Source organism: uncultured Alteromonas sp. (assembly GCF_963976965.1).
In the GTDB taxonomy this organism is placed as follows: Bacteria; Pseudomonadota; Gammaproteobacteria; order Enterobacterales; family Alteromonadaceae; genus Alteromonas; species Alteromonas naphthalenivorans.
Map to the genome: position 1 here is coordinate 1 of NZ_CAXBMP010000032.1, position 45,162 is coordinate 45,162.

The 45,162-nt window shown below is 43.0% G+C and carries 42 protein-coding genes and 1 tRNA gene; 20 read left to right on the forward strand and 23 right to left on the reverse strand.

Annotation, left to right across the window (positions count from 1 at the left end; translation table 11 throughout):
• Positions 1-236 precede the first annotated feature (236 nt).
• The gene (locus tag AAC006_RS17995) at positions 237-1,418 is read left to right on the forward strand and encodes an AAA family ATPase (RefSeq protein ID WP_339892076.1); all 1,182 of its coding nucleotides are present in this window, start codon (positions 237-239) and stop codon (positions 1,416-1,418) included.
• Positions 1,419-1,506: 88 nt separating this feature from the next.
• Here the strand turns inward: AAC006_RS17995 and AAC006_RS18000 are convergent.
• Positions 1,507-1,583, reverse strand: a tRNA-Arg gene (locus AAC006_RS18000).
• A gap of 417 nt (positions 1,584-2,000) precedes the next feature.
• Between AAC006_RS18000 and AAC006_RS18005 the strand changes: the two genes are divergently transcribed.
• Positions 2,001-2,408: a c-type cytochrome gene (locus AAC006_RS18005; protein WP_013786129.1), complete on the forward strand. Its 408-nt coding sequence runs from the start codon at positions 2,001-2,003 to the stop codon at positions 2,406-2,408.
• 107 nt (positions 2,409-2,515) lie between these two features.
• Positions 2,516-5,116, forward strand: coding sequence for an EAL domain-containing protein (locus AAC006_RS18010; RefSeq protein ID WP_126872708.1), 2,601 nt, complete (start codon positions 2,516-2,518; stop codon positions 5,114-5,116).
• A 153-nt stretch (positions 5,117-5,269) separates the two neighbouring features.
• Here AAC006_RS18010 and rep read toward each other — a convergent pair whose 3' ends face one another.
• Positions 5,270-7,285, reverse strand: coding sequence for a DNA helicase Rep (rep, locus tag AAC006_RS18015; RefSeq protein WP_126872709.1), 2,016 nt, complete (start codon positions 7,283-7,285; stop codon positions 5,270-5,272).
• Between the two features lie 141 nt (positions 7,286-7,426).
• Here rep and AAC006_RS18020 point away from each other — a divergent pair, with 141 nt between their 5' ends.
• Complete coding sequence (locus AAC006_RS18020) at positions 7,427-7,690, forward strand: accessory factor UbiK family protein (protein ID WP_013786132.1); 264 nt, start codon at positions 7,427-7,429, stop codon at positions 7,688-7,690.
• A 54-nt stretch (positions 7,691-7,744) separates the two neighbouring features.
• Here the strand turns inward: AAC006_RS18020 and ubiA are convergent, their stop codons facing one another.
• Entirely contained in the window at positions 7,745-8,602 is an 858-nt protein-coding gene (ubiA, locus tag AAC006_RS18025; protein WP_339892082.1) for a 4-hydroxybenzoate octaprenyltransferase, read from the reverse strand.
• Positions 8,603-8,624: 22 nt separating this feature from the next.
• Positions 8,625-9,194, reverse strand: a complete 570-nt coding sequence (locus AAC006_RS18030) for a chorismate lyase (RefSeq protein WP_126872710.1) — start codon at positions 9,192-9,194, stop codon at positions 8,625-8,627.
• Between the two features lie 198 nt (positions 9,195-9,392).
• On the opposite strand from AAC006_RS18030, the gene AAC006_RS18035 reads away from it, so the two are divergent.
• On the forward strand, positions 9,393-9,806 hold the full coding sequence (locus tag AAC006_RS18035) for a flagellar basal body-associated protein FliL (RefSeq protein WP_013786135.1): 414 nt from the start codon (positions 9,393-9,395) through the stop codon (positions 9,804-9,806).
• A gap of 41 nt (positions 9,807-9,847) precedes the next feature.
• Here AAC006_RS18035 and glpG read toward each other — a convergent pair whose 3' ends face one another.
• The 8 genes from glpG to AAC006_RS18075 all read right to left on the reverse strand — a co-directional run bounded on the left by glpG (position 9,848) and on the right by AAC006_RS18075 (position 18,648).
• Positions 9,848-10,726 (reverse strand): rhomboid family intramembrane serine protease GlpG, encoded by an 879-nt coding sequence (gene glpG, locus AAC006_RS18040; RefSeq protein WP_013786136.1) that lies wholly within the window; start codon positions 10,724-10,726, stop codon positions 9,848-9,850.
• Positions 10,723-11,040, reverse strand: coding sequence for a thiosulfate sulfurtransferase GlpE (gene glpE / locus AAC006_RS18045; RefSeq protein WP_013786137.1), 318 nt, complete (start codon positions 11,038-11,040; stop codon positions 10,723-10,725). Before glpE ends, glpG begins: the two co-directional genes overlap by 4 nt.
• A complete protein-coding gene (gene tdh / locus AAC006_RS18050) occupies positions 11,040-12,065 on the reverse strand; it encodes an L-threonine 3-dehydrogenase (protein WP_208805155.1) in 1,026 nt (341 codons plus the stop codon). Before tdh ends, glpE begins: the two co-directional genes overlap by 1 nt.
• On the reverse strand, positions 12,062-13,258 hold the full coding sequence (gene kbl, locus AAC006_RS18055; RefSeq protein WP_013786139.1) for a glycine C-acetyltransferase: 1,197 nt from the start codon (positions 13,256-13,258) through the stop codon (positions 12,062-12,064). Before kbl ends, tdh begins: the two co-directional genes overlap by 4 nt.
• Before the next feature lie 154 nt (positions 13,259-13,412).
• Positions 13,413-15,866: an EAL domain-containing protein gene (locus AAC006_RS18060; protein WP_339892079.1), complete on the reverse strand. Its 2,454-nt coding sequence runs from the start codon at positions 15,864-15,866 to the stop codon at positions 13,413-13,415.
• An 8-nt stretch (positions 15,867-15,874) separates the two neighbouring features.
• The gene (locus AAC006_RS18065) at positions 15,875-17,071 is read right to left on the reverse strand and encodes a hypothetical protein (protein WP_185864164.1); all 1,197 of its coding nucleotides are present in this window, start codon (positions 17,069-17,071) and stop codon (positions 15,875-15,877) included.
• On the reverse strand, positions 17,068-17,535 hold the full coding sequence (locus tag AAC006_RS18070; protein ID WP_260563502.1) for a substrate-binding domain-containing protein: 468 nt from the start codon (positions 17,533-17,535) through the stop codon (positions 17,068-17,070). The genes AAC006_RS18065 and AAC006_RS18070 overlap by 4 nt, the downstream gene beginning before the upstream one ends.
• 111 nt (positions 17,536-17,646) lie before the next feature.
• Entirely contained in the window at positions 17,647-18,648 is a 1,002-nt protein-coding gene (locus tag AAC006_RS18075) for a glycosyltransferase family 9 protein (protein ID WP_126872733.1), read from the reverse strand.
• Positions 18,649-18,742: 94 nt separating this feature from the next.
• Between AAC006_RS18075 and AAC006_RS18080 the strand changes: the two genes are divergently transcribed.
• Together AAC006_RS18080 and coaD are read left to right on the forward strand one after the other, a co-directional pair.
• Positions 18,743-19,459, forward strand: coding sequence for a 3-deoxy-D-manno-octulosonic acid kinase (locus AAC006_RS18080; protein ID WP_126872713.1), 717 nt, complete (start codon positions 18,743-18,745; stop codon positions 19,457-19,459).
• 65 nt (positions 19,460-19,524) lie between these two features.
• On the forward strand, positions 19,525-20,013 hold the full coding sequence (coaD, locus tag AAC006_RS18085) for a pantetheine-phosphate adenylyltransferase (protein WP_057794951.1): 489 nt from the start codon (positions 19,525-19,527) through the stop codon (positions 20,011-20,013).
• 96 nt (positions 20,014-20,109) lie between these two features.
• Here coaD and mutM read toward each other — a convergent pair whose 3' ends face one another.
• The 4 genes from mutM to rpmB form a co-directional block, all read right to left on the reverse strand.
• Positions 20,110-20,919: a bifunctional DNA-formamidopyrimidine glycosylase/DNA-(apurinic or apyrimidinic site) lyase gene (gene mutM / locus AAC006_RS18090; protein ID WP_063457980.1), complete on the reverse strand. Its 810-nt coding sequence runs from the start codon at positions 20,917-20,919 to the stop codon at positions 20,110-20,112.
• A 95-nt stretch (positions 20,920-21,014) separates the two neighbouring features.
• Positions 21,015-21,491: a hypothetical protein gene (locus AAC006_RS18095; RefSeq protein WP_041452617.1), complete on the reverse strand. Its 477-nt coding sequence runs from the start codon at positions 21,489-21,491 to the stop codon at positions 21,015-21,017.
• Positions 21,492-21,626: 135 nt separating this feature from the next.
• Positions 21,627-21,782 carry a 50S ribosomal protein L33 gene (gene rpmG, locus AAC006_RS18100; RefSeq protein ID WP_013786148.1) on the reverse strand — a complete coding sequence of 52 codons (156 nt, stop codon included), beginning with the start codon at positions 21,780-21,782 and terminating at the stop codon, positions 21,627-21,629.
• Between the two features lie 11 nt (positions 21,783-21,793).
• Entirely contained in the window at positions 21,794-22,030 is a 237-nt protein-coding gene (gene rpmB / locus AAC006_RS18105; RefSeq protein ID WP_013786149.1) for a 50S ribosomal protein L28, read from the reverse strand.
• A 364-nt stretch (positions 22,031-22,394) separates the two neighbouring features.
• Between rpmB and AAC006_RS18110 the strand changes: the two genes are divergently transcribed.
• Both AAC006_RS18110 and AAC006_RS18115 read left to right on the forward strand, forming a co-directional pair.
• Positions 22,395-23,471, forward strand: a complete 1,077-nt coding sequence (locus AAC006_RS18110; protein ID WP_062085453.1) for a CDP-glycerol glycerophosphotransferase family protein — start codon at positions 22,395-22,397, stop codon at positions 23,469-23,471.
• Between the two features lie 27 nt (positions 23,472-23,498).
• The gene (locus AAC006_RS18115; RefSeq protein ID WP_288389544.1) at positions 23,499-23,897 is read left to right on the forward strand and encodes an adenylyltransferase/cytidyltransferase family protein; all 399 of its coding nucleotides are present in this window, start codon (positions 23,499-23,501) and stop codon (positions 23,895-23,897) included.
• Between the two features lie 96 nt (positions 23,898-23,993).
• On the opposite strand, the gene AAC006_RS18120 is transcribed toward AAC006_RS18115, so the two are convergent.
• The 5 genes from AAC006_RS18120 to radC form a co-directional block, all read right to left on the reverse strand.
• The gene (locus AAC006_RS18120) at positions 23,994-26,105 is read right to left on the reverse strand and encodes a YjbH domain-containing protein (RefSeq protein WP_013786152.1); all 2,112 of its coding nucleotides are present in this window, start codon (positions 26,103-26,105) and stop codon (positions 23,994-23,996) included.
• Complete coding sequence (locus tag AAC006_RS18125; protein ID WP_013786153.1) at positions 26,102-26,845, reverse strand: capsule biosynthesis GfcC family protein; 744 nt, start codon at positions 26,843-26,845, stop codon at positions 26,102-26,104. Before AAC006_RS18125 ends, AAC006_RS18120 begins: the two co-directional genes overlap by 4 nt.
• A gap of 5 nt (positions 26,846-26,850) precedes the next feature.
• On the reverse strand, positions 26,851-27,534 hold the full coding sequence (locus tag AAC006_RS18130) for a YjbF family lipoprotein (protein ID WP_288389542.1): 684 nt from the start codon (positions 27,532-27,534) through the stop codon (positions 26,851-26,853).
• Positions 27,535-27,631: 97 nt separating this feature from the next.
• Positions 27,632-27,970 (reverse strand): hypothetical protein, encoded by a 339-nt coding sequence (locus AAC006_RS18135; RefSeq protein ID WP_288389541.1) that lies wholly within the window; start codon positions 27,968-27,970, stop codon positions 27,632-27,634.
• A 94-nt stretch (positions 27,971-28,064) separates the two neighbouring features.
• Positions 28,065-28,742 carry a DNA repair protein RadC gene (gene radC / locus AAC006_RS18140; RefSeq protein WP_288389540.1) on the reverse strand — a complete coding sequence of 226 codons (678 nt, stop codon included), beginning with the start codon at positions 28,740-28,742 and terminating at the stop codon, positions 28,065-28,067.
• A 197-nt stretch (positions 28,743-28,939) separates the two neighbouring features.
• On the opposite strand from radC, the gene coaBC reads away from it, so the two are divergent.
• Together coaBC and slmA are read left to right on the forward strand one after the other, a co-directional pair.
• Positions 28,940-30,157, forward strand: coding sequence for a bifunctional phosphopantothenoylcysteine decarboxylase/phosphopantothenate--cysteine ligase CoaBC (coaBC, locus tag AAC006_RS18145; RefSeq protein ID WP_288389539.1), 1,218 nt, complete (start codon positions 28,940-28,942; stop codon positions 30,155-30,157).
• A gap of 161 nt (positions 30,158-30,318) precedes the next feature.
• The gene (slmA, locus tag AAC006_RS18150) at positions 30,319-30,906 is read left to right on the forward strand and encodes a nucleoid occlusion factor SlmA (RefSeq protein ID WP_013786158.1); all 588 of its coding nucleotides are present in this window, start codon (positions 30,319-30,321) and stop codon (positions 30,904-30,906) included.
• Positions 30,907-31,050: 144 nt separating this feature from the next.
• On the opposite strand, the gene AAC006_RS18155 is transcribed toward slmA, so the two are convergent.
• Both AAC006_RS18155 and AAC006_RS18160 read right to left on the reverse strand, forming a co-directional pair.
• On the reverse strand, positions 31,051-31,887 hold the full coding sequence (locus AAC006_RS18155) for a glycosyltransferase (RefSeq protein WP_208805145.1): 837 nt from the start codon (positions 31,885-31,887) through the stop codon (positions 31,051-31,053).
• Between the two features lie 364 nt (positions 31,888-32,251).
• Positions 32,252-33,889 carry a M28 family metallopeptidase gene (locus AAC006_RS18160; RefSeq protein WP_208805143.1) on the reverse strand — a complete coding sequence of 546 codons (1,638 nt, stop codon included), beginning with the start codon at positions 33,887-33,889 and terminating at the stop codon, positions 32,252-32,254.
• A gap of 148 nt (positions 33,890-34,037) precedes the next feature.
• On the opposite strand from AAC006_RS18160, the gene AAC006_RS18165 reads away from it, so the two are divergent.
• The 9 genes from AAC006_RS18165 (at position 34,038) to AAC006_RS18205 (ending at position 44,390) form a co-directional block, all read left to right on the forward strand.
• A complete protein-coding gene (locus tag AAC006_RS18165) occupies positions 34,038-34,373 on the forward strand; it encodes a DUF1820 family protein (RefSeq protein ID WP_208805141.1) in 336 nt (111 codons plus the stop codon).
• A gap of 41 nt (positions 34,374-34,414) precedes the next feature.
• Positions 34,415-36,169: a DUF885 domain-containing protein gene (locus tag AAC006_RS18170; protein ID WP_338456756.1), complete on the forward strand. Its 1,755-nt coding sequence runs from the start codon at positions 34,415-34,417 to the stop codon at positions 36,167-36,169.
• A complete protein-coding gene (locus AAC006_RS18175; protein ID WP_126872723.1) occupies positions 36,169-36,684 on the forward strand; it encodes a hypothetical protein in 516 nt (171 codons plus the stop codon). The genes AAC006_RS18170 and AAC006_RS18175 overlap by 1 nt, the downstream gene beginning before the upstream one ends.
• A 118-nt stretch (positions 36,685-36,802) precedes the next feature.
• Entirely contained in the window at positions 36,803-37,516 is a 714-nt protein-coding gene (imuA, locus tag AAC006_RS18180; protein ID WP_208805137.1) for a translesion DNA synthesis-associated protein ImuA, read from the forward strand.
• Positions 37,516-38,919 (forward strand): DNA polymerase Y family protein, encoded by a 1,404-nt coding sequence (locus AAC006_RS18185; RefSeq protein ID WP_244360358.1) that lies wholly within the window; start codon positions 37,516-37,518, stop codon positions 38,917-38,919. Before imuA ends, AAC006_RS18185 begins: the two co-directional genes overlap by 1 nt.
• Positions 38,919-41,990, forward strand: a complete 3,072-nt coding sequence (locus AAC006_RS18190; RefSeq protein WP_208805134.1) for an error-prone DNA polymerase — start codon at positions 38,919-38,921, stop codon at positions 41,988-41,990. The genes AAC006_RS18185 and AAC006_RS18190 overlap by 1 nt, the downstream gene beginning before the upstream one ends.
• A gap of 68 nt (positions 41,991-42,058) precedes the next feature.
• Positions 42,059-42,856 carry a hypothetical protein gene (locus AAC006_RS18195; protein ID WP_129735612.1) on the forward strand — a complete coding sequence of 266 codons (798 nt, stop codon included), beginning with the start codon at positions 42,059-42,061 and terminating at the stop codon, positions 42,854-42,856.
• A 64-nt stretch (positions 42,857-42,920) separates the two neighbouring features.
• Positions 42,921-43,727, forward strand: a complete 807-nt coding sequence (locus AAC006_RS18200; protein ID WP_208805213.1) for a hypothetical protein — start codon at positions 42,921-42,923, stop codon at positions 43,725-43,727.
• 135 nt (positions 43,728-43,862) lie between these two features.
• Positions 43,863-44,390: an acyloxyacyl hydrolase gene (locus AAC006_RS18205; protein WP_208805132.1), complete on the forward strand. Its 528-nt coding sequence runs from the start codon at positions 43,863-43,865 to the stop codon at positions 44,388-44,390.
• Positions 44,391-45,162 lie beyond the last annotated feature (772 nt).

Here is a 45,162-nt window from a genome sequence, read left to right on the forward strand (position 1 = left end):
CCTCTGCTCGACGACTTCAAAGCTGCCTGTCAATAGGGCCTTGGTGAACGGTTACAGCCAAAGAGGCAAAGTACGAAATCGCTCGCCATCTGAGTTATAGACTAGGAAAAAAGAAACTTCTTTTAGCACACGCAGCTCTATTCCCAGACGTATACGAAGTAAGTCAGCTAACAAGTGCGGACATCTCTGCTGAAATTATTGGAGGTAGTCGATTCCTAGAGTCACTAGAAAGCTGGGTGGAATCAATATTCAGTTTTTGGGCCGGCAATGAACCCAACCACGAGGTTCTTGGGAGTGTTGGAATAAACGCTGCCAAATCAATATTTGGTAAATCCGCTTCCGTCAATGCGTCACTTAAATCAGCGATCGAAAAAGAAACAAAACGGCAGATAGAGCTCACAAAGCAGCAAAAAGTGATACTTCGTCAATTGAAGAGAAGGAAAACGGCGTTAATAGAAGGCGGAGCTGGAACAGGTAAGACAGTTTTAGCATTGGATCATGCTATATCTTTGGCTTCCTCAGGCAGAAAAGTATTATTCCTTTGTTACAACCAAAATCTAGCAAACTCAATTAAAAAGAAAGTGTTAGGCATACAATCATTGCACGCGATGAGCTTCCACGAATTCTGTTCATGGAGGACAAGGCAAGTCAAAAAAGATACCGGTAGAGATCTCATAGGAGAATCAAAAGTGGGCAACCCTGTTGCGAACCTTTATGACGTATTGATGCCTGACGCGCTTATAAATAGCTACAGCATCAGTCCTGTCTCATATGATTCAATAGTCATTGATGAAGGGCAAGACTTCAAAGACGAATATTGGTTGGCTATAGAATTACTGCTGGATAGCAACCCTGATACGAACTTTTACGTGTTTCAGGATTGCAATCAGGCGATATATGCAAAATGTGACTTCCTACCAATTACCTCTGACCCACTTTATCTATTTGACAATTGTCGCAACACTAAGGAAATACACAAATTTGCATATCGATACTATAAGGGGCTAGAAACAGAGGCATCAGATATTGACGGTTCTCCAGTTGAGTTAGTCTCTCATAAAACTATAGAAGAACAAGCTAGGGAGATAGGTTCCCTAGTCAACAAATTAGTTCAACAAGAAAAAATTGCGCCAGAGGAAATCGTAATAACTATCGAAGGCGCTTTTGATAAAGCCAAAGAGTTACTAGCTAAATCAAGTAAAAACATAAAATGGTCCTTCAAGGAGGCAGATATACCTGGCAGCGTTTTGGTTGAGACAGCAAAAAGGTTCAAAGGTATGGAGTCAAAACTGCTGATATTTTGGGTTCTTGACGATTCATATTTGACTGAAACTTTAGTTTATGTCGCAACTTCTAGAGCTCGATTGAGGTTATGGATTATAGGCAATGATGATACCAATAAGAAAATTTGTAAATAATTGAAAATCATTCTGGTCACGGTGTGGTCACGGACTGATTTTTTATGGCTTTTTGGTCACGGGGGGCAACGGTCAAAATCGATGTAAATGGCGCACCCGGCGAGATTCGAACTCACGACCTATGCCTCCGGAGGGCATCGCTCTATCCAGCTGAGCTACGGGTGCGTAGCGATTTTTACTATTTTCACGTTTTCTTATTTTTTTAAGGTCTGACATTGCGCCTATGACCTTTGCCCTCAAACCCCATTTTACCCTATGTCCTCTGCCTCCGGAGGGCGACGCTCTATCCAGCTGAGCTACGGGTGCATTGAAAATAGCTTAATGTGATAAAAATTTAACCTGTTCTAAAGGAATAAGAACGTGGTGTGGTTAAACTTCCTGCTTAAGCGCGGCGTAATGATACTTAGGCCATGGGCTCGCATCAACTGGTTTGTGTAATTCTCTTACTTTAATGGGTTTTTAAGGTACTTTATCCTTACTTTTTATAGGTAATTGGTAGCAAATAGTTGTTCGGGCTTGAATTACCGTTATAATCTGGCCAGTTATACTTTAATTAAAGTTCATGATTGCCTGGAGACAGATGTGAAATTGAAAACCTGGTTTATTGTTGCAGCTACAGCACTTACGGTGTTTGCGGCGCAAGCACAAGAAATGAGTAACGACGATATTGCTAACCGTATTAAGCCGGTTGGTCAGATACACGTAGCTGGCGCTGAAGCTGCTGGCCCTGCTGCTGCAGGTGGTGGTGCTAAGTCGGGTGAAGATGTTTATAACTCTGCCTGTGTAGCGTGTCATAGTTCTGGCGTACTTGGTGCACCTAAAGTTCACGTAGCCGCTGATTGGCAGCCGCGCTTAGACGAAAAAGGCCTAGACGGCGTATGGCAAAATGCCCTTAACGGTATTAACGCTATGCCTCCTCGTGGTACGTGTGCTTCGTGCTCTGATGATGAAATTAAAGCCGCAATTGAGTACATGATAGAAGGTATCTAACCTTCTATCTTTACGTACAATGTGTTGGAAAAAGTAGCGTTTTTGATGTAGATCGGGTAATTTAACCGCATCTAAGAATAAGCTATTTTTACTTGCCGGCGAACGGAATGTCATCAGATTCAACGCAGTATGAGTTGACAGAAGAAGAACTGCGGGAAATTATCCCGCAGCTTCAACAACTCACTAATAAATATAAGCGTGCTGAACGAGTTCAGAAAGCGCTATTCGACATTTCCGAGCTAGCAAGTTCTGTTAGTCACCTAAACCGCCTTTACACCGCTATTCATGAAATCATTGCCGACTTCATGAACGCAGATAACTTCTTTGTTGCCTTCTACGAACAAGACAGCCAAATTGTCGACTTCGCCTATTTCGTTGATGAATTTGACGAACAAACCGTTAAACAGTTACCCGCCGATTCGTTAATGGACGGCATGACGGGCTTTATATTGCGCACCGGTCAGCACTTATTTTATAAACGTGCTCAAGAAGAAATATTTGCAGAAGATCACGGCATCAAATTAGTTGGTTCGCAGCCTTTTGAGTTACTTGGGGTTCCACTTAAACGTGGCAGCCAAGTAATTGGTGCTATGGTGGTTCAAACCTACGATGAGGGTGTGCATTACACCCAAGAAGACTTAGAAGTACTGCTGTTTGTTTCTCAGCACATTGTTACCACGGTTGACCGGGTTAAAAACCGCGAACTAACCGAACGTACCATTCGTGAACGTACTCGCCAGCTAAGAAAAATTAATGATGACCTTCAAGAAGAAATTCTTGAGCGCCAAAAAGTAGAGTCGTTACAACAAGCCTTATTTGAAATTTCAGAATTAGCAGCCAACCTAGAAGGCGATATGTCGGTCTTCTATTCTAGTCTGCACGAAATTCTAGCCCGCCTTATTAGTGCACCAAACTGCTTTATCTCTATCATTGATGAATCGAAGCAAATGCTGGAGTTCCCGTATTTTAGTGATATGGAAAGCGAAGACGTTGAAGCTCGCCCAATGGGGTTGGGTTTGACAGAGTTTGTATTACGTACAGGTCAAGCTGAGCTAATTAACCCGCCTAGAGTGTTGGAACTGGCAGAAGCGGGTGAAATTGACGTTACTATTGCCCAAACTATGCTAAACAGTGCCAACTCTTGGCTAGGATCGCCTCTGGTGGTAGATGGTGAGGTGTTTGGGGTAATTGCGGTACAAACCTATGGTAAGCATGCCAAATACAACGCCAGAGACCTAGAGTTACTGCGCTTTGTTTCACACCATATTGCGGTAACCATGGAGCGTAAGCGCAGTACTGAAGAAATTCAGCGCCACAACAGTGAGCTCGAGCTTAGAGTTGCTGCACGCACTGCCGAGCTTGATAGAGCCAACAAATACTTAAAACAGCAAATTGAAGAGCGTAAAGAGATTGAGCTTAAGCTTATTCACGATGCCCATCACGATTCACTGACCGACCTTCCGAACCGCTCGATGTTTACCAGCAGGCTTGAACTCGCCGTTGCCAGTAAGCAGCGCTACACCGAAAACTACTTTGCGGTGTTGTTCATCGACTTAGACCGATTCAAAGTTATCAACGATACCTTGGGCCACCACGCAGGTGATGAGTTCTTGGTTGAAGTGGCTAGACGTATTGCATTATGCATTCGAGGGCACGACTTATTGGCACGTTTAGGTGGCGATGAGTTTGTTGTTTTACTCGATAACTTTGAAGATTTAACCGATGTGCAAGAAGTGGCGTCTCGTATTATCAACTCTATTTCAGAACCGTTTTTGTTAGATGGCCGCGAAATGTATTCGGGTGCCAGTATCGGTATAGCTAATTTAGAGTCGTATTATCGTAGTGCCGATGAAGTGCTGCGTGATGCCGATGCTGCCATGTACCAAGCGAAAACTTTAGGCCGTGGCCGATTTGTTATGTTCGATAAGAGCATGCGCGACCGCCTAATTGAAGAGCTAGAACTAGAAAACGAATTTCGCCGTGCCTTGCGTGATGAAGAGTTTGAATACTTCTTGCAGCCCGTGATTGATTTAAGAGACAACACAACGCTTTACAACGAGATGTATGTGCGTTGGTGCCACCCTACTTTCGGCAAAATAGCCCGAGAGCAGTTTCGCCAAGTGGCCGAACAAAGTGGCTTAACCTTAGATTTAGATTTGTTTCAGCTACGCAAAGCTTGCGAGTTGCTGGCTCACGCGAAAGCAACAGGCGAAGACAAAGGCCGTATTGCGGTGAACGTTTCTATTATTCATTTGCTGCAAGCCTCTATGGTGAATAAGATGATTTCACTGATAGACGAATACAAAATATCGCCCCACGACTTGGTATTTGAGTTTGATGAAAACGATTTAAATCGACGTTCGCAGTTTATTTTGCCTGCCATTAAGAAGTTGAAACGTGCTGGAGTTACCTTAGTACTAGATAACTTTGGTAGCGGGTTAGCGTCGCTTAGTTACTTATTTGCCTACCCGTTCGAGTTCATCAAAATAGACCACAGATTCGTGCGTTCGCTGCCGCGTTCACAGCGAAACCTTAAGCTTATTCAATCGGTAATGCTTATTTCTGAGCACCTTAAATTTAAAGTTATTGCCGAAGGGGTAGATGCCCCCGCACAGCTAAACGCGCTTACCGACATTGAGTGTAATTACGCCCAAGGTAAAGTACTTACTCGCGCTACTGTGCTTGATATGAAACAGCTCGCTGGCTAGCTGTTTCATTAAGCCTAGCGGTTAGTTGCTATCTTCACCTGCTATGTATCACTAACACCTTTTCATTCCGACTATTAGCACTGTTTGTTTCTGTGACTTGTGTCACGGTTTTTTTGAGTGACTTGCGTCACCTTTTATTCGTAACCGCGTGCGCTATTTCTTACCCAGCATGTCTCTTAAATTAGCAATACTGCTTTGGCCTTTTTGCTGGCGCACTTCGGCACTTTCTTTCGGCTTTTGATTTTCCCATTGAAGATCGTCTATGGGTAGCTCGTATAAGAAACGGCTTGGCTCGGGGTTAATGACTTCCCCAAATTGACGGCGTTCTTTCGCGAGGCTAAAAATAAGCTCTCGCTGCGCACGGGTAATGCCTACATACGCTAAGCGGCGCTCTTCTTCTACGTTGTCTTCATCAACACTGCTTTGATGGGGTAACAAGCCTTCTTCCATGCCCACTAAGAACACAATAGGAAATTCTAGCCCTTTAGAAGCGTGCAGGGTCATTAACTGTACTTGATCGCCATCACCGTCGTCTTCGCCCCGCTCCATCATGTCACGTAAAATAAGGCGGTTGACTACTTCGGTAAGATTCATGGGGCTATCAAGCTCGTTGCCTTCTAGCATGTCGGTTACCCAACCAAATAGCGTACTCACGTTCGCCATGCCCATTTCAGCCGCTTTAGGGCTAGCGCTTTGCTCGTATAACCATTCTTCGTAGCTCATCGACTTGATCATGCCACGAAGGGCATCTTTGGTATCGCCTCGGGTAGCATTGTCGGCCACTTCTACTATCCAGCGAGCAAACCCCGATACGGCATCGAAGGCTCTATCCGACAACACGCTGTTTAAATTAGGGTGACAAGCTGCTTCGAACATGGGCACGCCTAAGCTGTTCGCAAAGTTACCCAGCTTTTCCAGCGTTACCCGCCCTATGCCGCGGCTTGGCGTATTAATTACCCGTAGCAAAGCGTTGTCATCGTCCTGATTTACCAACAAACGCAAGTAAGCCATGATGTCTTTCACTTCGGTGCGCCCGAAAAACGACATACCACCACTAATTTTATACGGAATACGGTTACTCATAAGCAGCTTTTCAAACAAGCGACTTTGATGATTTCCTCGGTACAAAATAGCGTAGTCTTTAAACTTAGTACGGTTCATAAACTTGTGCGCTAGCAGCTCTGCTACCACTCGTTCAGCTTCGTGCTCTTCGTTTTTCGCTTCTATGACTCTAAGCGGTTCGCCGTATTGCAGTTCAGAGAACAGAGTTTTGTCGAACAAGTGGGGGTTGTTCTGAATAAGAATGTTCGCGCAATGCAGTATTCGCCCAGAAGAGCGATAGTTCTGTTGTAGCTTAATAACGTTCAAGCGTGGAAAATCTTGCTGCAGCAAGTTTAAGTTTTGTGGCTTAGCACCGCGCCATGAATAAATAGATTGGTCGTCGTCGCCTACTACGGTAAAGCGCGAGCGCTCACCCACCAATAGTTTTACCAGTTCATACTGACTGGTGTTGGTATCTTGATACTCATCCACCAGCAGATAACGAATTTTGTTTTGCCACTTGGCCCGTACGGTTTCACTGGTTTTTAACAGCAGTGTGGGCAACAAAATAAGATCATCAAAATCAAGGGCGTTATAGGCGCGTAAGTTATCTTGGTAGCGCTTATAAGCTTCAGCAAATTCCCGCTCACCGGTACTGGTAGCTTGCTTTAGTAACGCCTCGGGCAGCAGTAAGTCGTTCTTCCAATTTGAAATACAGCTTTGTAATAGCGAAAGCTGATCTTTGTCGCCGTCTAGCGTGTCTTCGGTTAAATCGGTTAGCAGTGCCAACGAGTCTTTGTCGTCGAACAACGAAAAACCAGGCTTTAAGCCTAGCTCTTTAATATGGGCTTTTATAATGGTTAGCCCCATGGTGTGAAAGGTACATACTTTCAAACCACGGGCTTCTGGCTTACCTAAGGTTTCGGCTACCCGCTCTTTCATTTCGCGAGCGGCTTTGTTGGTAAAGGTTACCGCTGCAATATACCGAGCTGGCATATCGCAATTTCTAACTAGGTGCGCAATTTTGTTGGTAATAACCCGAGTTTTACCACTGCCGGCGCCAGCTAATACTAAGCAGGGGCCCGACACAAAGGTGACAGCTGATTGTTGCGCATCGTTTAATTTCATCGCGTTCCTAAATTACGTTCCTAAAAGCTAACAGGTGTAATGTGTGCCATGCTTTTCTTTAATGTGCTTTTTCATTGCAAGAAGTGGCGATACCGATAGAATAGAAGCCTATTCTAACGAAGCGCATTATAAGGGAAATCCATGTTGGATCCGAAAAAACTCGAAGATTTAGCGAAACAGATTGCTGACGCCGTACCACCGGGTGTGCGTAACATGGCTGAAGGCGCAGAAGGTAAAATTAAACAGATTTTACAGTCGCAGCTTTCAAAGCTTGATTTAGTCACTCGTGAAGAGTTCGATATTCAAAGCCAGGTGCTTATTCGCACTCGCGAAAAATTAGATGCGATGGAAGCTCGCATTGTTCAATTAGAAGCGAAAGCAGCTGAAACAACTAAGCCTGAATAGCTTTTTACTCATTAATGCTAAGCGGTTCATTGTGTTAACTAATAACTGAACCGCTTAACCTATCCAAAAATTTGCCACTAAGCCTAACGTAAAAACCAAGCCAACATAGTGATTTTCGATAAAGGCGGTAAAACACCCTTCTCGCTGTCGGTTCTTAATATATTGATACTGGCGGTAAAACAGCCCTGCCCCAATAATTAGCGATAGATAATACGGCCAATGTGCTTCGATAGCCCCGCCAATAAAATACAAAGTAACTAGCATGGTGGCTTGAAGCCCAATAATAATGGGCACGTCGTACTTACCGAACAAAATGGCTGTAGATTTCACCCCTATTTCCAGGTCGTCATCCCTGTCTACCATGGCATACATGGTGTCGTAGGCTACCGTCCATAATAGATTGGCCACAAACAGCCACCAGCCATACGCAGGCACAGTTTCAGACACCGCCATAAACGCCATGGGAATTGCCCACCCAAAGGCCGCGCCCAATACCACTTGCGGTAAGTGAGTGTAGCGTTTCATAAAGGGATAGCTAGCGGCAAGCAACAGCGCAATGACAGATAGTGCAACGGTTTGCCAATTCAGCATCAGCACTAACAAGAAGGCCAGTATAATTAGCCCCGCAAATAGGGTTAGCGCTTGTTTCGAAGTAACTTCTCCCGTGGCCAATGGCCGCGTGGCGGTGCGCTTTACACTGCCATCTACTTTTCTATCGGCGTAGTCGTTGATAACACAGCCCGCTGAGCGCATTACTACCACACCAGCGGTAAAAATAAGCGCAATGCCTATACTGGGTAGGCCTTCAGATGCCATAAGCAATGCCCAAAAGGTAGGCCAAAGCAGCAAGTAAATCCCCACGGGCTTGTCTAGCCGCATCAGGCGACTATACGCAGATGGATGCTGTTTTATATGATTGATGTTTTGGGCTAAATTAAGATTCAGTGCCATTGTCGTACCTTGAATAATAAACGGGGGCATCGGGTAAAAAAACTTCGGCCACTATCATGCTGTCTTCACCTAACGTAAATAATGAACGTCGGCCCCATAATTGTTGAGTGCGTTCAAAGCCTAATGCTGTTGCTGGCAACTGACACAATTGAAACTCAGAGCGTATAAACCTAGCATCGTTAAACAGTCGCTTACCTAAGGGTTCACTGCCTAAATTGGCTAATTCAGCTTCAACCAAACGCTTAGGAATAACGGAACGGGCAAATACCCACGGCAATGCATTACCACACAACAGTACTTCTCGTACCTGAAATGCCTGTGAAGGCAGATGTGATTTTTGGTTCGATAGTAGGCTTTGCTCATTAGCATGAAGTGCGGTTTCAGCTTGCCCTAGCACGTTTAACGAAAATTGATGGCAAAGCGACTGCACCCGCTTGGTTAAGGAGCCTGTATCTAACAACCAATTCTTTAAATACGGGTTGTTACTAGGGGCGCTGTCGGCTTGCATCCACTCTACATTTAAGCCAACGGGAAAGCTGCTAGGAAAACTCACTACCAAATCTCTGTCATAATTTTACATGATAAAAAAAGTATCATATCACTTGTTGGTGACATGGTGGTTTATCTGATTGCTAATAGCTAGCATATTGATTTTACGTGTACCTTAGTACTTTTGCAGTAGTGTCATTAACCTATGATTTGCTACACTACAGCCTGTCATCTAAATTAATTGGTATTTTTGGCTCTCATCATGACAAAGTCACTTGCTTCACGTTTTATAGCTACCGCTCTATTAGTTAGTAGTGCTTTCGCCCCTGCATTTGCCCAAGATAAGGCAAATTTTGCTTATCTTGGGCTAGAGCCAGACATCGTTACCAATTACATTGGCGAGTCTTCAAAAAAACTTGGGTATGTTCGCGTTACCGTTGAATTAATGATTTATGACGTAGATCAGCTAGAAATAGCAGAACACCATATGCCGTTATTACGTGCAACTGCCATCGATATCTTCGGCAGACAGCCTGAAGAAAAAGTAAAATCGCTAACGGGCAGAGAAGATATTCGCCGCGCCATTCTAAAAGCACTTCAAGATCATATGAAAAAAGAAACCGGTGGCGAGGTTATCAAAAACGTTATCTTTACCAAATATTTATACCAGGGCTAGGCGCTACTACAGCAGCACCTAGTCAAGAACGAAGGCTCGCGCTATTGCCCTTGCTTTCGTTTATCGGCCCCAAGGCTTAATAGCCCTGCTAGCAAACAGCCGGTAATTAACCCTGCGGTGTGCGCCGCATTGGCCATGTTCACCCACAGCACATCGGCAAAGCCTAATACTAGCCACACCAACATAAAACCTATTACCGATTTAGGCAGCGACAAGCCCCACTGTGGCTTCAGCCAACCTAACCACCATACAAAGCCCATTACAGCGTATACCACTCCTGACAAGCCGCCAAAGAGCATTAAGTTACCTTGTACTGGCGTAGTAAACATCGCTTGAGCCACGTTCGATATAATGGCCGACAGTGCAAACACCACAAACAGCATGCTTTTACCAAAGGTACTTTCTATTTTGGCGCCTAGCATGCACCACCAAAGTAGATTGAAAATAATATGCAGTGCGCTGAAGTGAATAAATGCGGGGCCTAATAGCCTCCACCACTCATGGTTTTCGGCAAGCACACTAAGTGGCTGCATGAGCAGGTGTTGCGCAATGGGGCTGAACAAGCCTAGCAACGACAAACCATACACCAGTACACAAAGTACAAACACAATACTGGTTAACGGTACCGACAATGCATTGTTGATGAACCCTTTCATATCAAACTGACGTGAGGGCACTAAATCGACGTTTTCACCATGCTGCCAAGCAGCTTGCTGATATTTAGGATTGTTCGGTTGCTGAATAAATTCTTCAGTTATGGCGCGGGCTTTAAGTGCATCGTTGTCGTCTGCCAATAATACAACAAACTCATCACCCGTTTCAGTAGGCTTTACCGTGGCGGTGATATTCTGGCTACCTAAGTAGTTAGCCAGTAAATGCGCCACGCCTTGCTGACGAAAAGCAATTAAAGGATGGCTCACGAATTTTCAGACACCACAGACTGACCTAATCGCCATGCTTCGAAACCACCGTCCATACTATAGACGGTGTTAAAACCTTGCTCGGCAATAACCTGTGCGGCTTGCTGACTGCTTACGCCGTGATAGCACACTACTACCACAGGGGTTTCTTTTGGCGTTTGTTCTACAAAGGCCGCGAAGTTATCGTTATTCAACGGCTTCGCTTCTGGCATGTGACCATTAGCAAAAGATTGCGGGTCACGAATATCTACGATGGCTACATCGCCATTGAAGTTTGCTACGTCTTGTACACTAATGTGTGAAAATGCTGTCATTATTGCCAGTCCAGTATAACTTTGCCTGATTGTCCTGAACCCATGGTATCAAAACCTTTCTGAAAGTCATCAACCGAGAAGGTATGTGTGATGATTGGCGACAAATCTAAGCCACTTTGCAGCAAACTTGCCATTTTGTACCAGGTTTCGAACATTTCACGACCGTAGATACCTTTGATCACTAACCCTTTAAAAATAACTTGGTTCCAATCAACCGATACATCTTGTGGTGGAATACCTAGCATTGCCACCTTTCCGCCGTGATTCATTTTCTTTAGCATGTCGCGAAAGGCGACCGGTACGCCCGACATTTCAAGGCCAACATCAAAGCCTTCACTCATCCCAAGCTCGTTCATCACGTCTTGCAAGTCTTCCTTGCTAACATCAACGGCGCGAGTTGCGCCCATCTTTCTAGCAAGCTCTAAGCGATACGGGTTGATGTCGGTGATAACCACATGGCGCGCACCAACGTGACGCGCCACTGCAGCTGCCATAATACCAATAGGACCAGCACCGGTAATTAATACATCTTCACCCACTAAGTCGAAGCTAAGGGCGGTGTGCACAGCATTACCAAATGGGTCGAAAATAGATGCCAGTTCATCACTAATATTATCGGGAATTTTAAATGCGTTAAACGCAGGAATAACCAAATACTCTGCGAAGGCCCCAGAGCGATTTACGCCAACGCCTTCGGTGTTGCGGCATAAATGGCGACGGCCAGCACGACAGTTTCTGCAGTGACCACAGGTAATGTGGCCTTCGCCAGACACTCGGTCGCCAACGGCAAAGCCGCGTACTTCTTGACCCATACCAACTACTTCGCCTACGTATTCGTGGCCTACAACCATAGGTACGGGTATAGTATTTTGCGACCAGTCGTCCCAGTTGTAAATGTGCATGTCGGTACCGCAAATGGCGGTTTTACGAATTTTGATTAATAAATCGTTGTGGCCAACTTCAGGCTCTTGGGTATCTTGAAGCCAAATGCCTTTTTCAGCTTTTGCTTTAACTAACGACTTCATGCAATAACTCCCATTTCACGGCCTACTTCAATAAACGCATCAATGGCTTTGTCTACGTGCTCAATAGAATGCCCAGCTGACATTTGGGTGCGTATTCTAGCTTGCCCTTTAGGTACTACAGGGTATGAGAAACCAATCACGTAAATACCTTTTTCAAGTAGCTTGTCTGCCATCTCGCTAGCAACACGCGCATCGCCTAGCATCACAGGAATAATAGCGTGATCTTTACCTGCAAGGGTAAAGCCAGCATCTTCCATACGAGAACGAAAGTGGGCTGAATTGCGCCATAGTTGTTCACGCAATGCTGCGCCATCTTTCATCATTTCAAATACTTTAAGTGAGGCCGAAACTATAGGTGGAGCAACAGAGTTTGAGAATAAGTACGGGCGAGAGCGTTGACGTAACCACTCAACCACTTCTTTTTTGCCTGACGTATAACCGCCTGATGCGCCGCCCATAGCTTTGCCTAAAGTACCAGTTAAAATATCCACTCGGCCCATTACGTCGCAGTATTCATGACTACCTTTGCCGTTTTCGCCTAAAAAGCCTGTAGCGTGACAATCATCTACCATGACCAGTGCATCGTACTTTTCAGCAAGGTCGCAAATACCTGCAAGGTTGGCAATTACACCGTCCATCGAGAACACGCCATCGGTAGCAATCACTTTAAATCGTGCGCCGTCGGCAACGGCTTGCTTAAGTTGATCTTCCAGTGAGTCCATGTCGTTATTGGCATAACGGTAGCGCTTAGCCTTACACAAACGCACGCCGTCAATAATGCTCGCATGGTTTAACGCATCAGAAATAATGGCGTCTTCTGGGCCAAGCAAGGTTTCAAATAACCCGCCGTTCGCATCGAAGCATGAAGGGTATAAAATAGTGTCTTCGGTACCTAGGAAGCCACTAATTTCGGTTTCTAGCTGTTTGTGTATGTCTTGCGTACCACAAATGAAACGCACAGACGCCATGCCAAACCCGTGGGTTTCAAGGCCACTTTTAGCCGCAGCGATAAGATCAGGATGGTTAGCCAAACCTAAATAGTTGTTCGCACAGAAGTTGATGACATGCTCGCCATTGGCCACGTCTATATCTGCTTGTTGCTGTGAAGTAATAACGCGCTCTTTTTTATACAGACCATCTTCTTTAGTGGCCTCAATTTGCGCTTGCAGGTGAGAGATAAATGCCGCTGACATGTCAGACTCCGAAATTAATAAAAAATGTATTTTAAAGAAAGCGATATAAAGGTTACACAAGGAAGGGGGCGTTTTAACAGTATTAAAACTTGTAGCTGTAAACTTTTTAGCACACTTGTTAGCTGTGGCTAAAAATCTAACTGGCTAGGCTGCCCTATTCGTTAGACCGCGTACTGTCCCATATGCCCATGTGTACGTTCTTGCTTAGGGTGGTCCAAATGTCTGGCTCTGGAATGGGTCGACTAATTAAATACCCCTGCCCCATCTGACAATCAAAGTGACATAGCATTTCAAACTGCTCTGCTGTTTCAATGCCTTCAGCTACCACAATTAACCCCATTTTTCGCACCATGGCAATGGTTGAATGCACGATGTTTCTATCATCGGCATTCTCGACGATATTGGCTACAAAAGAACGGTCGATTTTTATAAAGTCAGCGGGCAGTGATTTTAAGTAACTGAGTGACGAGTAGCCCGTTCCAAAGTCATCAATGGCCAAAGTACACCTCATGTCTCTAATAGTACGCATAATTGAGGTTGCACGTTCAATGTCGGTGACCAATACGGTTTCCGTTAATTCCAAACACACTTGGGATGGTGAAATATCATTGCGAATAATTTGCTGCTGCAAAAAATCAGGAAGACTGGGGTCAAGAAACTGCCCAGCAGACAGGTTAATCGCTAACTTCACATTAGGGTAACCATTCGCGTTCAGTTCTCTAATAAGGTAGGTGGCCTTGGCTATTACCCAATAATCTAGCTCTAGCATGAAAGAGGTGTTTTCAAGTGAAGGAATAAACTCTGCCGGTGATATGGTCCCCTTAACAGGGTGATACCAGCGAAGTAGTGCTTCGAAGCCTATTAATTCATTGGTTCGCAAGTCGATTTGAGGCTGCAAGGCCAAACTGAACTGACTTTCTCTTAGCGCCACCCGCGCTTCGGCTTCAAGCTCAACCTTTTTCATTACCTTCAAGTTCATGGTGGCATCGTAAACTCTATAGCCCGCCCCTTTTTTCGATTTTGCCTCATACATAGCAATATCAGCATGCCGTAACAATTCCACTGGCGTAGCTCTGGCATGGCGGCTCACGGCCACACCTATACTAATAGAGACGTAAAATTGCATGCCACCCGCTTCAATCGGCTGGTCAAACTCTTCAATGATTTTCTTCGCAACGTGTTCCACTTGTTCTTTGTTTTCGATGCTAGATAACAATACAACGAACTCATCACCACCAAATCGTGAAGCAATATCAGTTTCTCTAATAGGCCGCGATATCCGCATAGCCGCGGCTTTTAAAAGCTTATCTCCCACGTCATGACCATAGCTGTCGTTAACTTTTTTAAAGTCGTCTAAGTCCATGAACATCAGTGCAACCAACCTATCGTCTCGCGCTGAGTGGGCAAGTTGGTTTTCAATTTGAAAGGTCAGCATATTCCGGTTTGGCAGACCGGTAAGCACATCGAACATGGCCATTTTTTCAAGTTTGGCAGTATTCACCGCCATTTGGCCATCGAAGTCTTCCAGTTGTTTTGCCAGGGCATTCGCAGCATCTTCTACCACATCAAGTTCGTCGTTTAATCGCCAAAGCGAAGCGTGCTGCTTCTTTTCAACTAGTTTGCGGTATTCGATAAATTTGTGGTCGGCAAGCATAGGCAAACCTTCACTTATACCTAATAGCCTCAAGCGGTATTGATTAAGAAAGAGCCTTAGAAGCAATGAGAACACGATAAACAGCACAATCGCACTGATTATAACCAGTAATTCGTACTGCTCTTTTTGATGTACTAATGCAGTAATATCTTGCACAACCATGAGGTAAGGTTGCTCTGTGAGGCTGTGGGGGAAGGGCAGCAAACTTACCGACAGCTCTTTTCCCTGAAACGAAACTCGAAGCCCTTTAACCACCAGTTTTTCTACACTCCAACCTTTGGGAAAGGCGGCAATGAGCTCGGTTAAATAATCTTGGTTAGACTGTGAAAGCTGGCTGGATAGCGTTAAGGTAGGGTCGTTTTCATCGCCTTGCTTATTCTGAACCATCACGACCTTATGGGCGTCGGTAGAGCGGTTAAACAAAGACAAAAGTTCACGCAATGAAGCAGACAAGATAACGACAGGAACCACCTCGTCATCGGTCATAATGGGCACTGATAAATAATGTGTGCACGCATCCTCACAGCGAATTAACGCTCTGCTGCTAAGAGACTGCTGCGTACTGCGCACTAATTTTAGAACAAAATCGCTAATGGGGGTGGATTGCTCTCCCACTACGCCGTTTCGGTCAAACAGATACAGCCGTTCCACATGAAAGTTCAGCATCAGGTATTCCTGATTTCGCTGAAGATTTTCATAAAAGTAGCCTAAATCCTGATGCTCCGACATTTCTATGTGGCTAAACATGTCTACCCACAACACCATACGGTTATGCAGAATATCCTCGAAAAGCTGCAATCGACGTTGGTTTTTAAGTTGCTCTTCTTGCTGCTGAAAAACCAAGCTTGAATCAGACTCACGAATGAGCATCATAGATATCACTACCGTGACGGTTAGCACCATCGCCATCAACATAATGATGGTTTTAGTGGTAAAGGACATCTCCACTTTCATAAGTGAACCTAGAACCAGTACATCAGTTGTACAGACCACATACGCCAGTATTTGTCGCTACGATCTTTAATATTAGGGTCCAAAAGACTCACCGCTCTTGTTGCGCCCTCTACCCAATGGTGTTCTGCTTGAATGCGCCACCCTGGAGCAAAGTCCCATCGCGCGCCCACGGCTATAGTGTCGACGTAGCCAAAGTAGGCGGGAATTTGTCCAAAACTACTTTGCTCAAGTTGTTTCCCATCAGGGTCAGACACGTTATTTACGTACGTATCGTAACTAACTAGCCCGCTTACCTTGCTGTTAAATAAATAGCGAAATTGAACAAAGCCCCCCTCAGCAGTTCTTCTTTCTCTAAAATTTGGAGCAAAGAGCCCTTGAGAATCTTGTAACTCTCTCAGGATCTCAGAACTCAACTGCCAGTTTTCGCTAAAGTACTGTGCAGAAAACATAAAACGGCGAATATTAGCCTCACCATCAAACCTATTGTCCATAACAGATGCTTGATAAGTAAAGTCTGATTCAAGCCAACTAAGCCCCAATTTCCACGCCATCGTAGAAGGCTGCCAAAAAACGCTAAATTGATGCACAAAATCTTGTTCAATTTCACCTGATGCAATATTTCCTAAAAGGAAATTTTTCTGAGCTTCGTTAATATCTGAACTGCCATAACTCCAGTTAACCTCCCAAATATTGTCATTCGAATATCTCTTAAAACTGGTTTGAATACCGTCGCTACCAAGGGCTACATCGCGAAAGCTATCAAAATAGACTGACTGAGGCAGTACCGCAGTATCTCTAGTCTGCGGAACATCACGCGTTACCGAGTAAAGCCAATGTCTATTTTTAAAGCGCCCCAAATGAACTTGACCCTGCCAGCCCCAAATATCATTAATGGACCAGTCCAAGAAAAGGTAATCTACTCTGGCTCCTTGCTCAAATCGATTACCGCCATCTAGGTAAACTACTTGCCCAGCTACCGACAAATTATTGGTTAAGCGATAATGACCGTTTATGCCTAACTCGGTTAACTCACCGGTAATATCGTTATCAGAGGTGATAAAATTACTATCAACAGATTGCGTAATTCCTTGTGAAATATAACCATGCCAAGTGAACTTTGCTGGTTCATCTGCTGCATATACTACTTGGGTACCAAAGATGAATATTGCTGCACAAAATATCCATATCAACAATTGCTTTTTCATCGTTCACGCACCTCAATTTGTCGCGCCTCAATTACTTTTCCATTTCCTATGTATCCAATTGCACCAGGCGTACTTTCAATTAATTCAATCAGTTTCGCCTGTGATGCGGCACGAGCAGGTGTTACTCCTTGCCCCGAATAAGTAAGTTGGTCCCATAACCTAGATAGTTGATACGGAAACATATGCAGCGTTTCACGACAAAAGGCTTTGTGTAATCCATGCTCATCCTCAAGAACAACAACGTGGATTTTTTCTCCGTTGCTCCAGTATTGTTTGTGGCCTGTAAATATTTGGCGTAATTCTGATTGAGTCAGGGATGTGGTATCCACCGACGCATTAGCGACCACGACGGCCTGTTGTGCGAGAGCAACTGGACTACAAGCTAAAAATAGCATACTGAGCACCAGTGCTGAGTACTCTGAATTGCTAGTTAAAGCTCGTATTCGTTTCATCAATGCGAGCATAATCACCAAAGGGCGCTCTCCGTGTCTTAAAAAAATTGGCGCGTATAACCTAAGTGTAGATAACGGTTAGAAGAAATTCCCAGAAATAGTGCGTATTCGTTAATGTATTAGTTAAACCAAGGCATTAATTTTTGAAAATACCGCATCTGTGGTAACACCTTCCATCAAGTTATCGCCCTTTGCGCGAATTCCCCAAGGTAATTGTTCCCACTTTTTTCCTTTTTGCTTTTCAATACACGAATCGTACACGGAGACCGTGTTATCTATGTTGTTATATGGCCCAGTGCGGATAGGGTTTGAATGAGCATATAATCCAATAACGGGCGTGCCTACTGTGGTAGCCATGTGAGCAGGACCGGTATCAGGCGCAAGCACTAAACTCGCATGCTTTAACAATACCAATAACTGGTGAAGACTGGTTTTGCCAGTAAAGTCCGCTTTAATAGTGGGTTTACACGCTAAAATAGCATTGGCAGTGGCTTTATCGAGGTCACCAGGACCACCCACTAATATGACTGATTTACCTTGTTGTGATAAATAGTCAGCAGTTGCAGCGTACCTTTCGGGAAGCCAGTTACGTTCTGCTTTGCTAGCGGCAGGCGCAATAACCACATAGTCGCCTAGCGCTGCGGCCTGTTCTTCACCCCAGCGTTCATCTTCTTCGCTAACAGGGATATTCCATGATGGCGTAGCGACTTTTGGCACGCCTAGCGCGTCGGCAAAATCCATAAAACCGTCGAGCACATGAGAATGTTGGCGTGGCGCTACGCGCTCGTTCGCGAATAACCAATGCAGTTCTTTGCTTCTGGCCCAGTCGAAGCCAATTCTGCGCTTCGCCTTTATCACTCTAGAGGCTAGGTTCGCGCGCAAGGCAACTTGCATCATAAGCAGTGCGTCGAAGGTTTCACCTTTCACTGCATTTTTTAAGCTCTCAACGGCGGCTTTGCCTTGTTTTTTATCAAAAATGATAAAGCGCACATTCGGCATTAGCTTAACCAGCTGATACTCTACCTTGCCAATGACCCAAGTTAACTCAGCGTCCGGCCAATGGGTTTGAATACGTGTTACCATAGCGGCTGCATGGCAGATATCACCAATAGCAGATAGACGCATTAAGCAAATCTTTTTTCCCACAAATGCTCTCTCGTTGCTGAAATGCCGAAATAATTCATTAGAATGGTAAATTTTACCATAAGTAACGGACGTCATGGCGATAATACGACGAGACTTAGGTGCTGGGCATCACTTCTTATACAACGATGAACTCATGACTGAACCTAGCGTAGATATGTTCAGTCATGAATTTTGGCTATTCCAAAATAAAATTACCGGTGAGGCCAAAGGCCGTGGTACCACTGTTTTTATCGACTATGATGCTCAGCATTGGGTGCTACGACATTTTAAACGTGGTGGATTGGTTGGGAAATTACTTAGTGATCAGTATTTTTTTCTTGGTGTAGAGCGTTCTCGTCCGTTTGAAGAGTTTCGCCTTTTGACTAAAATGCGAGAACATGGCCTTCGCGTGCCTGTACCGGTTGGCGCCCGTATTCATCGCCGTGGTTTTATTTATCGTGGGGATCTTATTACCCAGAATATTCCGGCAAGCCAAGACTTGCATCACATGCTTACCCGAGACCCCTTATCAAAAGATGATTGGTATGCGGTGGGCGAAGCTTTGGCTAAAATGCATGCCTGCCAGATTTATCATCACGATGCGAACATCAGAAATATTATGATGGATAATGAGCGTAATATTTGGTTGATAGATTTTGATCGCTGTCATGAACGTCGCGGACACCATTGGAAAAAAGATAACCTGTCCCGTTTGTTACGTTCGTTGAATAAAGAAAAAGGCTTAAATACCCAGTTTTACTGGACTCAAGATGACTGGCAGTATTGTTTAGCGGGCTATAGAAGCAGCTGAATTGCAATTGCATCTACCCATATTTATCGATACTGTTGCCCTACAACAATAAAGATTAGATTAACATGCATACACGAGCACTTTATCCAGGCACTTTTGATCCCATCACCAATGGGCACGCAGACCTGATAGAAAGGGCATCACAGCTTTTCTCTCATGTAATAGTTGGTATTGCCGCGAACCCCAACAAGCAACCCTTATTCACCCTTGATGAGAGAGTGGAAATGATTCGCAAGGTTACCGCCGATTTACCTAACGTAGAAGTGATGGGTTTCACGGGCTTACTTGCAGATTTTGCCGATGAGCAAAAAGCCACCATTCTTATTCGCGGATTACGTGCGGTATCTGATTTCGAATACGAATTTCAGCTAGCAAATATGAATCGCCGTTTGAATCCAAAATTAGAAAGTGTGTTTTTGACACCAGCAGAAGAAAACTCTTTTATATCATCTACATTAGTAAAAGAAGTTGCACTGCATCGAGGTAAGGTAGGTGGTTTTTGCCATCCGGTGGTCGATCAAGCATTGCAAGATAGACTGCGCCGAGAAGACTAAAACGCTTTAATAGAAAATGTTAAACACACTGCGCTCAACATGCCTATTGAGCTCAGTCTGTTTTATCTAACGTGTTCTATCTAGTGTGCACTAAAACTAGCGCTGGCACTGTTTACAAAAGAACGTATTTCGCTGGCCAATCACCTTACTTTGTATTTCTGTTTTGCATACCTCACACGGCTCTCCTTTTCTTCCATACACATTCAAATGCTGTGCAAAGTAGCCAGGGTTCCCATCAGTTTGCGCAAAATCTTTTAGTGTAGTGCCGCCTTGCTCTATCGCTTTTGCTAATACCTGCTTAATAATTTGCGTAAGGTTTTTGTAGCGAGCGCTACTGACTTTCCCTGCTTCTCTTCTTGGGTCGATACCCGCTAAAAATAAAGCTTCATTGGCATAAATATTCCCCACGCCCACCACAACTGCATTGTCCATGATGAAGTTTTTCACGGTACTTTTTTTGCCTCTAGATAAAGCGAACAAACGCGCATCATCGAAATCGTCAGTCAACGGCTCTGGTCCTAGGTTAGCAAGTAATTTCAAGGCCTCGCCCGGGGGTTGCCATAAGAAGGCCCCAAAGCGCCTAGGATCGTTAAAACGTAAGCATTTCCCTGTCGCCATCACAATATCAACATGATCATGTTTCGCAACAGGTGTAGACGCATCAATAACCCGCAATTTACCCGACATGCCTAAATGCAAAATAAGCGTACCCGCTTCGGTTTCGATCATGAGGTATTTTGCTCTACGCTTAACGGCTATCACCTTTTTTCCGATAGCTAACGCCACGTCTTCGGGAATAGGCCAGCGCATTCTGCGTTCGCGCACAATAATATTGTCTATAGTTTCGTTTAGCAGATAAGGGGATACGCCCAAACGGCTTACTTCGACTTCTGGTAACTCAGGCATTTTCCCCTCCAGCTTTGGGTTGTCTAGTTCGTTGCAATGAAGATTGGTTAAGCGTCACCGGTCACTGACAGTAGTGACTAGGCTAATACGCTTAATTAATTAGCGGGTTCACTAAGCCATGGAAGAAGCGCGTTCAGTTCAGTATTTTCAAGGGTGTACCAAAGGCCGTTGTATTTTACAGTAACCGGCTGCGTATTGTTATAAAACGCAAAGACATGGCCATTCGCTTGCCCTGCTAGCCAGATAACCACCACTATGGGCTCAATTGACTGAAATGCGTTGTCTACCAAAGACGCCGTTTTAAGCTGAGCGGCTTGCCACGCTGCAATTTGCTCCTGTGCTGATACAGGCAAGGCCCCTTTAGAGGACACTTGACGCCACTGCTGACCATTTCTCTCTAACTTGCTACTGGCATGCTCTATTTTAAGTACATAGGCGTCAGGTGGCAGTAGCGGCCTTAATTCGGGAACGGCACGTTTAGGCAGGAAGCTGTCTAAGTTAAATAGCGCAATCATGACTAACATGGCAACAATAACCACATTGTTCATCGCGCGTTGTGAGAGTCTTGCCACCAGCAATCCTATTTAACGAATATAGCGTTTATGGTAATGCCTGAAACTGACATATTCCAGCGGCAATATTTTCATATGCTCAAAAGCAAAAAACCCAGCAAAGGCTGGGTTTTCGTGGAGACAAAAGCAAGTTTATTACTTGATTTTGGCCTCTTTGAACATAACGTGCTTACGTACAACAGGATCAAATTTTTTGATCTCCATTTTACCAGGCATGTTACGTTTGTTCTTATCAGTGGTGTAGAAGAAACCTGTACCTGCTGAAGAAACTAATTTAATTTTATCACGCATTGTAGGCTTCCTTAGATTTTCTCACCACGGGCACGGATGTCAGTTAGTACTGAATCGATACCATTTTTATCGATGATACGCATACCTTTAGCAGATAAACGTAACTTAACGAAACGGTTTTCGCTCTCAACCCAAAAACGGTGAGAGTGAAGGTTTGGTAAAAAACGACGACGAGTCGCGTTTCTTGCGTGCGAACGGTTATTACCAACCGTAGGGCGCTTACCTGTTACTTGACATACTCTTGACATTGATTTGTCTCCAGAACAACGATAACTGTCGCGTCAATCGATTCCACCTATCAAAAGGTCACTGGATCAAATGACGTATTACTATAAATTAGAGGGCGCATTTTATACAGCAAACAGATCCCAATTTCAATAAGAAAAGGAAAAAAGCTCAATTTTTGTCACATTTTTAGTCAAAAATAACGATTATTTTTAAAAAGAGCTAAAAAATTACACTTAAGTGTAAAGTCATCGCGCTTAATCTCTGTTACTGTTTTACGAACGCGCGCTATACTGCGTTAAACGCAGATTATACGCAATAAAAATAATAATAATTGACGGTGCGTCTGTTTAATAACTTTGCCGCCGCGATGTCGGAGCGTTTCAAATGCTAGGTAAAGTCCTCTTTGATGTACAACACCTTTACTACCTTCCCCAATATATACCTGTGGCCCGTACACTGTTAAAAGCGGGTGTTTTATGCGAGTTCGTTTTACACCAAGAACTTGGTTTAGATGCTTTGAAACAGGAAGTCATAGAGAAAGAAGGCTTTCAATTCCAATTTATCTCAAATAAAGATGAAACACTGTCCCTTTACAGCAAAAGTAACGCTGACTGGATTGTATTCGGAAATCGACCTTATTTTAATGCCGAACAAAAAAAGCATATTACTTCACGCCTTGCGCTGATGTTGCACGGCATCGGCCCTAAAGCATGTTATTACGATGTCTCTGAATTTCCCTTCGATGTCAGGTTTGTTGAAGGGGAAAGTCGCCTTGAACGACTAAAAGAAATGTACCCTGATAGACACTTTATAAATTCAGGCTACGCGAAACTCGACCCAATATTTAATGAAACCGAACAACTTATTGACTTGTCAGCATTGGGGCTAGACTCAAACAAGCCTACTGTACTGTATGCGCCCACCTTTTTCCCATCAAGTATCGAATGCTTTCCCCCACATTGGCCTGAAACCTTAAGCAACGTAAATATTATTGTTAAACCTCATTTCTTTAGCCTGACAAAACCTAAATACAAATCTCAAAAGCAAAGGGTTGAAGCATGGGGTCGTTATGAAAATGTGTACTTGGCAAATGCAAAAGACTTTGACCTACTGCCATTCATGCAAATCGCCGATATTATGCTTTCTGATGCATCATCCGCTATTTTTGAATTTGCTTCGATAGATCGCCCAATCGTATGGTGCGACTTTTTTCATACACGCTGGAATTACTCAGGCCTCTTCAATTTCAGATTAAAGAAACGACTAGATCCCGATATCGCCCTGTTTAACCAGATATCACATAGAGCTAGCAATGCTTTTCAAGCGAATATGTTGATAGTAGAGTGCTTAAAACAGCCGATGGAATTAAGCGTAAATCGCAAAAAAATCACGCAAGAAATGGTAGGCATTACTGATGGTCAATGCAGCAACCGCATTGCCGAATATCTTACAACCCAATAACTTAAAACCTAATAATCAGGTGGCATTTTGAGACGCGTTATAACCTTCGGTACATTCGATGTACTGCACATTGGTCACATAAGAATTCTTAAACGTGCTCGCGCAGAAGGCGATGCACTTATAGTGGGTCTTTCTTCAGACGAACTCAATTTAAGTAAAAAAGGGCGGACTCCTATTTATCCCTACCACAGTAGGGAGGAATTACTCGCATCCTTGCGCTTTGTCGACAAAATTTTTACCGAAGAATCTTTAGAAAAGAAACGTGATTACATTATTCAACACAAAGCGGATGTGCTGGTTATGGGTGATGACTGGTACGGTAAATTTGATGAGTTTAAGGATATATGCGACGTGGTTTACCTGCCTCGAACGCCTTCTATTTCAACCACTGAAATTATTGAAATAATAAAAGAAAGCAGCGAGTAACGTGTTGTTAATATTATTAAAAAACACGTAAAAATAAGCTTTAGTTATGGTGGAAGTAAGCACGAAGCAATCGTTACCTCGTGCTTACCTTAGTAGTTAGTCGTAAAACGGTGAGCGTACTGCAGTGGAATCGATAAGACGCACTGGCCGCCCTAACATTTGTCCGCCATCTCGAGAAATCGGCACCCAGGGGAATGTTCCTCTCCCCTTCGAAGGTTGCAGTAAGAACAAGTCTGAAGGAATTGAGATATAGAAGCCTTTGGTAAAGCTACCTTCTCCATATTCTTCAGATGAGACATCGGTGAAAGCCGCATACGCACCTACAACAATTCCACTATCGAAACGTTTTGCGAAATCGATATTAACGCCTTTGTCTTTTGCCAAAAATTGTCCAGCACTGACCGTTAATTGCGTACCTTTAAGCATTTCAGGTTGCCAATAAACACTGGCATGGCCGGTGATAGCATCGTAATCTAAAGTCGACAATTGATTATAAGGATCACGCTGTTTTACATAGTTAATGTCTATTCCATATGCCAATCTGCTATCGACAGGACGGTATAAAACCTCACCACCGACACCAGCAAACATAGTTTCTAGATAACCCGCGTACACCTGCCCAAATACGTTCTCACTGATATTATCTTTATAGTGAATAAAGGCCGTGTCTAGCCCTATGGGATTTTCTGATACGTACTCCCTTACTCGTGTTCTTACACGTGGTAATACGGTTTCTTCGTTATCAACCAGAAAGTTAAATTTATCAAAGTTGTCTAATAGGGTAACCCGCGCACTGCCCATAACAGATAGTTTGTTATTAAGGGCATAACCTGCATTCAAAATTAAACCTGTTTGATATAAATAGAAGTCTTCAGGGTTACCGAATGATTGTGTCCAGAAGAAGTTAGCACCATAAAACAGCCCGTGGGTATTCGTGGGCTCATAAGCATCCATTACCTCTTTAGAAGGTGTGGTTCTTACATAAGACTGGGTGATGTCCGAATCTATCGACTCATAGCGTGCTGCCGTAATAAACTGTTCAGCATCTATTGTGGTATCAACCATTGGCTGACCACCGCTATTTTCAACAATGTGATAGTCAGTCACTGAATCAGGAAGTTCTGATGCAATAATGCGTCCTACCCGTTCAATTGCTTCATCCTGATCACGGTAAACAAACTGTGTTCCATAAAATACAGCTTTGTCTTCATCAATATTAACGTCGGACAATGCAAAGCCACCTGACTGCACAAGTGTATTATACAATCTTGATTTATCCACTTTATCAATAGTATCAGGCGCTTGCCTAGCCATTAAGGTTTTGGGTGGTTTATCGTACTTAACTTGGCTTATGGTGTTCATATTAAAGCGATAGGTTACACCGAAACCAAACGTGTTTCCGCGCTGATAATTCATACTGAAATCAAAGTCTTTCCAGCGATATACCGCCCCCACATTCCAACGAGAATCTTGCTCTAATTCTCCAGCCCTATCTAACGAATAATCGTTACCTTCAAACTCAAGTTTAAGGGTTAATGGCTCCCAAGGTGTTTGATACTCGATGCCACCAAAAAAGGCCGTTGTTCCCTTGAAGAACTGGTCGTAATCAACCTTTCCGCCGCGACCAGAAAACCCTGTGGGTCGATCACAGTAACTGTCTCTAAACTCACAAAGTGGGTTAGTGATATCGTCTGCCGTACCTAAGTAGCCCCAACCTAACCCTAAATGAACATCAAAAGGCCCAAATGATTTACTGGCGTTAATATATTCACTTTCAAAGAAACCTGTACCGCCAAAGTCGCGAAAACCAACCGAAATATCTGGCGTGTAGTAGCCTTCTTTCCACAACCTAAATTTTACATCTAAGCCTTTATCTTTAAGGGTTTGGTCGCCACTGAACGATTCAACATTGCTATAAAATTGTGTACGTACGTCGGTATAGCGAGCAGTCGCTTCCATCCAATCGAATAATTGCAAATTGACTGACCAAAAACGGTATTCACCGTTATCGGTATAATTTACAGCTAATCCCCCTTCTTCACGCATACGCGCTGTAGGGGTTTGAATAAGCCCGTTACCGCCTTGCACCATTTGCGAAGGAGTAACCCGAAACTCGGTGTCGATGTTATCTGTATCAGCCAGGGCGGGACAGGCTGATGCACTAATGATGAGTGCTAAAGATGTTTTCTTATAAGGAAAAGCGCTCATTGAGGAAGGATCCTATGTACTGCTAAGTTTGCGATGCGGGTATTGAGTGCATCCAACGTTGAACTGAATATCTGCCCTGTAATGGGTACATAAATTTGGCTGCCTGGCATTAATTGAGAGTAATCAATATTCCAATAGGCAATACCACGTTTCTCTATCTCGCCCATTGGAGTAATCACGAAAACATGGCTTTTATCAGCGTCTGAGGCTTTAGTGACTGACTTTGCAGTAGAAAAAATAGAAAGATCATTACCGTGTCTATAAGCACCAGGTTTAATAACTAACCCAGAAAAGTGCACAACTGACGGACGAGGACTAATGCGAAGCAAATATCGCCCAGGTTGAAACATAGGATTTTCTTCAGCAATCAAACGCGCACGATTATAGGATATTGGCGTGATGACTCGCGTAGATACTGTCCATGAAGAGACCTGCTGATACAGGTTTTCTAATGCGCGGTACGTATCGCTGTTCGCATTGTAGTCTTTCATAACCATACGAATTTCTGATAAAACAGCATCTTTCTCACGCTCAGCATAAGCGTCATTTAAATTGTATATGCCTGATGTTGGCCAATACCAATCACCAGATTCAGCCACAATGGATAATACACTGTTAAGTCTTATCGGCTGCGTAAACTCATAAGATTGCTTATTAATTATGATAGTCACTTGGGCAGATACAGAAGCGGTAAATAGTAAAAGCCAAAAACTCATTAGTAAGGTAACAAAAACTCTCATTTTATTTACTGCTCCTTACTTTTCATTAAACGTACTACTCGACTTAAATAGACCATGTCGTATACATCACCTTGTGGGCTAAACTTTTGCGTAGAAGCTAAAAGCTGTTTCGATTTTGCGTCAAGGTAGTAGGTATTTTCCCATTCCAAGTTGGTGTCGATATAAGGCGTAGTCTCTGGAAAAATAACACTTTCCGTTATTTTAGTAACCGTCAAAGTAGCACCTAGATAGGTTTGGCTTTCCTCGCCGTGTACTCGCCATGTTGAGCTCACAGGCAGACCGAATCCAACGTTTTCTAAATCAAGTTTTCTTTGCCACGAGTAGGCTAAAACATCATTGCTAGCCAAGGGGTTGTGCTTTAAATTTCCTGTATAATACAGTTCGTTATCTAGTCCTTCAGTGCGAACAATCACGCCATGATGCATGGTGAAAATAACCTTATCACCTGAGACCCAGCGGTATTTATCACCATCAATATAAGCAAGAGCAAGTGAAGCAGCATCACGCCCACCCGCTTTAATTTGTAGTAAGTCTGCTTTACTTGCCGCTATTTCATCTACGGTGTAGGAAACGGTGCGATCCTCAAGGGCAAGACTAATGGTTTTAATATAGGCGTTAACGGTAGAGGAGCACCCTGAAACAAGAAGAGATAGCAGGCTGATAGCAATCAGTAATAGGGATGTTTTCATTGAAAATTTCGACAACTGTTATTTAGTAATAAGAACACTTTCTTGGCATAAATAAAAAAGCCGCTAATGAAAGCGGCTTTTTCGAAACTATTTATTATTACTGTACGGTCGGTGCGTAAGTAAATGTCACTGGAACAGTGATAGTTGTAGTAGCAGTTGCAGTACCTGTAACAGTTACTGTTTCAGTAGTACCAACACAAACACCGTCTACTAATGGATCAGTACCTTCACACGATGTAACTGTTTCAACTGGAGTAGTTGATGAATTGTTAGAAGCAATACCAGCAACAACGCCAGCAACAACAGCAGCAGTCGCTACAACTGGAGCAGTTACAGCGCCAAGTCCTGTAGATCCAGCTCCGCCTTCAGAGTCTTGAGCGCTAACACCAGCAGACATAGCCGCCGCTGCAAACAATGCAATAATTGACTTTTTCATATTAGTCCTTTCAGAAAATTTACCCATTAGAGTCATATGCTAAATCATTTTCAACGATTTGACTAGATTATATTCGATGAATGACTAACAAAATCTATGTTAACAGGCCTCGCTGTGCAAATGAAACCGTTTCCGTGTCTCCGACCACAAAATGATCGAGAACAGAAACATCGATCATTGCCATCGCATTTTGGATCTCGCCGGTCAGCCTAATATCTGCCTGACTCGGTTCGGCCACGCCTGAGGGATGATTATGAACTAAGATCACGGCCGCTGCATTATCTTTCATCACTTGTTTTAAAAGCTCTCGGGGATAAACCGCCGCACTATTAATCGTGCCTGTAAACATGGTTCTACACGCAATAAGTTGGTGCTGACTGTCTAACATCAACAGCAGGAATTTTTCTTGCTGACAGTCTCGTAGCTTTGCTTGCAAATAACGCTTTGTATCATCCACATTATTAAATACATCTTGTCGAGCAAGTGGGATTTCTAAGTTGCGTCTAAATATCTCAAAGGCGGCTTGGAATTGGGCAAATTTACAAGCACCAAGGCCATTCACATCGGTAAATTCGGCTTCGTTTGCCGCAACCACACCTCGTAGCGATCCCACTTTCTCCAACAGATCTCTTGCCAAACCTAAAGCGGTTTTCCCTGCCACTCCAGCGCCTAGCATAACGGCAATTAACTCAGCATCACTTAAGTATTCTGCACCGTAATAAAGCAGTTTTTCCCTTGGCCTTTCTTTAACAGGCCACACTTTTATCGACATGATTAGTTTCTCACACACCAAATGAATATAGGGTTATAGCGCAGTAGTCTATTTATAATCGACTGATCATTGGGCGAGTTCTTGTTTAAGTGACTTACTATCTGGTGCGTGTTAAGCACCGAGCGTACTTTTGTTCAGCTACCGCAAAAATAGCCATCATGATAGTCTTAGGTTATGTAAAAAATGATGTTTCAAATATGTCTTTAGCAAATAAAAATATTCTGCTTGGTGTTAGTGGTGGGATTGCCGCTTATAAAACCCCAGATTTAGTGCGTAAGCTTACCGCGCTAGGCGCGAATGTACGTGTTGTACTAACAGGCTCTGCGGCTGAATTTGTCAGCCCTCTCTCGTTGCAAGCGGTGTCTGGTAATCCAGTACATCAACAATTGCTAGACCCAGCTGCAGAAGCGGCAATGGGCCATATAGAGTTGGCTAAATGGGCAGATGTCTTACTTATTGCCCCCGCTACAGCTAATATTATGGCTAAGCTGGCTCATGGATTGGCTGACGACTTGCTTACCACTTTATACTTGGCCACAGAAGCGAAAACTTTTATTGCCCCTGCAATGAACCAGCAAATGTGGAAAGCAACCGCAACACAAGTAAATTTAGGTATCTTAACGCAGCATGGTGCATTATTTATAGGTCCTGCTGATGGAGATCAAGCCTGTGGTGATGTAGGCTCAGGCCGTATGGTGGAGCCGGTAGAAATTGCTTCTTCCATCAGCCGAAGCCTAGGCACCTCAAACGATAAGATTTTATCGGGTAAACACCTCCTTATTACAGCAGGACCAACACGAGAACCACTGGATCCGGTCCGCTACATCTCCAATCATAGCTCGGGAAAAATGGGTTTTGCTATTGCTGATATGGCCGTTAAAGCGGGCGCCGACGTCACTCTTATCGCGGGGCCAGTAAACTTACCTACCCCTGATGGATGTAAGCGTATTGATGTGACTACCGCCGATGAAATGTTAGTGGCATGCGAGCAAGCGGTTTCTCAATGCGATATTTTTGTGGCCACGGCTGCGGTAGCAGATTATAAAGCAGTGCAGGTTGCCGAAAATAAAATTAAGAAAATCGGTGATGAGTTAACACTTACTTTTGTTAAAAACCCTGATATTCTAGCAACGATTGCAACACGAACTGATAAGCCTTTTTGTGTTGGATTTGCTGCAGAAAGCCAAGATGTGGAGTTGTACGCCCGTGGAAAGCTGAAAAACAAAAAGCTTGATATGATTGCGGCAAACGACATAACTGCCGACGGACTTGGCTTCAATAGCGATAATAATGCGTTACATGTGATTTGGGACGATGGCGATAAACACCTACCTGCCACCACAAAACCTAAGTTAGCTGAAGCATTGTTACTACTTATTGCGAATCGATTTAACAGTAAGAATATTGTTCAATAGCCAAGCTTAGAACATCACTTAAAAATAAAAAATAACGATATACGCTAATACAAGTATTCTGCGTGTCGATAATAACGAGAACTCATCATAACGATTTGGCCTGAGCCAACTTAACATGGAACGGACTTCTTAAGTCCGGTTGCGGAGGAATTACTCTCATCATGCCTGCTGTCAAAAAAACAAATCGCAGAGCCCAAATTCTGCAAGCCCTAGCGGGAATGTTGGAAACAAACCCTGGTCAACGTATCACTACAGCAAAATTAGCTGAAAAAGTGGGCGTTTCAGAAGCGGCGCTATATCGCCACTTTCCAAGTAAAGCCAGAATGTTCGAAGGACTCATTGAGTTCATCGAAGAAACCTTGTTTACCCGCATTAATAAAATAGTTAACGAAGAGAAAGACTCGCTGACTCGATGTCAGCTAATTCTTCACCTCATTTTAGGCTTTGCCGAAAAGAACCCCGGCATTACCCGTATATTAAACGGTGATGCATTAATGGGAGAGCAAGACCGACTGCGCGCGCGTATCGCAAAACTCTTTGAACGCCTAGAGACTCAGCTTAAGCAGGTACTACGTGAGCGCAAGTTGCGTGAAGGAAAAACCCTATCAGCCGATGAAGCGATAATTGCTAATATGCTTATTTGTTACACCGACGGCCGCATTAACTTGTTTATTCGAAGTGGTTTCACCCGTAAACCAACGGAGCAGTTCAATGAGCAATGGGCAGCTTTTAAGCAGATGTTTGTATAAAACAGTTCGATATAAAGTGACCCTCAGTAATAGGAATTTCCAGCTTCATGGGGTCACTTCATACAGCTCTTTTTTAATTCGTATAGGGTTAAATAACGTTCAGCATATTAGATTTACCTATCTAGCTTCACCTGTAACAAATAACTAAGAAATAAGCCTTCTTTTTATTAGCTTAAAATTAACTTTCCAATTTGTTCTTAGCTTATGCTTAAAAGCGCCAGCGCTACTTAATTGAGGATCTTCAGCATTAGATTTGAAATTTTCTAATGCTTGCGGGTGCAAATTAAATGAATCAATAGCGCTCTTTGCTACGTTACCGTAACCTTTATATTCATTTACTTTGTTTTCAATGTGAATAACTGACATCCACAACCTTTTACCACGTACAGGAGTAACTTCTTTTACACTGCGCCAGTAGCCATGCCTTTCCTGAGTCCATATTGTTTTAAAGTTTTCACTCTTTTCAATCAAACTCATAAATGGGTTGTGAACATGTGAATGGAGACCAAATCTTACCCGTGGCGAAACCTGTAGCGTATATCCGTCAACGAAATCGATAACTCTAAACTCTTGCTTAGAGAATTGATTGTGTACTTCTTTTACAAAATCTTGATGAAGACTGTCGTCGTTATCTAGCCTCGTTGTAATTAAATAAGGCGTTGTGAGACGAGTTTTTATTTCTCTGGTAATAGACGGTAAAAAATCGTCCATTCCATCTGCATAAATAGGTATGAATTTGGAAAAATTTGAAGAGAGCTCACTAATTTTTTCACGAAAGATTTGTGGTGTCGTTTTATCGAAAAACACTAACCATTCAAAATCCTTTTTAGTTTGCGCTTTTATCGAAGAATAGCAATACTGTTCAAACAGCTCTAATCTATTCTCCATCCACTTGTCGGTTAAAACTTTAGATTGAGATTTTGTCTCATCCCAACCTTTTTTCCTAAGATTAAAGCGCGTCAGTATAAAGTGCTGAAACATAATGATGCCATTAAATATTTAGAAGATACTTTTTTACTAACTGATAACTCAAACGTAAAAATTCCATGTAATCCCTACTTTAGAGTAAAAAAAAGCTTACTAGTTCTGTATTAGTAAAAAAATAAGTTTAAATATTCTCTAATATCATCTTCCAAGTGCAACATCGCTCATTTGCGTACAATCATCATGGTGGTATAAGGCTAGAATGTTTTCTCTAGCGAATATCAACAACGACTCTATCTCGTTACATCGATACAGGTTATGTTTAACCTCAATGGGCTTTCAAATCGCATAACGTAGTTCGCACGTTACCTACAAAAAAGCAGCATAGATATGCTGCTTTTTTATTTAAGATAAAGCTACGTTATTTACTAAACGTATTCCCGAAGAAATCACCTTCATTCCATTTCGGTTTGTCTTCTTGATTAGCTAAGGTCCAACCAATTTGTGCATTTACTTTGGTAAAGGCTTCAGCAGCATTCCAATTAAATGGCTGGTTAATATCGTCGCTAGGTTTGTGGTAATTCGTTGATAAGAAGTGACCAAACACTTTACTACCATCTACCTCGGGATCTTTTGATGTTAAACCAGGAACTAAAAATACTGCTGGTACGCCTTGTTTAACAAATGCGTAGTGATCTGAGCGAGTAAATAGCGCTTGGTCTGGCCAAGGATCTGGGCTTAATGAAATATCAGCATTGCTTGCAGCGGTTTCAACCGACGCTTTCAAATCACTGTGGTTTGCACCAAACGCAATTACGTCGGCAAACTCATAGGTTAAAATGGGCATATCAAGGTTAACGTTTGCCACCATTGACGTCACCGGCACGGTAGGATTGCGAGCAAAGTAATCTGCCCCTAATAATCCTTTTTCCTCACCTGTTACCGATACAAACAATATCGAACGTTTAGGTTTTACGTCCATTTCGCTGAATAAGCGTGCAGTTTCTAGCATTACCGATGTGCCAGAGGCATTATCCATAGCGCCGTTGTTGATATTGTCTTTTTTAACTGTTTTCGCGAAACCAATGTGGTCAGAGTGCGCGGAAAAGACGACATATTCATCTTTAAGTGCTGGATCTGAACCTTCAAGCACGCCAACAACATTCGGGCTAGTCACTACTTCGTGAGTGCTCTTTTTACTTAAGCTTACTGTGCCAGGTAATGCAAAGCCTGTTGGTACTTTATCTGCCTCAAGATCGGCATAAATATCGTCAAGTTCCCGCTCAGCCCCTTCAAATAAGGTTTTTGCTGCAGCTTCACTTAAATACGCACCACCTTTAATTTGCGGGAAGGTATTGGCTGACTGCCCTTCGTCATCCAACCAAGCCATGCGCGGTGTATGAATATAGCTTAAGCGGCTTTGGTAAGGACGTACCTTTTCGTTTTTAGGCGTGGTGATGGTGATCATACCAATTGCACCATGCTCAGCGGCGTACTTTTGCTTTTGATACCCTGAGGCAAAATGAGCACCTTCTTCCGAAGGAAAATCACTGGGTTTACCGGCTAGCGAAACCACAATTTTGCCCTCTACATCGATATTTTCATAATCGTTGTGAGACAACTCGTCAGCCACTATGCCATAGCCAACAAACACAAGTTCGCCTGAAACATTAGCATCTACGCTAAGTAAGCTAGGACCTGCTAAATATTCTTTTGGGTAAGCAAAATCAATTTTTTCGCCATTACGAGTAAGCGTAAATTCTGGCGACTCTTGCAATAGGTTTGCTTTACGGAAGCTTACCTGTTGCATGTAGCCATCTGTACCTGCTGGCTTTAAACCGTATTTTGCGAATTCTGTCGCTATGTATAACGCGGCAATTTCATGCCCTCGAGACCCCGTATCACGGCCTTCAAGTAAGTCATCGGCTAAGAAAAATAAGTGTGACTTTATACGCTGAGTGTCAGGGTTAAAGCTATTTTCTGTCGTTTCATGGTTATGCGCAGTGGCAGCAAATGCCATCGCCGTCATCGCACTTCCAAGTAATAGTTTTTTTATCATTGTATTTCCACTATTTTTGAGGTCTTTACATATTACCTTACCCAAGCGATTCCGTAACGTTTAAGCCTAACGATTTTCGACCATTGCCCGTATTTCTAGACCATTGTAAAATTCACGCCCTTTAAGTCATCAACATATTAATAAACCCATGACAAAAACCGACCCTTTGTATCGAGTACAGTTCATAAGTAATGGCGAACGCTACGATGTGTCCGTCAAATCACTTTCTCAAAGTGGCTTATTTGGATTTGTGGAAATTGGGGAATTTGTGTGGGACACCCACACAGGCATAGTGGTAGATCCAAGCCATGAAAAGCTTAAATCAGAGTTCGCAGATGTTACCAGTACGTATATTCCTATGCATAACATCCTTCGAATTGATGCGGTGAGGAAAAAAGGCACAGCCAAAATTATTAAATTAGATAATAAGTCTGATAAAGTGATGCCTTTCCCTAGCCCAATTTATACACCTAACAAAGAGTAACCCACCGTTGATAATCCGGTCTAAGGTTACCGGAGGCTTTCATGTACCGTTATTTGTTAACTTTTATACTAGTACTTACTAGCTTTACCTCATTGGCAAGCTCCAACGAGGATAAGTCGTTTTATGCTTTGTTAGATGAAATTTGGATATACGAACTAAGTGTTTCCCCGCTTCTAGCTTCGAGACAAGGCAACAGTTCGCAAAATAGCGAGCTACCGGATATTTCACCACAAGGCTTAGCCACTCAAGATCAACAATGGCGAACGTACCGTCATGCATTGAAAGCGTATTCTAAGGAAAATCTATCTGACGACGCTTTTATCTCGTTGCTTATGCAGCAGTATCGGCTAGAGAATTATATTAGCCAATATCACTTTCGCGCTTATCTTGTCCCCATTAATTCCGAATACGGTTTTCATGGTGCCATGGCATCCTTGCCAAATTTATCTGTATTTAAAACGGTGGAGGATTATCACGCTTACCTGTCTCGTTTGAATGCACTTACCCCCTACTTTGAACAACAAATCGCCTATATGCGCCAAGGGCTAAAAGAGGGTTACACCCAACCTAAAGTGGTTCTTAAAGGCTTCGAAGATGCGGTAGCCGCTTATATTATGGACGACCCAGTGAAAAGTGGCTTCTACAGTCCATTTACTCGATTTCCAAAACATATTGATGCTTCACAACAAGCTGCGTTAGCCCAACTAGGCCAAAAAGCCATTACCACCAGCGTTTTCCCTGCTTACCAAGCATTTTATGACTTCATGGTTGATGAGTATATTCCTGGCGCCCGAGCCGCCATTGCTGCTAACGAATGGCCTGATGGCAAAGCTTATTACGCTAACCGCGCCAAGCACTACACCACCACAGATATGAGCCCCGAAGACATTCATACTCTTGGCTTAAAAGAAGTAAAGCGTATTCGAGCTGAAATGCAAAGCGTGGTAGATAGCCTTGAATTCGATGGCAGTATTAATGAGTTCATTACCTTTTTACGTGAAGATCCGCAGTTTTATGCCTCCAGCGCAGAAGAACTGCTAAAAGAGGCTTCTTTTATTGCGAAAAAGATGGACGCAAAATTACCTTCGCTCTTTGAATATTTACCTCGTACGCCTTATGGCGTTGCTCCTGTACCCGATAGTATCGCCCCGAAGTACACCACGGGTCGTTATATTCACCCTAGTCGAGACGATCAACCCGGTTACTACTGGGTAAATACTTATGCGCTAGATAAGCGTCCGCTTTATGCCCTTCCAGCTCTTACCTTGCACGAGGCTGTGCCTGGGCATCATTTGCAAATATCTTTAGCGGCGGAATTAGAAAATTTACCCATGGTACGCCGCAACACTTATATTTCAGCTTTTGGTGAAGGTTGGGGTTTGTATTCTGAATTCTTAGGGATTGAAGCGGGTATTTATGAAGACCCCTATGATAATTTCGGTCGCTTAAGCTACGAAATGTGGCGCGCGTGTCGCCTTGTCGTAGATACCGGCATGCACACCATGGGATGGAGCCGCGAAAGAGCTGTTGATTTTATGATGTCCAATACGGCTTTGTCAGAGCATAATGTGAATACTGAGATAGACCGATACATATCATGGCCAGCACAAGCCCTATCTTATAAAATTGGTGAAATTAAAATAAAGGCGCTACGTGAAAAGGCTGAGGTTGCGCTAGGTCAGCATTTCGATGTACGTAAATTTCACCGAGCAGTATTAGAAAATGGTTCTGTGCCATTATTCATTTTAGAGCAAAAAATTAACCAATTCATAGAAGAACAAAAGGCGGCAAGATAATGATATTTGCATTCGGGATCATAGGACTACTTGTCCTGTTTTTGATTTATCTAGCGCTTCGTGTGCAAACGCTACAACGTGAACTTACGCTTACGCGCTCATCTGCAAAACAAAATGGTAATAAAGTTAACCATGCTTATAAAAATTTACTGTTAGTTACTGATGCGCTAGAAAAAACTTATTCAGCTCGTATCGAAAGTGCTTATAAAAGCCGCCTGATAAGTCAGCAACAACATACTGCTCTTATGCCGCTTATGCTTAACTTCTCTAGTATTGTAATGGCGTGCTGTGAAAAAGGCGCTACGTTAGAAGAAGCATTAGATTCTGCATTAAGCAGCACCGAGGTATCACAAAGCGATGTGCGAGACGTGATTAAAGAAATGCCTGGCCCCATTCGTATGGCTTGGTCTAAAAACAGCGCTGATGGTTTTATTGCAGCCTGCCAATTAATAACTAGCTCGGTGGGAGGTAACACTAAAAAAAGCCCTGCTAGCAGCGATGCCAGTACGGCGTAATTATTTAAGCATTTTTTTCAAATAGTTAGATGTCCTCACAGCCTTAACTATTTCACCCATCTTGAAAAGACAAACCTCTACACTATAATACTGTACACATATACAGTATTATGGTGTTATGAATATTCCTATTTCACCCATTGATGAAGTTCGTTCAAAGGCAGCGCTTTTTGATAAGCACCCTCATATATGGCGAGCTCGAGAGAAGCCTGTAAGCGAAAACAAGTTTTTGCTGGGTAATCTTATATTGGATGAAGCCCTGCACGGTGGTATCGCCACATCAGGCGTCGTAAGAATTGCATCACTAACGGGTATTGGAGAAATCAGCCTTTTTAAACACGTTTTAACTACGCATCGCACGCACAAACTACGTGTATTTATAAAACCACCCGCCCAGCTCCAAGCGCCTTGGTTAAGCAGTTTAGGCGTAGACTTAGAACAAGTCATCGTCGTGCTTCCAAAAACAGATCAAGAAGCCTTGTGGGCAGCAGAGCAATGCTTAAAAAGTGCAGCTTGTCATTGTGTTTTGCTTTGGAATAACACCATGGATGCAAAAGCTGCTCGGCGTTTGCAAGTGGCGGCATCGCATAACGATACGCTGTGCTTACTGTTTACTTCCCCTAACCAACAAAGGGCTTCTTTTCCAATTACCCTAGATTTAAGTCTGCATCTTCGTGATGCGCAATTGGTTGTTAACATTATTAAACAGCGTCATGGATGGCCCGTATCCGATATCGTGCTCCCCCATTCATGGACCCCTAACAACCGCGCCATTCAATCAGCCATGCAAAATAATAAGAACACCGAGCCAGCATTACACTCGGTGATTTAATGATGCTATGGGCTTACTTTTACTGCTATCAGTTAACTCTTGATTCCCATAAAAAAGATGGCGGCTTCACAGACGGTGATATACCTACTGTGGTTTATCACGAACAAAGCAACCAAGTAGTTCAAGCTAATTCTCAGGCTATAAACGAAGGTGTTGAATGCGGTCAAGGGCTTGCACAAGCGGCTGCGCTTTGCCCTCACGTGCGCATTCTAGCGTTTAATCGCGAAGCTGAAAAAGAGACCCTTCTCTTTCTTGCACATCGGTTATACCCACTCGCTTCAGACATTGTGATTGATGCTCACAACGCCATTGCTATTCGACTAGACAATTTACTGCAGTATTACGGTGGTCTTGACGCTTTATGGCATGTACTTACAAACGAGCTACATTCTGCTGGTATTCACTTTTATTTCGCCACTGCATGGGGAGTGGATGCAGCACGCCTTCTCGCTAAAAATAAAACCAATCGCTATACCGATAATAAAGAAAACATAACTCTGTTATTGTCACGCTGTAAGCTAGAACAAACTGCCCTTGATTCGAAAACCATTGCCACACTTGCTAAAGTCGGTGTTAGACAGGTAGGCCAACTACTTAAACTTCCCGTCCATGAACTTGGGCAACGATTTTCAAACGATACTATTCGCTATTTAACCGCACTGCGGGGGGAAACCTTTCCCAAATACGTTTTATTCAGGCCATCGATAAGCTTCAAGCAGTTAAAAAATTTATCGTTTGAAGTGGAAAACACTCAACACTTATTACCGAGTATTAAGTCCCTACTAGTTACGCTAGAACACTACTTACGCGCACGAAACTTACTCACCTCATCTATTATTTTTCGCGTGCACTTTAGAGAAGAAGAGCCCTTATCAATAGAGGTTAATGGGGCTATGCCTTTTGCTGCACAAAAGGACTGGTTGGCACTGGTTGAACTTAAAATTGAGACGCTTCTACTGCCGGAACCCGCCGTTGCTATATCCCTAACTTGCCAGCAATTCGAGTCCATTGAGAACGATGGAAACGATTTCTTTTCACATCGATTTACCACCGTGGCACAAAAACAACTTATTGGAAGATTAAAAGCTAAATTAGGCGATGCCAGTACGCTTCATCCTAAAGCGGGAAACAGCCACACGTTTGAAGGCATGACAGTAAATCAAGTCGTGGAAACTACACCTGCTTATACCACTGATATAGCACCTGCCTTCTTGTTTCAACACCCTATACCCCTAAACCTAGCGACACGTATTTGCTTTGGTCCTATTCGACTTCAGACACAGTGGTGGAGTAGCGCTGCTAGCCAAAAAGATTATTTTATAGCCGAAACTAGTCACGGTGTGCGCTTGTTAGTTTTTAAAGATGCAAAAGCCAGTTGGTGGACACAAGGCGTTTACAGCTAATGTATAGTGAGCTTTTTTGTCAAAGCCACTATAGCTTTTTAACAGGGGCATCTTCTCCTGCCCAGTTAGTGACTACCGCCTCTTTTCTTGGGTACGAAGCGTTAGCGATTACCGATGAATGTTCCGTGGCCGGTGTGGTGCGAGCTTATGCTGAAATCACACAGCAAAAACTCCCTATTAAGCTCATTATTGGCAGCTACTTTCGTTTCGATAATGCATTCTCTTTTGTATTACTCTGCCCCAATAAAGCAGCATATACCGAACTTTGCCGCATTATTACTAATGCCAGAAGGCGCAGCCAAAAAGGTGAGTATCAACTTGCAGAGTGGGATTTGCGGACGATACGTCATTGCACGCTAATATGGATCCCTAGTACTCAGGAAGAAAAAGATAATTACTGGGCGGCTTGGCTAACCAGCCAACCCAACATAAAAACATACATAGGCGCACAACGTTTACTTGATGGGTATGATCATCATCGATTTGCGACTTACACAAAACTACAGGAAAGATTTGAGTTTCCTATCCTTGCTTGTACCGGCGTGCTTATGCACCATGTAGATAACCTTCCACTTCAACATGTTCTTCATGCCACCCAAGCACATACGCAAGTAAGTAAATTGGGGCGAGCAGCATTAAGCAATGCCGAGCGTAGCTTGCGTACCGTTTCAAAATTAAAAAAGCTCTTCCCTGAAAAGTGGATTGCCAATGCTATTGACGTGGCGAGAGGCTGTCTATTTTCGTTAACAGAGCTACGCTATCAATATCCTTCTGAACTTATACCCAAAGGTGCATCGCCCACTACATATTTGAGAGAGCGTGTAGAAGCCGGCATAAAAGTGCGTTTCCCAGATGGCCTGACCGATGCGCTTGGGGCACTTATTGAAAAAGAACTCTCACTTATTCACGAACAAGAGTACGAGTACTTTTTTCTTACCATTTACGACATTGTTCAATTCGCCAAAGCGCGCAAAATCCTCTATCAAGGCAGAGGTTCGGCGGCTAACTCTATTGTGTGCTATTGCCTAGAGATTACCGCCGTTGATCCACGGCAAATCAATGTGCTTTTTGAACGCTTTATCTCTAAAGAACGAAACGAACCGCCTGACATCGACGTAGATTTCGAGCACCAACGTCGTGAAGAAATTATTCAATATATCTATGAAAAATATGGCAGAGAAAGAACTGCCATTGCTTCTACGGTTATCTGCTATCGCTTTAAATCAGCGTTTAAAGATGTAGGTAAAGCCTTGGGCTTCAGTGAGTCGCAATTAAGCTTCGTGATGAAGCAAATTAATCGCCGAGACAGTGTCATTCCTTGGCAGTCTCAGCTTGCGAATTTAGGGCTCGACCCGGCAAATGAAAGGGTAAAACTTCTAATTAGTATCACCGAGCAACTTCTCGGCACGCCTCGGCATCTTTCTCAGCACGTTGGTGGTTTTGTTATTAGTTCAGGGCCACTGTATGAGTTGGTTCCTGTTGAGAACGCCTCTATGCAAGAGCGCACTATTATTCAGTGGGATAAAGATGATATTGAAACGCTAGGACTACTTAAAGTTGATGTATTAGCTTTGGGCATGCTAAGCGCCATTCGCCGTACCTTTGACTTACTTAACAAGCAATTCCCTATCAATATAGATATTCCTTTCATTACCAAATTAGGCGATGACAAACAGGTTTACGATATGATTTGCCAAGCTGATACCGTCGGCGTATTTCAAATTGAATCTCGCGCACAAATGTCGATGCTTCCTCGTTTAAAGCCTCGCCGTTATTATGACTTAGTGGTGCAAATAGCTATTGTTAGACCCGGCCCTATTCAAGGGGATATGGTGCATCCTTATCTTCTACGACGGCATGGAAAAGAAGCCATAACCTACCCTTCTGAAGAAGTAAAAGAAGTGTTATCGCGTACTATGGGTGTTCCAATTTTTCAGGAACAAGTGATAAAACTGGCCATGGTTGCGGCAGGCTTTAGTGGCGGTGAAGCAGATCAATTACGTCGCGCGATGGCTAGCTGGAAAAAAGACGGCCGAATTTTTGAGTTTAAAGAAAAGCTGATAAAAGGCATGGTATCGAGAGGCTACGATGCCTCTTTTTCAAATAATCTATTCGAACAAATTAAAGGCTTTGCTGGCTATGGTTTTCCAGAGTCCCACTCAGCATCGTTCGCCGTGTTAGCTTATGTATCATGTTGGTTAAAATATTATTTTCCTGTTGAGTTTTATGTTGCCTTGTTAAACAGTTGGCCAATGGGTTTTTATACGCCCTCACAGCTGGTACTAGATGCAAAGCGCCATCATGTTACGGTACATGCGCCTTGTGTGAATGCATCAAATTACGAACACTTAATTGTTGAATGTAAAGGCGATAAGCAAATTCAGCTTGGCCTAACGCTTGTAAAAGGCTTAAGTGAAAAGAGTGCAAACCTTATTGTTAGCTGCAGGCCGTCAACTGGCTATAAAAATATAGAGGGTGTGCGAACCCTCGCAATACGTCCTGATGAACTAGAAGCATTAGCGAGTGCAGATGCATTTAGAAGTATTGCAGGTAATCGCTATCAAACACGTTGGCGGCTAATGGACAAGCAAGCCAATTTGCCGTTGTTTGAACATACTAATAACGAGGACACTTTCAATACTGCCCCAAGCGTAGCAGAAACCTTAATTGAAGATTATGCTTCTATAGGGCTTTCGGTTAACGACCACCCTGTAGCACTGTTGCACAGAGAGCGAGAGCTAGGTTTTATTACCCCAGCTAAAGCTTTACTTAAAAAGCCTCATAAATCTATTGTAAAAATACTTGGATGCGTGACCGGGCGACAAGCACCAGGCAGTGCAGCTGGGGTTACATTTTTAACGTTAGAAGACCATACTGGAAATATTAACGTTGTAGTATGGCAGGCTACCTCTCGCGCCCAGCATAAGACCTTTTTAAAGGCTAAGCTTATGCAAGTTGATGGAATTATTGAACGCTCGAAGGAGGGGGTTATTCATATTATTGCGGGAAAATTAATAGACCGAACACCATGGCTTGAGGATATCAGTATGCCATCAAGAGACTTTCATTAAATCCAATTGCGTATATACGCGTTTTATAGTCTCAGGTATTGTAGTATCAACATGACAAGGAGTTCGATATGAAACAGGGGTTGTTTTGCCTATTACTGATATGGATTAGTACAGCGGCAACTGCTGAAAAATTTATTGTAGGCTCACAAAATATAGAATATTACCCCCATTATAATTTTTCTTCACCTATTGATAAGGGTGTTGGCTGGGCAATACTTGAAGCCTTTTCCGAAGCATCTGGTCACGAATTTTCGTATTTAACTATGCCTGTTCGGCGTCTTCAAATGGAAATGCTCAAAGGGCATGTGGATTTTGTATATCCCGATAATCCGGGCTGGTATAACGATGTCACTGACACCAAAGAAAAATATTTTTCGGTTGCACTTACCCGTGCCGTTACAGGTACTTTTGTAAAACCAAAAAATGTGAATAAAGGTATCAACGCTATTAAGAGAATTGCTATGCCCCTTGGATTCACTCCAGTGAATTGGCAAGCAAGATTAGATCAAAACCTCATTAAAATAGTGTCTATCTCTGATACTTTTGCAGGCTTGTCGTTACTACAATTAGAGCGTGTAGACGCCTTAGACTTCGAATACCATGTGGGAAATTACTACTCTAATCAGTCGCCGCAAATAGGCCCTTTCATATTAGACATTACTCTACCCCATAACGAGATCCCTTTTATGCTTTCTGCTTTAAGACACCAGGAAGTCATTGAGGAACTCAATGCATTTATAAATAATAACCCAGCAATTATTGATTCGATCAAAGCACGCTATGGTATGACTACATTAGAAGCACTGACACAACAGGTTCAAACTGAATTTAGTATTGAAGATAAAGACATTTGGCAGCCTGAATAACCGTTTATGGGCTATTATTAATCTCTGTGTTAAAAAAATAGTATTCATTAATAAGGTAACACCAGTGGGCTATATAAAACGGACTTTCTACTGCCTTCTCATTATTTTCGGCGGCAACTTAGCTCAAGCAGAACAGTACATTATTGGTGCTCAAAATATTGAGTACTTTCCTCACTATGATTTCACTTCTAAAGTTGATAAAGGCGTAGGGTGGGCAATTTTAGAAGCCTTTTCTGATGCCTCAGGGCATGAATTCGTTTATTTAGACATGCCTGTTCGAAGGTTACAAATTGAATTAAATAAAGGGAATGTAGATTTCGTCTATCCTGATAACCCACGTTGGAATAGCGCAGATACTACCGCTTTCGAGAAGACCTATTCGAAACCTATTACTCATACGTTATCTGGAACACTTGTTAGGTCAGAAGATATTGGAAAAGGGATAAATTTCATTAAGAAGTTAGCTATACCACAAGGGTTTACACCGGTTAAATGGCAAAGCAGAATTGATGACAACCTTTTATCTTTAGTTCCCATTGAAGAAACTTATAATGCGCTTTCACTACTTCAACATAAAGAAGTCGATGCTGTAGATGTTGAATATCACGTTGGAAAATATTTTATGCAGAGTTACCCTCAACTGGGTCCCTTTTCCGTTGATATTACACTTCCTTTTATTGATGTCCCTTTTCTATTATCCACTTTACGCCACCCCGAAATAATTAAAGAGCTAAACGTATTCTTAATAAATAACCAAAGCTTGATATCTAACATCTACGAAAAATACGATATTGCTCTACCTGAAGAGCTGGTAGAAAGGTTTCGAACAGAACAAAATATTGAGAAAGACGAAGTGTGGAAGCCCCTGTAATAATTACTTATTTCAAGAAAATTCTTAAGTAGCTAAAAACACATAAGCATTCCAATTGACTTTAACCCCCTGAAAATTATAGATTTTCATTTCTGGTAATGATTTTGCTTTCTCCTTACATATTAAGGAGACAACATGTTCAAAAATACATTCAAACTTACCGTCCTAGCTTTGCTTTTTCTGCCTAACTTAGCGCAAGCCAAACAAACCGTCAGCGTTGATTATATGAATGGCTTTGACAATATCGACGGTATTCGATTTGCCTATCGACCATTAGAACACAACTTAAGCACTGGATGGTTTGGTGATATCAAACTGTACTGGGAGCTTAGCGCTTACCATTGGGAATACGGTGAAGACAATAACCATAGCACAAGCTACGCGCTATCAATAACGCCAATTTTTATGAAGCAAATTAGCACCGTGTATGACTACCCTCTGTTTGTTGAAGCAGGTATAGGGGCAAGTTTCATCAATGATGAGAAAGTAGCAGGCAAAGATATAGGTTCTAACTACCAATTTGAAGACAGGCTAGGTTTAGTGCTTGAACTTGATGAAAGCCAACACGTCGCCTTGCGCTACATGCACTTCTCTAATGGGGGATTTAACAGTAATAACCCTGGATTGGATTTCATGAACCTGTCGTACGCATATAGTTTCTAATAGTCATTGCTTCAACTTAAGTGGGCTTTATGCCCACATATACTTTCATGTTCATAATTTACCTGGTGAGGCTTATGGGGATAACTAAATTACTTAAATTGAAAGCTTATGTCTTAAAGCAGACAGATAAGCTATGGCATGAAATATGTAGCTTAACCTACTAGTCTCACATGATTTTATTATTTTCTTCTGTATAACTTACTATGGTACGTAATTAAGAGACTCACTTTAATCATAGTTTTCAGTAGTGGCGTATTAACATATTGTGTTGCAGATCTAGATACGGCTGGAAGTCAGTCAAACAGCATAAGTAAGCTACGTGGTAACTTCTAGCAACGGGCTTCGCGCTAATTCCCACTTTTCTAAAGGCATAAAAAAAGGGCTATCCGTTAGGCTAGGCTTCGTTGTGAAGCAATTTCTTCGAATGGGACCTGGCAGTGTGCTACTCTCACATGGGACTGGGCCGGTCACCGGAACCCCACAATATCCCCACGCCAGTTACTGGTCGCCGAGTCTCGGCATGCGCTAATACGTTTCACTTCTGAGTTCGGTGGCTCATATACCACGGGGTGCAGAATCATGATGCTTTTTATCATGCTTCTTTTTTGGAATGAGCGCGCAAGGAGGACCTGCAGTACGCTCAGTTTTTTACTACGGCGTAACTGCTAATATTATTTTCTATTAGACATAAAAAAAGCCCTTATCATACGATAAGGGCTTTCTTCGAATGGGACCTGGCAGTGTGCTACTCTCACATGGGGAAACCCCACAC

What these genes read in the sequence shown, in the direction of transcription:
- AAC006_RS18010 (WP_126872708.1), top strand. Translation starts at nt 2,516, where the DNA reads ATGTCATCAGATTCAACGCAGTATGAGTTGACAGAAGAAGAACTGCGG.
- rep (WP_126872709.1), bottom strand. Translation starts at nt 7,285, where the DNA reads ATGAAATTAAACGATGCGCAACAATCAGCTGTCACCTTTGTGTCGGGC.
- AAC006_RS18020 (WP_013786132.1), top strand. Translation starts at nt 7,427, where the DNA reads ATGTTGGATCCGAAAAAACTCGAAGATTTAGCGAAACAGATTGCTGAC.
- AAC006_RS18035 (WP_013786135.1), top strand. Translation starts at nt 9,393, where the DNA reads ATGACAAAGTCACTTGCTTCACGTTTTATAGCTACCGCTCTATTAGTT.
- glpE (WP_013786137.1), bottom strand. Translation starts at nt 11,040, where the DNA reads ATGACAGCATTTTCACACATTAGTGTACAAGACGTAGCAAACTTCAAT.
- tdh (WP_208805155.1), bottom strand. Translation starts at nt 12,065, where the DNA reads ATGAAGTCGTTAGTTAAAGCAAAAGCTGAAAAAGGCATTTGGCTTCAA.
- kbl (WP_013786139.1), bottom strand. Translation starts at nt 13,258, where the DNA reads ATGTCAGCGGCATTTATCTCTCACCTGCAAGCGCAAATTGAGGCCACT.
- AAC006_RS18060 (WP_339892079.1), bottom strand. Translation starts at nt 15,866, where the DNA reads ATGAAAGTGGAGATGTCCTTTACCACTAAAACCATCATTATGTTGATG.
- AAC006_RS18065 (WP_185864164.1), bottom strand. Translation starts at nt 17,071, where the DNA reads ATGAAAAAGCAATTGTTGATATGGATATTTTGTGCAGCAATATTCATC.
- AAC006_RS18070 (WP_260563502.1), bottom strand. Translation starts at nt 17,535, where the DNA reads ATGCTCGCATTGATGAAACGAATACGAGCTTTAACTAGCAATTCAGAG.
- AAC006_RS18075 (WP_126872733.1), bottom strand. Translation starts at nt 18,648, where the DNA reads ATGCGTCTATCTGCTATTGGTGATATCTGCCATGCAGCCGCTATGGTA.
- AAC006_RS18080 (WP_126872713.1), top strand. Translation starts at nt 18,743, where the DNA reads ATGGCGATAATACGACGAGACTTAGGTGCTGGGCATCACTTCTTATAC.
- coaD (WP_057794951.1), top strand. Translation starts at nt 19,525, where the DNA reads ATGCATACACGAGCACTTTATCCAGGCACTTTTGATCCCATCACCAAT.
- mutM (WP_063457980.1), bottom strand. Translation starts at nt 20,919, where the DNA reads ATGCCTGAGTTACCAGAAGTCGAAGTAAGCCGTTTGGGCGTATCCCCT.
- rpmG (WP_013786148.1), bottom strand. Translation starts at nt 21,782, where the DNA reads ATGCGTGATAAAATTAAATTAGTTTCTTCAGCAGGTACAGGTTTCTTC.
- rpmB (WP_013786149.1), bottom strand. Translation starts at nt 22,030, where the DNA reads ATGTCAAGAGTATGTCAAGTAACAGGTAAGCGCCCTACGGTTGGTAAT.
- AAC006_RS18110 (WP_062085453.1), top strand. Translation starts at nt 22,395, where the DNA reads ATGCTAGGTAAAGTCCTCTTTGATGTACAACACCTTTACTACCTTCCC.
- AAC006_RS18120 (WP_013786152.1), bottom strand. Translation starts at nt 26,105, where the DNA reads ATGAGCGCTTTTCCTTATAAGAAAACATCTTTAGCACTCATCATTAGT.
- AAC006_RS18125 (WP_013786153.1), bottom strand. Translation starts at nt 26,845, where the DNA reads ATGAGAGTTTTTGTTACCTTACTAATGAGTTTTTGGCTTTTACTATTT.
- AAC006_RS18130 (WP_288389542.1), bottom strand. Translation starts at nt 27,534, where the DNA reads ATGAAAACATCCCTATTACTGATTGCTATCAGCCTGCTATCTCTTCTT.
- AAC006_RS18135 (WP_288389541.1), bottom strand. Translation starts at nt 27,970, where the DNA reads ATGAAAAAGTCAATTATTGCATTGTTTGCAGCGGCGGCTATGTCTGCT.
- radC (WP_288389540.1), bottom strand. Translation starts at nt 28,742, where the DNA reads ATGTCGATAAAAGTGTGGCCTGTTAAAGAAAGGCCAAGGGAAAAACTG.
- coaBC (WP_288389539.1), top strand. Translation starts at nt 28,940, where the DNA reads ATGTCTTTAGCAAATAAAAATATTCTGCTTGGTGTTAGTGGTGGGATT.
- slmA (WP_013786158.1), top strand. Translation starts at nt 30,319, where the DNA reads ATGCCTGCTGTCAAAAAAACAAATCGCAGAGCCCAAATTCTGCAAGCC.
- AAC006_RS18155 (WP_208805145.1), bottom strand. Translation starts at nt 31,887, where the DNA reads ATGTTTCAGCACTTTATACTGACGCGCTTTAATCTTAGGAAAAAAGGT.
- AAC006_RS18160 (WP_208805143.1), bottom strand. Translation starts at nt 33,889, where the DNA reads ATGATAAAAAAACTATTACTTGGAAGTGCGATGACGGCGATGGCATTT.
- AAC006_RS18165 (WP_208805141.1), top strand. Translation starts at nt 34,038, where the DNA reads ATGACAAAAACCGACCCTTTGTATCGAGTACAGTTCATAAGTAATGGC.
- AAC006_RS18170 (WP_338456756.1), top strand. Translation starts at nt 34,415, where the DNA reads ATGTACCGTTATTTGTTAACTTTTATACTAGTACTTACTAGCTTTACC.
- AAC006_RS18175 (WP_126872723.1), top strand. Translation starts at nt 36,169, where the DNA reads ATGATATTTGCATTCGGGATCATAGGACTACTTGTCCTGTTTTTGATT.
- imuA (WP_208805137.1), top strand. Translation starts at nt 36,803, where the DNA reads ATGAATATTCCTATTTCACCCATTGATGAAGTTCGTTCAAAGGCAGCG.
- AAC006_RS18185 (WP_244360358.1), top strand. Translation starts at nt 37,516, where the DNA reads ATGATGCTATGGGCTTACTTTTACTGCTATCAGTTAACTCTTGATTCC.
- AAC006_RS18190 (WP_208805134.1), top strand. Translation starts at nt 38,919, where the DNA reads ATGTATAGTGAGCTTTTTTGTCAAAGCCACTATAGCTTTTTAACAGGG.
- AAC006_RS18195 (WP_129735612.1), top strand. Translation starts at nt 42,059, where the DNA reads ATGAAACAGGGGTTGTTTTGCCTATTACTGATATGGATTAGTACAGCG.
- AAC006_RS18205 (WP_208805132.1), top strand. Translation starts at nt 43,863, where the DNA reads ATGTTCAAAAATACATTCAAACTTACCGTCCTAGCTTTGCTTTTTCTG.